This is a genomic window from uncultured Clostridium sp. (genome assembly GCF_900547735.1).
Lineage (GTDB): Bacteria > Bacillota > Clostridia > Lachnospirales > Lachnospiraceae > Otoolea.
This window is the reverse complement of the sequence record NZ_URHZ01000011.1, coordinates 1-57671: the sequence shown is the minus strand read 5'-3', so window position 1 is coordinate 57671 and position 57671 is coordinate 1. Positions and strand designations below refer to the sequence as shown.

The following is a 57671-nucleotide window of genomic DNA, read 5'->3' as shown; positions in this document are numbered from 1 at the left end:
TTGAAAAAATAATATTACCTGGTTCGGTTACCTTAATAGAAGGTAGAGCATTTTTAAGTTGTAGAAATCTAAAAGAGATTGTATTGCCGGATTCTATTTTTTCAATAGGTGCTATGGCTTTTGGTGACTGCACAAATTTGGAACGGATCAAATTGCCAAAAGGCCTGCGTAGAATAAATGTAAACCTATTTTCGGGATGTGAATCATTGAAAGAGGTGATAATTCCGGATGGAGTTATAAAGATCGAAAGCGAATGTTTTACAAATTGTAGGTCTTTAAGAGAGATTGTAATTCCGGCCAGCGTTAAGTGTATTAATGGATTTCCATTTTATTGTTGTAATTTAGAAAAAATAATTTTTGAAGAACCAAACAATATGGAAGAAATAACAAACAGCATATTCTATAGGTCTGAAAAGGTGCCGGAAATCGTTGCATCAGATACATTTAAAAGAAAATTTGAAAAATATTTATCAATAAATGAAGTTTCATCTAATGGTGGGGGATGCTACATTGCTACTTGTGTCTATGGATCCTATAACTGCCCTCAAGTGTGGGCACTTAGAAGATATAGAGATTATGTACTGAGTCAAAGCTGGTATGGCAGAATATTTATTAAATGCTATTATAAGGTTAGTCCGATATTAGTTAGACTTTATGGCGATAAGGTATGGTTCAGAAATTTTTGGAAGCTGCGACTGGATAAAACGATTGATAATTTGATTAAAAGAGGAATTAAAGATACATTCTACAATGATGTAAACTAATATATATCCAAAGCTGAAGGACGGTCAGACGGAAATTAAAACTACGTTATTGGGCTTTGGGGTTACACTCCTGAAATTCTTGCTGGAGGGGAGAGACAATATTCTGTACTGGCATTAGCAAATTAGGCAGTATTTCCCAATCCTGTATTGAATATCCTGGAAAAGAAATTCCCAAGGACTTAGAAAACTCTGATCAGTGACATATTCTAATGTATGAATTGACATTTGAGAATTCTATAATTCCTGGGAATTTCTTGATATAAGCAACATCTTTATCATGCGACAATTCCAACGTGAGTATTCAAATTTTGTTGATTTTTCAAAAGCAAAAACCCCGGAACCATTATAAAATAAGGATTCCAGGGCTATTAATTAGTAGCGGAAGGGAGATTTGAACTCTCGACACCACGGGTATGAACCGTGTGCTCTAGCCAACTGAGCTATTCCGCCATATTTTGTTTTCAATGGGGCCTATAGGGCTCGAACCTATGACCCTCTGCTTGTAAGGCAGATGCTCTCCCAGCTGAGCTAAGACCCCATTTGCATGTCCCTCAATCGCGACTGCTTAGATAGTATAATATTTATTGTTCCAATTGTCAATACTTTTTTGACAATATTTTATAGAAATTTTCTTCTCTTTTTACTATGAAGTATGCTATAATTAAAAACAGTGAATAAAACAGATGTTTTTGCGGTCTTCTGCCTGCCGGCGGCCGCTTTAAAATGTTACGGTTCATAGCCCTGCAGTGGTTCGGCAGTTCTGCGAATGGTAACTAAAATATACAGAACAACGGAGGCTGTGATGTATTATTTTATTATAAATCCCCACTCCAGGAGTGGATACGGTTATAAAGTCTGGAAGAGAATTGAAAAACTGCTGAAGCTGGAATGCGTGGAATACAAGGCATTTCTGACGGAGAGGCCGGGACAGGCGGCCGAGTTTGCCGATCAGCTTACGAAGGGGTGCAAGGAACCTAAGATCATTGTGGTTGTTGGAGGAGACGGTACGGTTAATGAAGTGCTGGACGGTCTTTCTTTTTGCAATACGATTACGCTTGGGTATATTCCGACCGGTTCCGGCAATGATCTTGCCAGGAGCCTGAAACTTCCGCACTCCCCGAGAAAATGTTTAAAGAAGGTTCTCCATCCCAAATATCATAAACTTATGGACTACGGCGTTGTCACCTACGGAGATGATGTAGTGAAACACCGCAGATTTGCCGTGAGCGCCGGCATCGGCCTGGATGCGGCTGTCTGTCATAATCTTCTTTATTCAAGAGTAAAACCACTGTTCAACCGGATTCATCTTCAGAAGATGAACTACATTCTTGTCGGAATCAAGCAGTACCTGATGGCAAGGCCTGCGAAGGGCTATATCGTGCTGGACGGAAATAAGAGGGTAGAATTTAATTATATCTATTTTATATCTGCGCATATCCATCCTTTTGAGGGGAGCGGATTCAAGTTTGCGCCCAAAGCGGACTGCAGTGACGGCAGACTGGAGATTTGTGCGGTCAGCCATTCTTCGAAGATGCAGGTGCTGTCGATCCTCTGGCGTTCTCTGTTAAAACGTTCCCATAATAAGGGACTCAGAACTTACCAGTGCAGGGAAGTCCAGATTCACACGGACAGGCCGATGGCGGTTCATGTGGATGGGGAGAGCTGTCTGTACCAGAGCGATCTGCATGTGCGCTGTATTGAGCGGAAGGTCAGGATCATTGTATAAGGAAGTAAACTGAATGACTAAATTGAATGACAGAAAGGATAGACAATATGAGAATCGGACAGGGATATGATGTCCATAGACTGACGGAGGGCCGGGATTTGATCCTCGGCGGCGTAAAAATACCATATGAGAAAGGCCTGCTGGGCCATTCTGACGCCGATGTACTGGTGCATGCGGTGATGGACGCTCTTTTAGGAGCGGCTGCGCTTGGAGATATCGGAGAACATTTTCCCGATACGGACCCTGCCTACAAGGGAATATCCAGTATTGAGCTGTTAAAGCACGTAGGAAAGCTGCTGGAGGAGAACTGTTATATTATAGAGAATATCGATGCGACAATCATTGCCCAGAAGCCGAAGCTTCTGGCCTACCGTCCGCAGATGATGGAGAATATCGCCGGGGCTCTCGGCATTGAGAAGAGCCGTGTCAATGTCAAAGCGACGACGGAGGAGGGCCTTGGGTTCACCGGAAGCGGAGAGGGAATTTCATCCCAGGCAATTACCCTGTTGACGACGGTAGACAATTACTGCTATGATAGGGAAATGATGCAGGGCTCCGGCTGCGGAGGCTGCTCCGGCTGTTCGGCTGCCAGGTAAATCAAAGAAGGTAAGTTAATAAAAAGGAAATTCAATCATAACGATAAGAAATAACAGGAGAAGCAAAGTATGAAAATTTTCAACACTCTGTCCAGAAAAAAGGAAGAATTTGTCCCCCTGGAAGAAGGCAAGGTTAAGATGTATGTATGCGGGCCAACCGTATACAATTTTATTCATATCGGCAACGCAAGGCCGATGATTGTATTTGACACGGTAAGACGTTATTTTGAGTACAAGGGATATGAAGTGAACTATGTATCCAACTTTACCGACGTGGATGACAAGATTATTAAAAAGGCAATCGAAGAGGGCGTGGACGCCGACACCATCTCCAAGAGATATATCGAAGAGTGCAAGAAAGATATGGCGATGATGAACGTGAAACCGGCCACCACCCATCCGCTGGCAACGGAGGAAATCTGCGGCATGCTCGACATGATTCAGGATCTGATCGACAAGGGCCATGCCTACACGGGCAAAGACGGCACGGTATACTTCCGCACCAAGTCGTTTGACGGCTATGGAAAGCTGTCCCATAAGAATCTGGAAGATCTCCAGTCGGGTTTCCGCGAGATCAAGGTGACGGGAGAGGAAGATAAGGAAGATCCGACCGACTTCGTGCTCTGGAAACCGAAGAAAGACGGGGAGCCGTACTGGGAGTCACCGTGGTGCAACGGCCGTCCGGGCTGGCACATCGAGTGCTCCGTTATGTCCAAGAAATATCTGGGCGATTCCATCGACATCCATGCGGGCGGAGAGGATCTGATTTTCCCGCACCATGAGAATGAGATTGCACAGAGCGAGGCGTCCAACGGCACAAATTTTGCAAAATACTGGATGCATAATGCATTTTTAAACATTGACAACAGGAAGATGTCGAAGTCCCTCGGCAATTTCTTTACTGTCAGGGAAATCAGTGAGAAGTATGACCTTCAGGTTCTGCGTTTCTTTATGCTGAGCGCCCACTACAGAAGCCCGCTCAACTTCAGCGCCGAGCTGATGGAAGCTTCCAAGAACGGCCTTGAGAGAATCCTCACGGCGGTAGAGAAGCTGAATGACGGACTGAAGACGGCAGAAGGCGTGATGACGGACGCTGAGAAAGAGAATATAATCGCTGCGAAGGAATACGTTCAGAAGTTTGAAGACGCCATGGACGACGATTTCAACACGGCCGACGCGATTTCCGCCATTTTCGAGCTGGTGAAATTCAGCAATACGACGGCTGCCGGAGCGTCTGAGGAATATTTAACCTGGATGAAGGAAACTATCGAGAAGCTCTGTGACGTACTCGGAATCATTACGGAGAAGAAAGAAGAAATCCTGGACAGCGAGATCGAGGATATGATTGCGCAGAGACAGCAGGCCAGAAAAGACAAGAACTTTGCCCTGGCAGACGAGATCCGCGGAAAACTTCTGGACATGGGAATTGTCCTGGAAGACACAAGAGAGGGCGTCAAATGGAAACGTGCCTGAACTGTTTTAAAGAAGCACTGAAATTGAAAGAAGTAGAGGCCAGGGAATATTCTCCCCTGGCCTTGGCATATCTGGGGGATGCCGTTTATGAGCTGGCAATCCGCACCTTTGTCATGAATCACGGCAACACCCAGGTCAACAAGATGCATAAGAGGACGGCAGGCCTTGTCAAGGCGGAGGCCCAGGCCAATTTCTATAAGGTTTTGGAGGAAGAGCTGACCGAGGAGGAAAAGGCCGTATACAGAAGAGGCAGAAACGCCAAATCGGTGACAATGGCAAAGCATGCCACAATGAAAGACTACAGGATGGCAACCGGATTTGAGGCCCTGATGGGATATCTCTACCTGACGGAACAGATGGGGAGGATGGCTGAACTGCTGGGCCACGGCCTTTCAAAGTTGGGCGAGATTGAGGCGGACGGCGGACCGGAAGCGCTGAATGGGCAGGAGGAAAGTAAAACGGATGAAACAGAATGACACCAGCGCCTGCAAAGCCGGAGATACCGGAAACGATGCAGGTGAAGACAGTGTAAGATTTGAAGAACTGACGATAGAGGGGCGCAATGCGGTGCTGGAGGCGTTCCGTTCGGGAAAGACGATAGACAAGCTCTTTGTGCTGGACGGCTGCCAGGACGGCCCGGTGAAGACCATCACCAGGGAAGCCAGAAAACAGGATACGATTATCAATTATGTTGCGAAAGAGAGACTGGATCAGCTCTCCGATACCGGGAAACACCAGGGCGTGATCGCCTATGCCGCCGCATACAAATACGCGGAAATAGAGGATATGTTTAAACTGGCTGAGGAGAAGGGCGAGCCGCCGTTTCTCTTTATTCTGGACGGAATCGAGGATCCGCATAATCTGGGCGCGATCATCAGGACGGCCAACCAGGCGGGTGCACACGGGGTAATCATACCGAAAAGACGGGCCGTCGGACTCACTTCCACGGTGGCGAAGACGTCGGCCGGTGCGATCAATTATACGCCGGTTGCCAAGGTGACCAATATTTCAGCCACCATTGAGGAGCTGAAGGAAAAGGGACTCTGGTTCGTCTGTGCCGATATGGGCGGAGAGGTGATGTACCGCCTGAACCTGAAAGGGCCGATTGGACTGGTAATCGGAGGCGAGGGAGACGGCGTCAGCCGCCTTGTGAAGGAAAAATGCGATATGGTGGCCTCCATCCCGATGAAGGGCGATATCGATTCACTGAATGCCTCGGTGGCGGCCGGTGTTCTTGCCTATGAGATAGTAAGACAGAGGATGAATTAGGGCCTTACCGCCTACAGAACTGCGTTTTTGCAGGGCTGTGAACAGTAACCATTCAGGACATACGGAAGAGATTATGTGCAGCAGATATTTTACGGAAGATGAAACGTCCGGAATCCGGACAGATGTGCGTCCCTGCGACGAAGCGGCGGTGCTGGTTTCGGAGAGGGGCAAAACGATAGTGAGAAGGAAGATGTACTGGGGCTTTCATCCAGCAGTCAGCGAGGGCAGGGGCAGCGGGCAGACGGTTTATAACGCGCGCGTGGAAACTGCGCCGGAAAAGGCGATGTTCCGGGAGTGCATGGCCAGGCGCCGCGTGGCGGTACCGGCCGGCGGCTTCTATGAATGGAACCGTGCGGGTGAAAAAGCAGTTTTCGAACCCGCGGCGGGAAGAAAACTGTATTTTGCAGGCTGTTACCGGTTTGAGGGCGCCGAACCCCATTTCGTGATTTTGACGACGGAACCCAACGAATCCGTGAGGAAAATTCATGACAGGATGCCGTTTATTCTGAAACAGGAACAGCTTGAAAGCTGGCTGTCGGACGGCGGAGATTACCGGGAACTGCTGAAACAGACGCCCGGGGAGCTGAAAAGCACCATGGACTATGAGCAGCAGACGTTTGAATTTATCTGAGATGACATTTCTCTACAGTCTGCGCGTCAATAAATAAAAAAAGAGTGAAATAAAAAAGAGTGAAAACCGTTATTTTTCGGTTTCGACTCTTTTTTATTTCACTCTTTTTTATTGAGCGGCAATGAAAAGTTTGCGAAGCGTGCTTTTCGTTGTTTTGAGAACCGGACAAACGGACATGAAAATAGCGATAGGGTGACATATCATTATTTTCAAATGCTAAAAATAAAAGTGAAGTATTTACTATTTTTAGAAACTTCAAATTGAAGTGGGAAAAGGGAAAAACAACCTAAAATAGACTAAAAATTGTGCAGATCTAACAATGAAAGATGGGATAAATCTGCTATACTAGATAAAAAAAACATACTATATTTACTTCAGTTTTTGCAATTACTATAATGATTATAAGAAAAACTTCATTTGCAAAATCTGATTATGGAGGAAAAACATGAATGAATTGTTAGTGAAAATCAGATTTTTAATCCCCTCCCTGCCGAGGGCGGAGAAAGCTTTTGCACAGGCGCTGGTAGAAAATCCGGACGCCATTACACATCTTACGCTGGCTCAGATAGCCGCGGAGTCCAACAGCAGCGAGGCATCGGTCATCCGTTTCTGCAAAAGGATGGGATATCACGGATACATGGACCTGAAGGATGCTTTTATCCTTGCCATGGCGGACGGAAGTGAAGTTCACGAGGAGGAAATCGAGGAGTCGGATGATATTTCCGTAATATTAAAGAAGGTTTTCCAGAGCAATGTACAGACGCTGCAGAACACCATGGTTCTGGCAAATGAAGGGTATACGGACGCCTTAAATGCAATGATAGGGGCAAAATCCATTCACTTCTTTGGTGTGGGGGACGCCTATGCGGCCTGCCAGTTTGCATTTATGAAATTCTGCCGGCTTGGAATTCCCTGTTCCGCCCACAGCGACGTCATGCTGCAATATACGATTGCGGACAACCTGGGACCAGGGGACGTGGCATTGGCCGTTTCCTATGAGGGTCGTTCAAGAAATGTGGTACAGGCCATGAAAATTGCCAAAAAGAGAGGGGCGACCACCATCAGCATCACAAAGATGAACAAGTCTCCGCTTTTAAAATATACCGATATCAGCCTGTTCATCTCGGTCAGTGATTTGACAATCGGGAGAGATAAAGCGACCCGGAGGGTGGCGGATCAGTTCATCCTGGACGTCCTTTACCTGGGTTACATCACCAAGACGAAAAAAGACTATTCGAAGTGCCTGAAACGCACGCAGGCCGCCATCGATTGCAATAAAATTATGTAGGAGAATGAAAGTGAATGAAATGTATCAATTAGCCCCATCGGTCTATGCGGCCGACTATCTTCATCTGCAACAGCAGATGGCCGTCATGAAACGGGCCGGAATCAGGCAGTTACATATTGACATTATGGATGGGATTTTTGTCCCGAACCTGTCCTTTGGCCCCGATTTTGTGGCCGCGCTCCGGGAGGCCACGGATTTCTTTCTGGATGTCCATCTGATGATTGAGGAACCGCTGCGGTTTGTGCGGGCGTTCAGTGAGGCGGGGGCCGATGGAATCACGGTTCACTGGGAGGCGTGCGGGAATATGGGAAGAACTTTGGAGGCCGTCCGCAGCCTGGGCAGACAGGCCGGGATCGCGCTGAACCCGGGGACGCCGGTTGAATCGCTGGCGGGCAGGGCGGTGGATCTGAAAATATGGGAACTGGTTGATCGGCTGCAGCTGATGACGGTGGCTCCCGGATTAAAAGGCCAGACCTTTCTGAATGAATCGGCCGGAAGAATTGCACAGGCCCGGCATTTGCTTAGAAAAATCGGGCGGGAGATTCCGATTGAGGTGGACGGCGACATCACTCCGGCTAACCTGGGCAGGGTGCTGGAAGCGGGAGCCGGGATTATCGTGGCCGGAAAAGGATTGTTTTCCGGCAGTCTGGAAAGGAATATCGGCGCTTACAGGGCGATTATGGAGAGGGAAATGAAACAGAGAACGGCGGAGAAGGCAGTGTAAGATTCCTGCCGGTGCGCATGGAATAAAAGTCGATGAACCGGGGAGGCGGTAAAGAATGGAGTACGTGATAGGAATTGATATAGGAACAAGCGCTACAAAGACACTTCTGATGGATTCGGAAGGAGAGATTACGGCCCAGGCATCCAGGGAATATCCCCTGTACCAGCCCGGAAACGGATGGGCGGAACAGGATCCGGAGGACTGGAGACGTGCGGTTCTTGAAACGCTGAAAGAAGTGACGGAGAAATCGGGAGTGGGAAAGGAAGAAATTAAAGGAATCGGATTTTCAGGTCAGATGCATGGCCTCGTCATGCTGGACGGGGAGGGAAAACCGCTGCGGCGCTCTATCATATGGTGTGATCAGAGGTCGTCCGCCCAGGTGGAGGAGATGCTCGGGCTCATGCCTCTTGAAAAATGGATGGAGATTACGGCCAATCCCCCGATTGCGGCCTGGACGGCGGCCAAAATTCTCTGGGTGAAGGAAAATGAGCCGGAGCTGTATGCGAAATGCCGTCACATTCTGCTGCCGAAGGACTATATCCGCTACATTCTCACGGGTGAGTTTGCGACGGACGTATCGGACGCATCCGGTATGCAGCTTCTGGATGTTAAAAACAGGCGCTGGTCACAGGAGGTTCTTAAAACGCTGGATATTGATCCGGCGCTCCTTGGAAAAGTATACGAATCCCAGGAAGTGACGGGAACCCTGCTGCCGGAGATTGCAAAAAAATGCGGTCTGGCGCCTGACGTAAAGGTTGTGGCCGGAGCCGCTGATAATGCCGCCGCCGCAGTCGGAACCGGGGTGGTTCTGGATAACGGGGCATTTACAACGATCGGAACGTCGGCCATTGTATATACGCATCTGGATCATTTTACAAGGATACCGGACGGCGGTCTCCACGTCTGCTGCTGTGCCGTGCCGGGAGGGTATTTTACAATGGGAGGCCCCCAGGCGGCCGGACTTTCGCTGGAATGGTTCAAAGATGCCTTCTGCCGGGACATGGAAGAAGAGGCCGAACGGACGGGGACGGATATCTATACTTTAATCAACGAGGCGGCCGCCGGAATCGAGCCGGGGAGCGGGAGGCTGATTTACCTGCCTTATCTGATGGGAGAACGGACGCCCCATATGAATCCGAAGTGCAGGGGCGCATTTGTAGGGTTGAATACGATACACGGAAAGGCGCATATGCTCCGCGCGATTATGGAGGGAATCACCTACTCCCTGGCAGACTGCAATAATATTCTGAAGGAACTGGGAAACACGGTGACATCCATGAGAGTTTGCGGCGGAGGCTGCAAAAGCCACGTATGGAGGCAGATTATGGCCGATCTGTATGAATGTGAAATACGCATCCTGAAACAGGAGGAAGGCCCCGCTTACGGCGCGGCGATACTGGCCGGGGTGGGAGCCGGAGTCTTTGATAACGTGGTGGATACCTGCAGGAAATTAATCAGCACCAGTCTGGCGGAGACACCGATTCCCCGGGAAGTGAAGCGGTACAGAAATTATCACAGGCTGTACGACCGGCTGTATGAGGATATGAAAACGGATTTCGGCCTTCTGTACGATTTGGATAATCTCGAAGAGTAAGGGAACCTGGGTGCGGCGGGAGAACCGGGGAACGGCGGAAGGACCGGGAACAACATGAGAATCGGGGAACGGCAGAAGGACCGGAGAACAACAGGAAATAGTTTGCCGCGGAAGCGGTGTTAACTATAAATAAGGCAAAATGTGCCGAAAAAAAGTGGAGGAAAATACTATGAAGAAAAAAATCGTGGCAGCACTCACAATCGCGGTAGCAGCGACAGCTTTGTTCGGCTGCTCAAACGCAGCATCCGAGACGAAGGCGCCGGAAACGGCAGCTCCGGCAGCCGAGGCGGCAGCGCCTGCGGAGACAACGGAAGAGAAAGCGGAGGAGGCGAAAGACAGCGCGGCAGAGGGCGGAAAGACTTTCGGCGTCACCTACTGGATCGAGTCGGATTTCTTTAAGACGGTGGCGGATTCCATCACACAGGCGGCGGAGGCCGACGGAAACAAGACCGTTGTCGTGGATGCGCAGCAGGACAGTACAAAACAGATCCAGATTATCGAAGACTTTATTGCCCAGGATGTATCGGCAGTGTTCTTAAATCCGGTTGACAGAGACGCCGTGGCACCGGCTCTCCAGAAATTAAAAGAAGCCGGAATTCCGGTCATCAACTTTGACTCTTCCGTTGCAAACCTGGAGCTGGTAGACGCCTATGTGGCGACCGACAACGTTCAGGCCGGAAAACTCTGCGGAGAATCCATGATTAAGGATTTCCCAGACGGCGGCAAAATTGCAATTCTCAATTACCCGGCTAACAGCGCCTGCCTGGATCGTGAGGAAGGATTCATGAAGACAATCGAGGGAAAAGGTTTTGAAGTAGTTGCAACTTTTGACGCGGAAGGCACGGTAGAAAAGGGCCAGAACATCACAAGCGATATTTTACAGGCTCATCCCGACATCGTTGCTATTTTCTCCATCAATGACCAGGCCGGCATGGGAGCTTATGCAGCATGCACGACATCCGGCGCAGACGTTGCAATTTACGGTGTGGACGGCGCTCCGGAAGCAAAACAGGTAATTGCAAAAGAGGGAAGTATCTACAAGATGACGGCAGCCCAGTCTCCGATCAAAATCGGAACAAACTGCTATGAAGTTGCAAAGACAATTTTAGGCGGCCAGAAACCGGAACAGTTCCAGATTGACGTTCCTGCATTTACGATTGACAGCAGTAATATCAAGGATTACTTAAATGCCGGCTGGCAGTAAACAGCAGAAAGAGGCGTTTCGCTGCGGCCCGGCTTTCTGAGGCGAAGCGTGATATGGTCCGCGGCCCAGCTTCTTTTTAACCGGGATGCGGACGGCAACGGCGTTTTAAGTGGGCGGCATGCGACTTGCCGCCCACTTTTTGAAGACAGGCCTTTTGAGGGAGAACCATAGGAAATGGGAACATATGAAGGAGCAAAATATGGAACAGTTGCTTAAAATGGATGGAATCACGAAATCCTTTTCTGATGTAAAAGTACTGGAGGACGTCAGGCTGGAGCTGCGCTCGGGGGAGGTTCACGCACTGCTCGGTGAAAACGGCGCGGGTAAGTCCACGCTGATTAAAATCCTGGGAGGCGCTTACAGCAGGGACGGCGGCGAGATATATGTGGACGGTAAAAAGGTGGAAATCACCAATGTGGACAGTGCGAAAAAACACGGAATCCGGGTGATTCATCAGGAATTGATGCTGATACCGTATATGACAATCGCCGAAAACATATTTCTCGGTCAGGAACCGAAGACGAAGCTTGGAACGGTTGACACCGCGAAAATGAATGCGGATGCGGCCGCGTTTTTAAGCGCCCTGGAGCTTAAGCTGGAACCGTCCCAGATAGTGGGGAAACTGAACATAGCGCAGCAGCAGATGGTCGAGATCATCAGGGCAATCTCATTTGGGGCAAAGATTATTGTCATGGACGAACCGACCTCCTCCCTCACGGACACGGAGGTGGATGTGCTCTTTGAGGCGGTGAAAAAGCTGAAGGAAAAGGGCGTGGGAATTATTTACATCAGCCACAGGATGTCGGAGTTAGATGTGATTGCGGACCGCATTACGGTGATGAGGGACGGAAAGTACATTGACACGGTGGTGACAAAGGAGACTTCCCACGATAAGCTGGTCAGCCTGATGGTCGGAAGGACGCTTGGGGATTTGTACGAAAAACATAACCATTCGACCGGTGAAATAGTGCTCAGGACCCGGCATCTGGCATCGGGAAAGGAAGTAAGGGACGTTTCCTTTGATTTACACAAAGGGGAGGTGCTGGGATTCTCCGGACTGGTCGGTTCGGGGCGGTCGGAGGCCATGGCCTGTATCTTCGGCCTTAGAAAAAAGGACGGAGGCGTCATTGAGCTGGACGGAAAAGAGGCCAGAATACACAGCGTAAAGGACGCAATGAATTACGGGATAGGCCTTGTGCCGGAGGACCGGAAAAAAGAGGGGATTTACCCGGTGCAGGGAATCCGCTTTAACGCAACGCTGGAGGTGATGGGCGAATTTCTAAAAGGCGGGCGCTACGACCGGAAAAAAGAACTGGAACTCACTAAGAGATATGTCGACGACATCATGCAGACAAAATATGCGGGAGTGGAGCAGGCGATCGGACGCCTGAGCGGCGGAAACCAGCAGAAGGTGATCATCAGCCGGTGGCTGCTGGTGACGAAGAAGATTCTGATTCTGGACGAACCCACCAGAGGAATTGATGTAAAAACAAAATCGGACATTTATCATCTGATCGACAAATTGACGGCAGACGGTCTGTCCATTATTTTTATCTCCTCCGAGATGCCGGAATTAATCAACATGTGCGACCGGATTGTGGTTATGAACCAGGGGCGCACCACCGGAATACTGAATCGTGAGGAATTCACCCAGGAAAGAATTATGGAATTATCGACAAAGGAAATCTAAGGGGAAAGAAGTGAAATTATGAAAAATAAATTTGGACAGTCGGTTGTCAACACGGTTAAAATGAATTTCGGAATTTTGATGGGCCTGTTTATCCTGTGTCTGGGCCTTACCTTTATGACAGATAAATTTGCTACGGTTACAAACTTTTTTAATGTGGTCCGCCAGATTACAATCAATCTGTATCTGGCCTGCGGCATGACATTTGTCATCCTGCTCGGCGGGATCGATCTGTCCGTCGGTTCGGTGATTGCGGTCACGGGCTGTGTCAGCGCGGGAATGATTAGCTGGCTGGGACTTCCCGTTCCGGTGGGAATCGTGATCGGCCTGTTCTTTGGAACGCTGATTGGCGGCCTGAACGGAATCATTGTTTCCCGCACCACGATCCCTGCCTTTATCGTGACTTTGGCTACCATGAACATCGGCAGAGGCATTGCCAGAATCTATACCCATGCCCAGACAATCGCCGTGCTCGATGATTCCTATACCTTCTGGGGAATGGGCAGTATCTTCGGTCTTCCCATCCAGCTCTACCTGATTATCGCCGTTGTGATTGTCTCCTCCTTTATACTGAACCGAACCAGGATGGGACGCCATATCTACGCCACCGGCGGTAACCGGATGGCGGCGGAATATTCCGGAATTAATGTAAAATGGGTAACATTTTTTGTGTTTGCCTTCAGCGGATTTCTGGCTGCGCTGGCCGGAGTCCTGACCGTAGGAAGAACATTTACGGCCACGATGATCATGGGTGACGGCGCCGAGATGGATGCCATCGCAGCCGTTGTTCTCGGCGGTACCAGTATGAGCGGCGGAAAGGGAAGCATTTCCGGCACCGTGATCGGCGTCATTGTCATAGGAATCCTTAAAAACGGCATGAACCTTCTGGGAATCGATTCCTCCTGGCAGTACGTGGTGCAGGGCATCGTAATTCTGATTGCCGTTTATATTGATTACATTAAATCAGGCGGTTCCCTTCAGGCTCTGGTCAGGTCACTGAAGCGAAATTAATGTTCCGCCGCGCCGGAACGGAGCTAAAAGATGATAAAGACAGGGGACAGATGGATATGAAAAGTGAGACAGTTGTAGAAAAGGTTTTGGAGGAGCTTTGCCAGTGCATTGAGAGTGTTCCGCCGGAAACCCTGTGCAGGCTGGCCGGGAAATTTGAACGGGAAAATCGGATTTTCTGTGACGGAGCGGGGCGGAGCCGACTCCAGGCGGAAGGGTTTGCCATGAGGCTGACGCAGATGGGATTTCAGTCGAGCGTGGTGGGGGAGCCCACGACACCGGCTCTGACGGGCGGAGATGTACTCTTTATCCTGAGCGGTTCCGGAGAGACGCCCATGCTGATAGAACACGCTTCGAAAGCCAGGGAAATTGGAGCCGGAATTATCCTGGTGACAACCAGAGGGGATTCCACGCTCGGGAAGCTGAGCGATGAAACCGTTCTTTTAAAAGCGTCCGCCAAGAACAGGAAGTCCGGCGATTCCATACAGCCCATGGGGAGTCTTTTTGAACAGAGCGCAGGTATTCTCTGTGATATTATGGTTCTGCTTTTGATGGAGCGGTATCAGATAAGCAGTGAAGAAATGTACAGGAACCATAGTAATCTGGAGTAGCAGGGGAGAGGAGTACAGGGAAAAGCTAAACAAAGCCGAATAAAGCCGAACAAAGCCAAATAAAGACGAACAGAGCCGAATAAAGACAAACAAAGCCGAACAAAACTGAATGAAGCCGTATCCGTTAAAATGCGGTCACGGAACTGAGGATGGGGATAAGCGGAGGATGGGGGTAAGCGATGGAAAATAAGAAAATTAAGCTGGGAGCGGTTGCCTGGGGACTTCCCGGAGGGGGCCTCTATGCAGCGAGGACTGCCAAAGAAGCAGGGCTTGATGGAATCCAGTTGGAACTGGGCAGCTATGAGGCAGGATATCCTCTGTCACAGAGAGAGGTGATGGAGGGATATCTGGAGGACCGGGAGCGTTATGGGATCGAATATCCGGCGCTTGTTTTAAACGACGTGATGGTCCATGAATTTATCCACGGCAGGAATACGCAAAACGGAGCGATTGCATACGATCAGATTGCTCTGGGGATTGAAACGGCCGGACAGCTGGGGATCGATCGGATTATGATACCCAACTTTCTCGAAAACCTGATTCGGAGTGAAGAACATACGGAGAATACGAAAGAGGCGCTGCGCTATGCCTGCCATGCTGCGGCTGCGAAAGGAATCCTGATTCTGACGGAAAATGCACTGGACTCAGAAGCCCAGATACGGATGCTGGAGGAGCTGAATGAGCCAAATCTGAAGGTTCACTTTGATACACAGAACTTCAAATTTAACTTTGATATGGATCAGTGTGAACAGCTCCGGGGACTGTATTCGTGGATGGACAGCGTACTTCATACGAAGGACGGGATAGAGAATCCGGGGGACCGGCTGCTGGGGCAGGGAAATACCGAATTCTTCGGTCAGATGCGGTATCTGAGGCAGCAGGGCTTTGAGGGATGGATTGTCACGGAGAATTATTATAACCTGATGCCTCTCCGCGCCGAAGCGCCGGAGAACCGGCAGATGGAACTGCTCAGGAGAGATATGGAAACAATACGCAGGTGCTTTGAGCAGTATTAGCAGGTTGGACAGGATATTGAGCTGCATATGCTGATTTTCCAAATGAAGCAGGGTACTTAGAAATAGGTATCCTGCTATTTTTTGTGCTGTATTTGTAGAAATGATGATTTTCCGCGTTCACCAAATGTTAGTCAATCAGAAAAAAGTTCAGCGCGGATCATAGTCCAAGAATTTAAAAACATCAAAAAAACCCTTGAAAATTCAAGGGTTTTAATCGAGCTGCTGACGGGAATCGGACCCGTGACCTCCGCACTACCAATGCGACGCTCTACCGACTGAGCCACAGCAGCATCTGACGTTTAAGCCTTGACTAGTGTACCACGGGATGACGGTTTTGTCAACTATCTAATCCGCTTGTGACAGAAAAATCTTGAAGAAAATATGGCCGAAAGAGGATACATCCCCTGTATCTGATTCCGGTCTTGAAGAACATTTTTGGCGATACCGGAGGGGAATGCTTTCCGGGACAGCCGGTGAGTTGGGATGCCTACACAAATGTAATATTGGTAGTATAGGCTTTACCGCCAATCGGCTGATGCATCTCGATAATGGCAAAGTGAGAGGAAAGATTTTCCTTTAAAGGTTCTGCAATCGCTGCAAAACGGTAATTTGTGCCGTTGACAACCTGTTTGGCCACGGCCAGAGGCTGATAAAAATAATCCTCATGTTTTCCGATTGCATTATAGAAGATAAAAGAATCATAAGGGGTAAGATAGGACTGGAAAGTCCAGCTTCCGGGCATAACGGTACCTCGATGATATAATTTAATACATTATATGCGTGAGCGCCGGAGAAGGAAACGGAAAAGACGGCAGCGGAAGAATAAAGCATATGACGGCTTGACTTTCCATAGGTTCCTATGATAATATACATAGGAGCCTATGGAAAATAACAGTTTATGATAGAGGAGGGATGCACCGTGAAAGACGGAAAAATTGCAATTCTGGTGAAAAAGGCAAATCTGAAGTTTGACAAAATATCAAACCGGATGCTGGCAGGCTATGGCCTGACCCATACCCAATTTAAAACCCTGATGTTCTTATATAAGAATCCGCCGCAGACAATCCGGCAGATTGATATTGAAACTTATTTTTCAATGTCCAACCCGACGGTGACCGGAATCCTGCAGAACCTGGAAAAGAACGGAATGGTGGAAAGAGTAGTGAATCCCGCGGACAGCAGAAGCAAGGTGGCGGCCCTGACCGGAAAGGCCGAAGCCATGCGGGAGGAACTGCTTGCCCTTGCCGACCGGCTGGAGAATGAATTGACCAGGGAACTGTCAAAAGAAGAGCAGGAACAACTTGCCCGGCTTCTGGAGAAAATGATGGATGGGAAGGAGTCATAATATGAGATTAATTGCGTTAGAGGAACATTACAGCAGTAAGAAGGTAGAAAAAGAGTGTGAAAAGTATGCGGTCAAGAGGGAGAACGGAAAAGCCGCAGATGAAACCCTGAAAAAGTTTTATGCCTCGTTCCAGCAGACTACGGGCAGGGCGCTGGAGGACATCGAAGAGATGAGACTGCCCTTTATGGATGCCCACGGTATCTCAATGCAGGTTTTGTCTTACAATACTTCGATTCCGCAGACGCTGCCGGCCGATGCGGCTGTCGGTATTTACCAGATGGCGAATGATATTATGGCGGAGCAGATTGCCGGACATCCTGACCGGTTCTGCGGCTTTGCGGCCCTGCCCATGGCGGATCCAAAGCGTGCGGCCGGGGAACTGGAACGCTGTGTCCGCGGGCTTGGATTTCGCGGAGCGATGCTGAACGGTAATTTCAACGGCCATTTTTACGATGAAAAGCAGTTTTTCCCTATTTTTGAAAAAGCGGCGGAACTGGATGTGCCTGTCTATTTCCATCCGTCTTTTGTTCCTCCATTCATTTCCGATTATTACTATAAAAGTGAGAACTGGTCCCCAGTCGTGACGGGTGAGTTTGCGTCGGCGGGATTTGGATGGCACATGGACATCGGAATTCACGTGGTGCGGATGATTCTTTCCGGCATCTTTGACAAACTGCCGGGACTAAAGCTTATTTCCGGCCATTGGGGCGAGTTTGTTCCCTGTTTTCTGGAACGGATGGATGCAATACTGACCCAGGATAAAACGGGGCTCAATAAAAAAATATCAGAATATTATAAAGAACATATTTTTCTTACTCCAAGCGGTATTTTATCGGAAATGCAGTTGGAATACTGCGTAAAATTAATGGGAGCATCCCACATACTCTATGCAGTGGACTATCCGTATGTAAAACCGGAAAATGCAGGTGATTTTCTGATGAATTCAAACCTGGATACGGAGGAAAAAGAGATGATATCCCATCGGAATGCGGAGCGGCTTATGAAACTGGGCTGAAGCGGGAATGATAAGCAGGAGGAATAGCAAACAGTGGGAAAACGGTTAAACCGTACTGTGTTAACCTTCACTAAAACAGAGGCAGAACGCACGAAATCCGAACTCTGATGAGTTCGGATTTCGTACATTGGCTGACCGATTAAAAAGTACGCGGAGCGTTCTTTCTATTGTTTAATGGAGACAACGGGATTCGAACCCGCGGTCTCTGCGTTGCGAACGCAGCGCTCTCCCAGCTGAGCTATGTCCCCATGTGCTCAATTATATCACAGACAAAAAAGAATTCAATATATACTTCAAAAAAATCAGAAAAAAACAAGTTTTCTTTTCATCCGGAAAAAGGAATGGCGTCTTCCAATGCTGCGGATTTCGGCTTGTGTCAGAGGCAGGCACGGCAAAAACCGGTTCCCAGGAGCTAAAAGTCACTGGAAACCGGCTTTTTTTGTAATGGTGGGTCTTGCTGTCTGTTTTGCCTAATTGCCTCCAGGGCCGTCCTTACGGGGACGCTCTGATTCAGGAAGCGGCTCAGTGGAAACCGGAAGTTCATCCGGAACCTCATACGTTGCGTTGGAAGATTTGGGCATATCTATTTCGGGGATATTGCCGTCGTCATATAAATTTCTCAATGCATTCACCATCCTTTCCATCTGAAAATATTTTTTCTGATGTTCTTAATAGTATCTGCGAATGCGGAAAAACTATTCGGACAGGGGGAAATGGCGCTGATTTCCAAACGGCTTTAGCGGCACAATTCCTCTGCGCGGCATGTGCATCCTCGCGGAGCGTTTTTGATTCATAGGACGTAATTTCCTATGAATTAAAAAAGGTCTGGTAATTTTACCAGACCTTTTGAAGTGGAGCATACGGGATTCGAACCCGTGACCTTTTGAATGCCATTCAAACGCGCTCCCAGCTGCGCTAATGCCCCGTGATGAAATTGTCTCTATCAATCAGACAGCAATATTGTACCATAAAATGATCCAAAAGGGAAGAGTGTTTTTATATTTTATATAGTTTATATTTTCTGATAAATTAAGAAGATTTTTGATGTCAAAAAACGGCTCCGTAAGGGGAAGGGACAATCCTACGCCTGTCTGCATATGATACATAAAAAAGGCAAAGGTCATGAAAGATATTAAATTGTGTCATCCACAATTACAGATAAAAGCGGCGCGTCTTTTAGAGGCGTGCGAAAAGCAGGGACTGAAGATTAAAATAGGGGAGACGCTGCGGACCAGGGATGAGCAGGATGCTCTGTATGCCCAGGGACGGACAAAGCCGGGAAGTATTGTAACAAACGCTCCGGGAAGCAGTTACAGCTCCTACCACCAGTGGGGAACGGCCTTCGATATCTACCGGAATGACGGGAAGGGAGCTTATGATGAGTCCGGAGACTTTTTCACCAGAGTCGGACAGATTGGGAAGTCCGTCGGACTTGAGTGGGGAGGCGACTGGAAGAGTATTGTAGATAAACCGCATTTCCAGCTTCCGGACTGGGGCAGCAGTACGGCTGGAATTAAGAAAAAGTACGGAACACCCGATGTATTTATGAAAACATGGATTCCGGTACAGCCCGGCGGAGCCGGAGCAGACTGGGAACACGACGGTCAGGGACGGTTTAAATACCGCAAAGAGAACGGCAGTTATGCCGCCGGAGAATGGCAGCAGATTAACCGGCGCTGGTATTTGTTCGGTGCAGACGGATATATGCTGACCGGATGGCAGAAGTGGAACGGCCGGGTAGTGGGAAAAGACGAACAGGGCGACTGGTATTACTTTGACGAGACGCATGGCGGTCCCTTAGAGGGAGCCTGCTGGCATGAGCGTCCGGGAAACAAAGGGGCGCTGGAAATCTGGCAGACGGAATAGAAAGAAAGTTACGGACAGAGGAATCTTACAGACAGAGGAATCCGGCAGGAGGGAATCCTGCCGGAGGAGTATGAAAAAGTATTACTGCAGGTCCTGCCTGCTGATTCTTATGATACATAAAAAATGTGTTGAAAGTTTGGCGTCTTTGTGAAAAAAGTGTGAAGCCGGATGAAAAGCCGGAGGGCAGAACTGGCCCCCTCATTCAGAACCGAAGTCCCCATTTATCCCCGGATCCTTCGCCCGCCCCCATCTTCATATTTTGATTGACAAAGCCAATAGATTTCTTATATAATAATAATGCTGTTTTAAAGGTGGGAAATGCATTACCTGCATTTTTACACCGTTGAGCGGGTGTGGCGGAATTGGCAGACGCGCTAGATTTAGGTTCTAGTGGAAACCCCGTGCAGGTTCAAGTCCTGTCACCCGCATGAATAAAACTTCCGGTACCAAGGAAAATACAGAATGGAGAATCCCACTGGCGGGATTCTCCATTCTGTATTTTGTGCGTGATATCCGCCGGAACATGCTGTTTTGGCAAATTCTAAACAACTGTAATATAATCCTTTTTACGTCCGGCGGCTTCGGGCAGGCCGCAGTCCGGATATCCATACTCTTTTTATAAGGCCGTCCCCTTTTCCGGTATAAAAAACCGGGACAGATCGACCCCTTCCAATTCCAGCAATTTTATTTTCGTTGAAATTCCTCCGGCGTATCCGGTCAGGCTGCCGGTTGAGCCCACAACACGGTGGCAGGGGATGATGATGGAGATTGGGTTATGCCCGACCGCACCGCCTACCGCCTGGCCGGACATGGTTTTCCTACCCATTTTGGCGGCCATCTTTTTAGCTATGTCTCCGTAGGTGACAACTTCCCCATAGGGGATTTCACATAGAATACTCCATACGCCCCGACGGAATTCTGTGCCGATGGGAGCTAAGGGCAGTTCGGAGACGGCGGGCTTCTCACCTGCAAAATACCGGTCCAGCCAGTTCTTTGCCGCGGTGAATACGGGCATGCCGTCGTTTGCCTCCATCGGCCCGGGGACGGATTTTCCATGGTATTTTTGTCCCGCTATCCATAGTCCGGCAAGATGGCTGCCGTCGGCGTCGCAGGCAAGGGTGAGGATTCCTGCGGGGGATGTGTAGTTTGTCGAATAGTACATTTTAAACCTCCTTATAGTGTATTCCACAGATTGACCGTGGCATAGCTGCGCCATGGCCTCCAGGCTTCCGCCATTTCAAGTAATTCCTTCGGGGTGTGGCCGGGAAGGGCTTTTTTGACGCCTGCGTCCGTTTCGAGGAACGCGTCGGGCCATTCCATTGCACGCATGGCAATGTACTGTGCCGTCCAGTTTCCGATCCCGCGCAGCGCCGTCAATCTTTTCATCTCTTCCTCCGGCCGGGGGCAGAGGTCAAGATCAATCTCTTTATTTACCAATGCCCGCGCCAGCTCCAGAATGGTGCCGGACCGTGCGGAGGTGACGCCCAGCACGCCGAGGCGGTTTGAAATATCTCCGCCCATTGCCAGGATATCCTCCGGCGTTGGAAAAAGATGGGTCAGACCCTCGATTCCGGTCCGGCAGGGCGTTCCATAGGCGTGAACAATTCTGCCAGCCAGCGTGCCTGCCGCTTTCACCGTAATCTGCTGTCCGAGCACGGCTCTTACGGCCATCTCAAAGGCATTGAAACAGCCGGGAACACGCGTACCGGGAACGCAAAGATTTGGACGTATATTGTTCATAACGCGGAGTGTTTCATAGACCGCATCCGGATCGCAATACAGATCAAATAAATGGCGTACCCGAGCCAGAACCTGTGAGAGCACGGGCAGCAGGGATTCGCTCACGGTGATGCTCAGTGCGTTTTTCTCCGGCCGGTGGCCGACTCTCAGCCAGCCGGAGAACGGTTTCCCCTCCGCGTTCTCCAATCGAACGGTGCGCAGATACTCACCTTCCCTTACGCTTTCAATACCGGAGATTGCGCGGCGGCCGAGAAAATCAAGCATCTCTTCCCAGGGATAGGGAGGACGGTAGCCCAGCGCGAGCGTAAGGTTTCCACTGTGATTTGCCCCCTCCGTACTCCGTTTCCGAAGAGCGGTGGGAGTTAGATGATACTGCTTTTTAAACAGGTCGTTGAAACGCCGCAGACTGCCGAAACCGGCCGCCATGGCCACATCAAGGACCGGCAAATCCGTGTCTGTGAGCAGGTTCTTAGCGAGAAGAAGTCTGCAAGTCTGCAGATATTGAACCGGGGAGACGTGATACTCTGCCGTGAATACGCGCCGTAAATGTCTGCCGGTGCAGCCGAGCTTTCCGGATATTTCTTCCAGGTTCAGTCCGCTTCCACAGTCTCTTTCAAACATCCGGGCGGCCCGGTAAACAAGATTGGCGGATGCGTCCGTGACGGAAGCGCCGGGAGCAAGTTCCGGCCTGCATAAAAGGCAGGGGCGGTAACCGGCTTTTTCGGCTTCCGCGGCGGTCCGGAAAAAGGTGCAGTTTCCGGGTTTCGGCTGCTTTGCCCTGCATACGGGGCGGCAGTAGATCCCAGTAGTCGAGATGCCGACGAAAAACCGGCCGTCAAACCGGGCGTCCTTTGCCTTGAATGCAGCGTACAGGCTGCTGTCGTTGTCTGTCATGATTTTCCATCCTCCCGTAATCAGCGCCCGAATTTCTGCGGCGGCCGCAGAACCAGGCATGCGCAGGTATAATGTCCGCTCTGTGCTCATTATACCATGTCATCCGTTCTTTGCTCGCCATTTTCGGACATCCTTTTTTGCTGCTCATTCATCTGTGAGGATAAGACGGATCGACGGTGAGAGCCGCAGTTCATCCGGTTCAAAGCCAACACGGAGGAGATACTGTTCCAATAGTTGAAATTGATAAGTGCTCGTTTCTTTCATGCATCGGCCGCATTGGATAAAATCCTTCTGTTCAAGATATACAAGCATCGTTTCTGTAAAAACCCTGAGCTCTGAATCCAGTTTTTCCGTCTTTTCCTGATATCCTTTTAAGGAATACCCCCAGAGAAACAGACCGAATATCTTCGAATAGATTTCCCTGATTCCGTTTAAGGGACTGTTCCGTGAGATACAGAGAAGCAGATGCCAGGGCGTGAGTCCGCAGAGTCCGTCTTCCAGGTTTTTCCCGAGACGTTCTTTTAAACGCCCGCGTCCTTCATCGGTAAGAGCCAGGAGAGTTGCTACCGCCGCTTTTTCGCAGGAATAGATAATCAATTCATAGGACTGGACAAAGAACGCCAAATTACGCCGGACGGCGGGCACGGAAAAGTCGGGCATATTGCACTGCTGTCCAATCGAAAAGACCCGGGTGCCGATCCCATTGACGGATTCGGCTGCTCCGGTCTGGTTCAGGACCAGGATGGTTCTGCGGATCGTGCTGAGTGAAACGCCATATTTTTTTGCCATTTTTTCATAAGAAGGAAGGTACTCGGTCTCCCTGTATTCTCCAAGGTAGATTTCAAAGAGGAGACGTATGGCCAGACTGTAACAGACCTGAGGCCGTCCGCGGTAAATACGCCAGACAAAGGGAGTCTGTTTTTCAGAAGGAAGTGTGTATTGCTCCATATACCGGAGCGCCTGTTCCATTGAATCACTCTGGTGTTTCAGAATGGCGTCGTGCAGCCCCGTCCAGTCCCGCATCTTTTTATAGCTGATAATCTCTTCGATTCCCTCCCGCAGTAACTTCTTATTGTAAAAGTCATCTCCGCCTTTTTCGCCGATAAACATGAGTCCCATAAACATCGATATTTCCCAGAAGAGGTTCATCGCCAGGGGATTGTCCAGTTTTTGCAGCACATAGCAATAGAAATAGAGCAGATCGTCTGCCTGTGCACGCTCTATGTAACGCGAAAGATGCAGGAAACCGGCGTCATCCATCCGCCGGAAGGACTCGACGAAGAGGGGGACTAAGATCAGCTCCGCAGTTCGGCAGAGATCGGGAAATGCAGACCGGCGCTCCGAAAAGAAGCGGAGGGCAAAATCAATCAGCTCCTGTCTGGTCTGCCTGAATATAATCCTGGTGGATCTGCCATTTCTCATGGAGATATAACCCTCGGAGCGCAACTGCCTCAGAGCGGTTTTCACGGTCTGGGGGCTGACGCAGAACTGCCTGCACAGTGTGTCGATCGATGGAAGGGCATCCCCGTATTTATAATATTCAAAATGGATACGCATGAAAAAAAATTCGTAAATCAGGCTCGATATCTGTTGTTCTTTTTCCATTTTATCAGGCTCCTGTATTTTATCGGTATGCCTTTTATTCTATCATTTCCCGCAAGGAATTGCCATAAGCTGGTTGTGAAGTTTTAACGGATATGGTATATTGTAAACAGTCGAACATGAACAAGGTGGAACCGCCGATACAGCGGCCGCTGCGTTTAACGGACGCCGAAATTTTAAAAGTTAAGGCATCATTCTAAATAACAATTCTCAGGGCCAGGAGGAACTAGATAATGAGTGAACGGGAAACAGAGATTTCATCGGGAAGCAGTGAACTGCAGACGGCGTCGGCCGAGTATGAGTATCACACGCTGATGCGCCTGATGGGAGTCAGTGTGAGCAAACATCTTCTGGATGAACATTTCACACTGATTTGGGCAAACGAGTTTTACTATAAGTTTATCGGCTGGAATAAGGCCGATTATGAGGCGGAGTTTCATAACAGGCCGGATCTCTTTTACGCAAAATACGACCCGGAAGAGTGGAGACGCCTTACGGAGACGGTCGGGGATGCGCTTGCCAATCACCGCGACGGTTACCAGCTTCTTTCACGGATGCAAAGGAAAGACGGGAACCGGTTGTGGATACAGTTCTCCACGCAGTTTTCGGAGGAGTATGTAAACGGTTATCAGGTGGCTTATACGGTCATGACCAACATTGACGAGTTGATCCGGGTCCAGAAAGAACAGTCGGTCACTTACGAGAGTCTGCCCGGTTTTGTAGCAAAGTACCGGATTGACAGAGAACTTAATATGACGCTGCTGGAGGGCAACAGCCGGTTTATGGAATATTTTCTGGAGGTTGAAAACGGGAAGGCGGAAAGCCTGCACAGCCGCAATATAGAAGACAATATGACCGCCATCCGGGAAAACCGCGAAAAACTTCTGGCAGGCGAAGCTGTCCATTTTGTCATGTGCGTAAAGAGCAGAAAAGGCCAGACGCTGTGGCTTCAGGTCAACGCCACCTGTGTGGACTGGCAGGACGGCTGTCCCGTTTATCTGGCTCTTTTTATCGACATCACCGATGTGACCGAACTGCGCCGGATGCAGGCGAAGCTGACGGAACAGGCGGAAGCGCTGAGAGACGCGCTGACCGTGGCGGAACAGGCCAACCATGCCAAATCGGATTTCTTATCCCGCATGAGCCATGAGATCCGGACCCCCATGAACGCGATTATCGGCATGACAACGATTGCCGGAGCATACATAGACGACAAACAGAGGGTGGCCGACTGCCTGAAAAAAATCGGCTATTCCTCAAAGCACCTGATGGCCCTGATCAACGACGTACTGGATATGTCTAAGATTGATGAGGGAAAGATGAAGATAGCACATGAAAATTTTGATTTGGAGAGCGCGGTGGAGTCTATGACCTCCATTATCTACCCGCAGGCCACTGCCAAAGGACTGGATTTTACGGTGCCTTTCGTGGAACTGAGCGATACGGTTCTGAAGGGGGATGCCATGAGGCTGAACCAGGTGCTGTTGAACCTCCTGTCCAACGCAATTAAATTTACGCCGGAGGGCGGTTCCGTCCGGCTGGAGATACAGCAGGTAAGGCGCCTCGATAACCAGGTCCGCCTGCGCTTTATTGTCAGCGACACCGGAATCGGAATGAGTAAGGAATTTCAGGGACGTCTTTTTAACCCGTTTGAGCAGGAAAGTGTGGCTACCGCACGGAAATTCGGAGGCACCGGACTTGGCATGCCGATTACAAAGAATCTGGTCACCCTGATGGGAGGAACGATATCCGTAAAAAGTGAGTCTGAAAAGGGGAGTACCTTTACGGTAGAGATTGATTTTGATTTGCCGGAGGCCAGGGGCAGCGTATCTGCCCAGAGACATCCGGCGATGGAAACCCTGAAGGTTCTGGTGGCGGACTATGACCGGGACAGTTGTGTCCACACCTCAAAACTTCTGAAGAATCTGGGAATTTGGTGCGACTGGGTGCTCACAGGCGAAGACTGCGTACAGAAAATCAGGAGTGCAAGCGGTTCGGGAGAAAATTATGACGTCTGCTTTATTGACTGGAAGATGCCGGATCTGAATGGAATAGAAGTAACACGGCGCATCCGGGAGATTGTGGGAACGGATACGACGATTATTATCATTACCGCCTATGACTGGAGCGCAATAGAAAAGAGCGCCCGTGAGGCGGGAGCCAACGCGTTTCTGTCAAAGCCGCTTTTTTCTTCCGTACTTTATAATACCTTACTTTCGGCGGCAGGAAACAGCGGAGCGCTCACGATGCCTGCATATGGCGTTCAGACGGACAGACCGGATCTGTCCGGCCATTATGTGCTGCTTGCGGAGGACAACGAGCTGAACCGGGAGATTGCCATGGAACTGCTTAAGATGGTGGGATTGACGGTGGAGTGTGCGGCTAATGGAAAAGAGGCCCTGGAGAAATTCCTGGCTGACGGCGGCCGGTTTGACCTGATCCTGATGGATATGCAGATGCCGGTGATGGATGGATATGAGGCGGCGGAAAGAATCCGGAAATCCCGGCATCCGCGGGCAGGGAGCATCCCCATTATCGCAATGACGGCCGACGCTTTTCATGAGGATGTTGTAAAGGCATCGGAGGCCGGAATGGACGGCCATCTGGCAAAGCCGATTGATTCGGATTTACTCTATCAGGTTCTGAGCGGGATTATCAAGGCAAAAGAATAACACGCCCTTTTAATAGAAATTCCGCGTTACCAACATACAGCAAAACAGGCTGCCCGGCAGGGCATACCTTTAACTCCGCAGCCTCGGCTGCGGAGTTAAAGGTATCGGGAAGCTATCTCTCAATGGCGGGGGCGGCCACATTTCCACCTCTGGCGATCTCAAACCGGTTGATAAAGCGGTTCTCCAGAAGGCGGATCAGCCCGTCGTTATTCTCTTCCGTATCCACACTCTCAAGCAGAACGGCCGTCGGCGTATAGTCGATTATTTTGACGCCGTAAACCTGGGAAATTCTGAAAATCTCCGTCATGTCGCCGTCTGAGCAGTTTTTAACCTTGATAAACATGAGTTCCCTGACATGAATGGCGATGTCGGTAAAATCCACGACCTTGATCACCTCAACACTGCGGTTGAGCTGCTTTTTTACCTGTTCAAACACCTTGTCGTCACTGGTGAGGCTCACGGTCATCCTTGATACGGTTTCATCCTCCGTCCTGCCGACGGTCAGGCTGTTCAGGTTATAGGATTTACCGGAAAACAGACCGGAAATGCATGCAAGGACGCCGATATCATTTTCTACGAACAGACAAATCCAACGTTTCTTCATTCTTATTTTTCCCCGCTTTCCAAAATCATTTCCTCATCTGCCTGAACTGTACCGCCATTTCCCCAAATCATATTCCCCAGCGCATTTCCCGGGGGAACGATGGGGAGGACGTTCATTTCACGTCCGATTATAAACTCTATGACGGCCGGGCCGTCCGTGACCCGTTTGGCGGCCAGCAGCGCGCTCTCTATCTCACTTTCATCGGTGACACGGATTCCAGCGGCGCCGTAGCTTTCCGCCAGTTTCATAAAATCCGGCGTATATCCGGGGCATTCTTCCCCGGGGGAGCTGCAGGAAGCGGGGCAGCTCTTCCTGCGGCGCATGCAGGTGGAAGAGTAGCGCCGGTCGAAGAACATTTCCTGCCACTGTCTGACATTACCCAGATAGCCGTTGTTCAGGATACAGATGATAATGGGAAGCTCGTATACGGCCGCGGTCGCCATTTCCTGGATATTCATCTGCATCCCCCCGTCCCCTGTAATAACGACGACGTCTTTGTCCGGATTGCCGAGCTTTGCGCCGATGGCGGCCGGAAAACCGTAGCCCATGGTTCCGAGTCCGCCTGAGGTCAGCATCTGCCTGCTTTCATTGAGATCCAGAAACTGTGTTGCCCAAAGCTGGTTCTGTCCCACATCGGTGGTGATGACGGCGCGCTGAAAAAGCCTGTTGACGGCCTCAATGATTTTCTGGGGAGTCAGGCCGGTCTGCCCCATGGAAAGGGGGCGGTTTTTCTTCCAGCCGCCGATCCGGGCGATCCAGGCCTCCGTGTCCAGGGGAGAGGCTTTTTCCAGCAATGCGCGGAGCGCTTCCTTTGCGTCTGCGACAATGGGAATGTCGACGGCAATATTTCTGGAAATGGAGGCGGGATCGATATCAATATGTACGATGGAAGCGTTTTTTGCAAATTCTTCGATTTTACCGGTAATGCGGTCGTTGAACCTGGTTCCGATGGAGAAGAGGAGATCACAGTGACTGACCGCCGAATTGGCGGCAAAGCTTCCGTGGATTCCAAGATTTCCGACGTACAGAGGATGGGAGGTGGGAACGGCTCCCCTGCCCATGATGGTGGTGATGACGGGAACCTTTGTAAGCTCGGCCAGTTCCGTCATCTCACGGGATGCGTGTGCGATCTGTACGCCTCCGCCGACGAGGAAGACGGGCCGTTTCGACTGCCCCAGCAGTTCTGCCGCCTTCTTTATCTGCCCCGCATGGACGGAGGTATTCGGCTTGTAGCCGCGGATTTCCACACTGCCTGGATAATCGGGGCTGCCCTGTTCCTGCTGGATGTCTTTCGGGAAATCGACGACGACAACCCCTGGTTTTCCGCTTCCGGCGATGAGGAAGGCCTTCTTAATAATTGCGCCCAAATCCTCCCTGCGCCTCACTGTGACTGCATATTTACAGATGTTTCTCGTAATTCCGACGATGTCCACCTCCTGAAACGCATCGTTGCCAATCAGGCCCACCGGAACCTGGCCGGTAAAGCAGACAAGGGGAACGCTGTCAAAGTTGGCGGTTGCAATGCCGGTGACGAGGTTTGTGGCCCCCGGGCCGCTCGTCACAAGGCAGACCCCTGTCTTGCCGGTGGAGCGGGCATATCCGTCGGCGGCATGAATCAGCCCCTGTTCATGGCGCGGAAGGATTACGTTAATATCTTCTTCCCCATACAGGGCGTTAAACAGGTCGATGGCCTGGCCTCCCGGATAGGCGAAGAGAACGTCGACATGCTCCGCCTTCAGGGATTTTACAAATAATTGGGCGCCTGTTATCATCATAGAATACCTCCTTTAATATTTGAATGCGTGTACTTGCTTGCATGAACCGCGTTTTTTTGGCACCGCCGTGCGGCAGTGCCTTGCCAATGCCTTACTGTTATATGGCTGATACCGTTGGAATGCCGTTAATCAATGTTTCAACGCTCTTTTTTACAAAATCGCTCCGGGAATCGGGAGACAGCTGATCCCCGAAAGAGGCTTTCAGAAACGTGTAGCCGAAAGTGGTGGAAAAGACCGTCATCGCCAGGCAGTCAAAATCCAGATGAGGCAGCTTCCCAAGCTCTTCCATCCTGACGAAATAGGCGGTGAGGGAGGAGAGAAAGGCCTGCGGTATTTTCATAATCAGGGGAGCCGCCTCCTCATAAAGCTGGGGCGCGCGCAGACCGATGGACAGGTTGACAAAATCGGGAGTGATTTTGTCCATATAGACGTTCATAAACATCTCCAGATCCGGCTGCAGTTCCCACACCACGTCCTTAAATACTTCAGGGGTCAGATTGCCCCGCCACTGTTCCTGCTCCATGCCGCTCAGCGCAATATCTTTTTTACTCTTAAACTTCCTGAAGAGGGTGCATTCGTTGACCCCGGCCGCCCTGGCGATATCCTTTGTCGTCGTAGCAACGTAGCCCTTGTCCCGGATCAGGCTCATCGTGGCATCAATAATTTTCTGGCTGGTTATATCCATATTCACTCCTAATGCAAGTACATGCTTTCATTTGATTTTACCGGGTTTCTCCGCGGCTGTCAATCCCCACCCAGCGGAAAACAGGCCGGATGAACGGCATGCTGTTCATTCGGCCTGTTTCCGGTACACATCAGTCATACCGCATCGCGGTATGGTTAAAATTTCTGGAAATCTTCTACGTTCATGACAAAGATTGTGGAACCGCCTACCTTCATATTCATCGGAACCGTCATATTGACGGTTGGACAGCAGTTTCCGGCCATAGTTGGTGGTGTGTAAACCAGTTGTTCTCTTGTACCCGACATCTTCTTGATAATGGTAATCGCTTCCTCCACACGGCTGTCGTCAACGCCGAGCATCAGCGTCGTACTTTTCTTCTTCAGAAAACCGCCCATTGTGGAAAGTTTTGTAACAAAGAAAGAATTCTGGTTCAATTCGTAAACTAAATCATCCGCATCTTCGCTTCCGATAATTGCCATAATCATCTTCATAATCAGCACCTCCTAACTCACTATTGTTACTATTTTACCATTAAATCATGAAAATGGGAATAAAAAATTGATAAAAATTTATCTCTATTTAAATTTATTGAGATTTCACTGAATATACGGCGGGAAAAAGACGGTAAAACCGGGCTTTCTACCGGAAAAGGATAAATATCCGCATTGGAGAAGGATTGCCGGAGAGAAGAAAAAATATGCGGCCGGGGAGAGAAATGTTCAGAAAACGTATGCAATGCAAAGACAATACTCCGTGCTGAAAAGACAATGAATATCCTCAGGTTATACCTCCGATAACTATTTCGTATGTCTGGGACGGCGGCTGAAAATGGACTTTTAAACGGAAATCTGATATTATAGCAGACGTGCGTCTGTTTGCAGGATGTTTTTCCCGGGAGTACAAAAAGAACGGGAATGAATGCGGCGGAGAAACAAAACAAACTATGTTCAGGGGGTATGATTATCATGAGTCAGAGAAGAGGCCAGTGGGCCAGTAACCTGGGTTTTATACTGGCGGCGGCGGGTTCTGCCGTGGGTCTGGGAAATATCTGGAAGTTTCCGGGAAAGACGGGAGCATACGGGGGAGGCGCTTTTCTGCTTTCCTATATTGTGATTGTGGCTCTGATTGGTTTTCCGGTCATGCTGGCTGAACTTTCGATCGGGCGGGCCACCCAGAAGAATGTGGTGGGAGCGTTCCATCAGCTTAACAGGAAGTGGACCTTTGCAGGCGGAATCGGCGTATTGACACTTTTTGTCATTATGTCTTATTATAGTGTGGTGGGCGGATGGGTGCTCAAGTATGTCTTTGCCTATCTGGTGGAACCGGGCTTTGGAAGCGGAGCCGTGTCCTACCAGGAATATTTTGTGAATTTTATCGGTAAACCGGTGCAGCCCCTTGCATGGGGACTTGTATTTCTGGTGCTTTGCATTTATGTGGTGGTTAAGGGAGTTTCCGAGGGAATCGAGAAAGTCAGCAAGATTCTGATGCCGGCTCTGTTCCTTCTTCTGATTGCCTGCGCGGTGAGGTCCGTGACGCTCCCCGGCGCAAAAGAGGGACTTTCCTATATGCTCACCATCAAACCGGGCAGTTTTAACCGGGATACGCTGGTAGGGGCGCTTGGACAGGCCTTCTTCTCCCTTTCCGTGGGAATGGGTATCATGGTCACTTACGGTTCCTATGTGCCGAAGAAGGATAATCTCGTCAAGAGTGCGGCGTGGATTTGTGTGCTGGACACGCTGGTGGCCATTCTGGCCGCTTTCGCGATTGTCCCTGTCGTATTTGTCACCCTGGGAGCGGAGGGGCTCGGCATGGGCGGCGGTTTTGCCTTTATGGCCCTGCCGGAAGTATTTGACGGTCTTCCGGGAGGACGGATATTCGGCCTGTTCTTCTTCGTGCTCCTCTTTCTGGCGGCGCTCACCAGCGCTATCAGTATCCTGGAGAGCTGCGTGGCATTTATCACGGAAGAGTGGAAGGTGTCCAGGTTGAAAGCGACGGTTATATTGTCCGTGCCGATGACCGTATTAAGCGCCGGATATTCCCTTTCCCAGATGGAGTCGAGAAACATCAACCTGCCCTGGTTTGATTTTTCAAAGGGACTTCAGATGCTGCCGATGAATGCGGTGATGGAAAAGTTCACCGATAACCTGATGATTCCGGTGGGAGCGCTGTGCTTCTGTATTTTTGCCGGCTGGATCTGGGGGAAGGGCAAGGCATCCGAAGAGATTAGTTCAAGCGGAACCTATCCGTTCCGGCTCAGGAAAGCATGGGAATTTATCGTGCGCTTTGTGGCTCCGGCCGTTATCCTGCTGATTCTCTACTTTACCGTGGGAAAAGGCCAGGGACTTTCATAACCGCTTCGTTGGAATGCAGGTTTGATGTCAGGGACGTCCGGCCGCGGGCGGCTTCGGGACGATGGTCTGCGGGTCAGGCTCTTTAAACAGGAGGATTGTTAATGATTAAAAATATTGTATTCGATATGGGACGTGTTCTTTTAGACTATGAGGCGGCCAGAGTATGCTGGCAGTTTACAGACTCCAAAGAGGATGTGGAACTGATGGAAAAAGAATTGTTTTTTGCGGAGGAGTGGACTCTGCTGGACAGGGGAACCATTGAGGAGGATGAGGCGCTGAAGCGCGTGCAGGAGAGACTTCCCGATGAGCGGACAAGGGAACTGGCGCGGCTGAGCCTGGCTCACTGGCACGAGTTCAATATTGAGCCGAAACCTGGTATGGAGGAGCTTGTAAAAGAGCTTAAGGAAGCGGGGCTGTCCATTTATCTTTGCTCCAATGCCTCTCTGAGGCTGAGGGTTTTTGAAAACAGGATCCCGGGGATTAAATATTTTGACGGCGTTCTTGTCTCGGCGGAAGAGAAACTGCTGAAACCGGAACCGGAGATATTTGAACGCCTGTTTGAGAAATTTTCCATCCTGCCGGAGGAGTCCCTGTTTATTGACGATATCCAGGCCAACATAGACGGTGCGGCGGCCTGCGGAATGAAGGGATACTGTTTCGCGGACGGTGACGTCGGTAAACTCAGGGAATATCTGTTTACACGTGCAGTGGATCAGAACCAGGGATCGGAATTAGGGATTGGAACCAGGGATCGGAATTAAGTATCGGAACTAAGTATTTCACGCTGAATTGTAATAATTTTACCGCCCAGCAGGCCGGCATCGTTCCGGTCATGGGTGGATAAGAGGACAGGACGTCCGTCTGCTTTCTCCAGAAGGTAGCGGATGGCCCTGTCCTTTGTTTTTTCATCCAGACCGGTGAACGGTTCGTCGAAAATAAACATATCGCAGGGAGCCAGCAGGGCGCGCAGCAATGCGCAGCGCCTCTTCATGCCGCCGCTCAGGGTGGAGACGGGGCGGTTTAACGCCTCCTCGGGCAGCAGCCTTGCCATCTCTTTGAAAAGCCGGTCCCTGTCGGTGCGTCCGGGCAGGACGAGGGCGGTATTTTCCAGAGGGGAAAATTCGGGAATCAGCCTGTCCTCCTGAAAGACTGCGGAAAAACGGATTTTTTCAGGGGAGGAGGTGATTGTGCCGGAGTCGGGCTTTTCGAGTCCCAGGATCAGGCGGAACAGCGTCGTTTTGCCCATTCCCGAAGGAGCCATCAGGCAGCAGATGTCCGGGGATGCGATTTTCAGGCTGACGCCGGAGAGAACGGGCAGGGAGCCGTATGATTTTGTGATGTTGTCGAGTATCAGTTCCATTTAAAACCTCCTGATGTATGGATGTTTCGGTGATTACGGGACAGTCCGTAAAGAGCCGCACCGTATTGCACGGTACCGTACCGGGACGCATTATCCCTGTTTCTTTCTGTCCAGAGAGCCGATTAAGAGCAGGAACAGCCGCTCAAAGAAAAAGGTGACGGCGATAATCACAAGAGTCCAGGCAAAAAGCCCGGCCGTGTCGAGGTAAATCTTTGACATGTAGAGTTTTTCACCGATGGAATAGCTGGGAACGCCGATGACCTCGGCGGCAACGCCGGATTTGAAACTCATTCCAAGGGCCGTCCTTACGCTGGTCAGCAGATAGGGCAGCAGGGCGGGCAGATACACGGCCTTTACTTTCCGGAAGAAGGAGAGGCGGAAGACACGCGCCATCTCAAGCAGCTTGTCATCGGAGCTTTTGAGGCCCGACAGCGTTGCGGTGTACAGCATCGGAAGGACGATCGTGAATGCGATAAAGACGGACAGGTTTTCCGCGCCGGTCCAGATCAGGGCCAGGATGACAAAGGAGGCCACGGGGATGGACTTTAAGAGGAGCATCACCGGGGCCAGAAGTTCATCCAGGAATGGAAAGCGGAAAGCCAGGCAGCCCGTCAGAATCCCGCAGAAAAATGCGGCGGTAAATCCCGTGCAGATGCGCAGGGAGGACAGGCCGATGGTCTTCCAGAAATCAAATGTGCCGATCTGGGACGACAGGGAGGCCAGCACATCGGCCGGCCCCACAAACAGGATGGAATTATTGACTGCGGCTGACAAAACCTGCCACAGGACGAGCCAGAAAAGTAAGACTGCGGTTTTTCCGGCGATATTTTTACTGTTCGATTTTTCTGATGTCTTTCCGTTACTCTGGGTATTCATATTCTGCTGTCTCCGGATAGAAATTTCATTTTTTACTGTTTGGCTGTGTAATAGAAACCGTCGGCCGGGAGTTTGCCGCCTACGGATTTCGGATCCTGCTCATACAGGACATTCAGGTAACCGGCCAGGGCGGACTTCATCTCTTCGCCTTCAATAAAGGTGATGTTGCAGTAGGGCAGCGCTTTTTTGGCAATCGGGGCCTTTTCGATAATGCCTGCCTGAACAATCTGCTCGGCCGTGGCATCCGGGTTTGAAACGGCGGCCTCGGCGGAAACCTTGTGGTCGGAGAGGAATACCTTTACGGCCTCCTCATTCTGTTTCAGGAAATCATTGGTGACAATCGTAACGCCCGTCACAAGACGGCTGCCGTCTTCGCCCTGCACCTTATCCCACTCCGAAGTCAGATCAAGCACAATCTTAAGAGCCTCATTCTGGGCGCAGGCCACGGTTACAAACGGCTGCGGGAGCAGGCCGATGGCATCCGGTTTCTCTTTTAACACGGCGGCAACTTCGGCGGCCTCGGATTTATATTCTAATGTTACGTCGGTTTCGGCAAGACCGTTTGCCTTTAACAGGTATTTGAGCACGTAGTCGGGCGTCGTCCCCTTTCCGGTCAGATAGACGGTTTTGCCCTTCAGGTCGGCGACGGACTTGATGGAATCATCGGAAGAAACAATATAGAGCACTCCCAGTGTATTGATATCGATCACGGAGATGCCGCCTTCCGTTTTATTATACAGGACACTTGCCACATTGGCGGGAACCAGGGCGATATCCAGCTTGCCAGAGGCAATGGAAGCGACCAGTTCGTCGGCGGCGGTGACCATCTTGAAATCATATTGATTGGCGGAGGCGCCGGAATTCATCAGGGAGACAAGTCCCATGGAGGTAGGGCCTTTTAATGAGCCCACCCGGATGGCTCCTTCTGCCGTGCCGCCGGTAGTTTCCTGCGTATCTTCTGCCGGAGCCGTTTCTTCGTGAGCCGGTAAAGCTTCACTGCTTTCACCGGTTTCAGCCTGCGCCGCCTGGCTTTCGGCGGCCGTGGTTCCGGCGGTCCGGTTGTTGGAAGAGCAGCCTGCAAGGGAAGCTGCGGTCATGGCAAGAGCCATAAAAACGGGTAATAATTTTTTCATAATTGATTCAGTCCTCTCTTTTTTGTGGTATGGATAACTTGGGTTATCACAGCTCAAACCGAGGCAACTGACAGGGAACAGCCGGAAAAAGAAATCCGGGACAAACAGCGGGATTACAATTCACAGGCTTCCCCCTCAGCCGGTTCAGCCGTTTTGAAAAAACGGGCAAAGCTTTGGAGTGAGCGTGAAACAGTGTGCCGTTACGGCTGCATAAACTGTATGCGGCCGCGCCGTTACACCAGTTACTATACAGGATAGAGGGAGAAAAAACAAGGGTGTCCCTGGAAACTATAACGGAAAAACATATGCGTAAAACGAATACGTTATATTGGAATGTAATATTAGTATTTCCGCACCGGTTCCCCTATAATAGGGCTATGATGATCATCAGAAAGAACTGGAATGGGAGCCTCCTGCTTCCTCCATCCGGGCAATGACATAGTCTTTGAAATTGCGGACAAACGGCGGCAGGACCTCATTTTTGGGCCAGCATAAATAGAGAGGGCGGCCGAGCGACGACGATTCGAGAACCAGCGGGGTTACATTTAAAACCTGCAGCTCGGGAACGTGTGGGATGATTCCCACTCCCAGGCCGGAGGAAACGGCGGCGGCAATCATCTTCTCATTTTCCGCCTCCTGCAGAATATGGGGAGTGAGATGAAAACGTTCAAATATTCCATCGAGACAGTAACGGGTACCGCAGTTGCGGGTGTAGGAAATCAGCGGTTCTTCAAGCAGACGGGACAGCGTAACATGTCCGGCGCGTGAAAGAGGATGATTGTTCGGTACAATCGCGATCAGCTCCTCGTCGAACAGATGGTAAAATTCAATCTTATCGCTGGGAATCCTGGCGCCAAAGCCCAGGTCGATTACTTTCTGGTGAAATGCATTTTCCATCATGGCAGCGTGCTGATCGATAAACTCAAACTGGACGAGATGGTTTTCCGGGTTCTGATGGAAACCGTTTATCATATCCGGAATGAAATGGCTTTGAAGTGTGTAACCGACAGCCATACGGATTTTACCGCTGTTGGAATTTCGCATGCTGTGTATTTCCGAAGTTGCGAGATCGAGCTCACTCAGAATTTTATTGACATGGATCAGGAAACGTTCGCCGTATTCCGTAATCCTGATGCCGCGGCCAATCTTGTAAAAGAGAGGGGCATTAAGTTCGGCTTCCAGATCAGCGATGGAGTGGCTGAGGCTCGGCTGTGCAATCAGCAGCTTACGGGATGCTTTTGTGTAGCTCTCCAGCTCCGCAATTGTCTGGAAATAACGCAGTTGTTGAAGATTCATTTTCCTTCCTCCGTTTTGGATGAAATCGGCGCCCGAATTTCTGCGGTGGACGCAGAACCCGGCATGCGCCGGTACAATGTCCACTTTGTGTACATTATACCATAAAGCCGCGGGGAAGGTGAAGTCTTAACCTTAAGAAGATAGAGAAAAGAGGGATATAACAATGAAAACAAAATATCAGCTCGTACATCTGACCGATATTACCTGTCCTCCGCCGGAGATGATCCGGATTGCGGCCCGAACCGGCTATGATTCCGTCGCGCTCCGGACGATACCAATGGGCGTGGAGGGAGAAAAGACATTTGATATTACAAAGGACAGGAAACTTTTTTCGGAAATAAAGCAGGCCGTCCGGGAGACCGGGATTGAGATAGACGGGATTGAGAATACCAGGATTTTTGACGGCGTCGATATCAGGGAATATGAGCCGTGCCTGGAGGCGGCCGCCGAACTTGGCGTACGCCATGTCTTATCCAATATCTGGACCGACGACAAGGCATATTACACGGAAAAATTCTGTGAGCTCTGCGAGCTGGCGGGCAATTACGGAATTACAGTCAATCTGGAATTTGTTACCTGGTCCAGCGTGAAGAACCTGCGGGAGACAAAGGAGCTGCTTCTGGCTTCGGGCAAGAAAAACGCCGGCATTATTGTGGATACCCTTCATTTTTACCGCTCACGGGTTAATATAAACGAGCTGCCGGAGCTGCCGCCGGAATGGTTTGTCTGTGCGCATCTGTGCGACGCCGGTAAGGAAATTCCGGAGGATCGGGAGAGTCTGGTACATACGGGGCGTGCCGAACGGCTGTATCCGGGAGAAGGGGCGGTACCGATTCGTGACATTATTATGAATATTCCCAACCGGAATGTCATCCGGGGACTTGAGATACCAAATTTAAAACGGGTTGCACAGATGGGATACGAGGCGTATGCGGGGCAGGCGCTTAAATGGGCAAAGAGATGTATGAGGGAGGATGAAAATGAACAGATTTGATAAGAAAGTGGTTTTAATTACAGGGGGAGCAGGCGACATCGCGGCTGCGGCGGCAAAACGGCTGCTTTTAGAGGGCGCCAGGGTTGTGCTTACGGATTTATCGGAAGAGGGCCTGATGGAGACAAAAAAGAAACTGATGGAATCCGGTTTTGAGGACGGCAGGATAAAGGTGGTCCGGGGCAATGTGTGCGACTATGAGGACTGTGTGAAAGCCGCCGGTTTTACGGTAAAGGAATTCGGAAAACTCGACGTGCTGGTGGCGACGGCCGGCATTGTCCGCCATTATCCAATCGATGAAATGAGCGAGAAGGACTGGCAGGACGTAATCAATATTAATCTGACGGGAGTTTTTCATTCGGCAAAATCGGTAGTTCCGGTGATGAAAAGACAAAAGTATGGTAGAATTGTCCTGATATCTTCCCTTGGCGGCAGAACGGGACGTCCCGGAGTAGGAGTCAACTATGCGGCGTCCAAGGCGGCGGTAGTGGGAATGACACAGCTTCTCGGCTATGAGCTGGGGCCGTGGAACATTACGGTTAACAGCGTGGCGCCGGGGCCGATCAAAGGACGGATGTTCTTAACGCTTTCGCAGGATAAGATTGAAAAACTTTCGGAGGGCGTACGGATCCCGCGGCTGGGGGAACTGGAGGATATAGCGGCGGCGATTGCCTATCTTGGAAGCGATGACGCGGCCTGGACAACCGGAGAAATCCTGGATGTCAACGGCGGGCTGCAATATTAATATTTGTAAGGCACAGGAGGAGACTGTACATGAAAAAAACGGGTGTTATTATGGGGACATTACTGGCGGCGGGGATGGCGCTGTCGCTTTCGGCCTGCGGCGGAAAACTGTTCCAGGAGGAGACGGTTGCTGGAGCGCCGGGATTTGAACATCTGGACCAGGTGGTTCTGATCGGCGCGGATGCCAATGCCAAAGGGGCGGCCGGACAGATATTTTTTCAAAAAGTAGCCGAGAACGTGGACCGGATTACCGGAGGGAAACTGACCCTGGATCTGTTCCACAACGGGGAACTCGGCAATGACGAGGAGATTTTCCGTCAGATGCGGTTTAACGACATTCACCTGACCGTGTCCCAGACAGCGCCCGCCGTCTCCTTTGTTCCGGCGCTTGCGGCCCTGGATCTGCCGATGGCTTTTGCGAAATATGACGGAGACACGATTGACGCCGTATTTAACGGGAAGGACAGCGAATTCCACCGGAAACTGTCCGAAAGTTATGAGAAATCGGGCCTGCACCTGCTGGGCATCATGCAGAATGCAACGTACCGGCTGACCACAGCCAACCGGGATCTCTCCACACTTAAGGATTTTAAGGGGCTGCAAATCCGTACCATGGGCAATTCCAACCACATGGCATTCTGGACCGCCATCGGCGCGGAACCAACGCCTCTCGCATGGTCCGAGGTCTACTTTGCGCTGCAGTCGGGTACCGTGGATGCGCAGGAAAACGCGGCGGATACCATAGTGGGGGCGAACCTGTATGAAATCCAGAAGGTTCTGGCCTGCACAAACCATATCCTCTATGCAAACCAGATATGTATCACCCAGAAGGCCTATGAGGAGCTGGCGCCGGAATACCGGCAGGCGCTGGAACAGGCGGTGGATGAAGCGAATGCCGACATGCGCCGGATGCTTCTGGAAATTGACGAGACAAACAGGAAGACGCTCGAAGAGCACGGAATGAGGATTATCACATATGACGAAGCTTTTTTCGATGAGGTGCTGGCGCTCGACAGTGTGAAGCAGCTTTATAAGGAGATAGATGCATCCGTGGACGGCCTCGGAAGTATTTTACAGGATAGCCTGGAGACGGAATCAAAACGGGAATAATAGCGGACGGACAACGGGAAAGAGCTGCAAAATGACATGAAACACTATTGTGTTTGTGCCATTTTGCGGCTCTTTTTTGTTGAGTGGCAATGAAAAGTCCGCGAAGCGTACTTTTCGTTGTTTGGAGTACTTTGAAATATATTAAACGGCTTTTTGCGGATTCTTTATGATAAATTTAGATGTCTGTGCAAAGAAAAAGTTAAAGTTTACAGAAATCTATGCGAATTTTAGTGGTATTGCATGAAAATTCACCATTGGTATTTCCGAACTACATACACTATAATATCGGCATAATGGTCGGGTACAAACAGAACAGATTATAGAAAGTGTGAAAATCTCTGAAACGTAAAAAAATCCGACGGGAGGAAAATATAGATGAGAAGAATTCGCAGTTTTATGGGAGCCGCGCTTGCAGCGGCAATGGCAGTGTCGATTACGGCCTGCGGCGGTGTGGAAACCGGTACGGAACAGGAGATTAAGGGGACGCCGGGATTTGAGGATTTGGAACCGGTGGAACTGATTGGCGCCGATTCTATTTCAAAGGGAGCGGCCGGGCAGCTTTTTTTTGAAAAAGTAGCGGAAAATGTGGACCGTATTACAGGCGGAAAGCTCACCATCGATCTTTTCCACAATGGAGAACTCGGCAATGACGAGGAGCTGGTGCGCCAGATGCAGTATAATGATGTTCAGGTAATGGTTTCCCAGACGGCCCCGGTCGTGCCGTTCGTTCCGAGCCTGGCGGCGTTAGATCTCCCTATGGTTTTTGCAAAGTACGACGGTGATACCATTGACGCCGTGTTTAACAGCGGAGATTCCGAGTTTCACCAGAAGCTGTCATCGGGCTATGAAGAGGCAAAATTACATCTGCTGGGAATTCTGCAGAATGCGACCTACCGCCTGACGACCGCGGACCGGGATCTCAGCAAGCTTGCCGATTTTAAGGGGATGCAAATCAGGACGATGGGCAATTCCAACCATATGGCGTTCTGGACGGCGATCGGTGCGGAGCCGACGCCCCTCGCATGGTCGGAGGTCTACTTTGCACTCCAGTCCGGCATTATTGACGCCGAGGAAAATGCGGCTGATACGATAGTAGGAGCGAATCTGTACGAGATCCAGAAAGTATTGGCATGCACAAACCATATTTTATATGCAAATCAAATATGCATCAACAAGGAGGCTTATGACGGGCTTGCGCCGGAATATCAGGAAGCGCTGAATCAGGCGGTGGATGAAGCGCTTGCGGAGATGCGTCCCGTGATGCTGGAGATCGACGAAACGAATAAGAAGTTACTGACGGATAATGGAATGACAATTATCAATTATGATACCGGGTTTTTCGATGAAATTATGGAGCTTGACAGTGTGAAGAAACTCTATAAAGAGATTGACGGTTATGCAGGCGGACTGGGAACCGTTTTACAGAATTGCCTGGAAATGGAATCGGAGACGGAATAATAGCGGACGGACAACGGGAAAGAGCTGTAAAATGACATGAAACACCATTGTGTTTATGCCATTTTGCAGCTCCTTTTATGCCTCGGGCCTGTGCATGAAACAGTTACTGTTTTTTCTCCCCATGCAGGCGGCGTATCAGCTGGATATCCTGATTCTGCTTTTTCACTTCCTGTTTCAGGCGGTGCATGTAGAACAGGGAACCGCCCAGATAGGGGAGGGAAAAGGTGGTGAGCATATCGAGATAACCGTGGGGGTGCACCGGTTCCCAGAGACTGGTGCACCAGGTAAGCGCCATCATGCAGGCCGCGGCCACAAAATATTCCAGGAGAATTACTTTTAACGGCGAAAGGTGATTAAGCCGGTAGGACTGGGACAGAATCACGACACCGACCAGGCTTCCCGCCGCAATGGCGAGAATATTAAACTGGGTAAAATTCACTTCACGGTAGGAGAAGATATCGACCAGGGTTGCAAAAAGCCCCACAACTGTAAATACCTGACAATAGACCGAAAAAAAGTTTTCTTTATTAATCAGCTTCATTGGTTCCTCCCATCAGTTTTTCTTTGATCTCTTCCAGACGGTCACGGAAGTTTTTCTTATAGTGTCGGTTAATTACGAGCGTTTCGTTATTTTCCAGGCGGGCGATGACACGCATCTCAAAATCGTTTTGGATGGCGTCGATTCGGTAGAGGTTGACGACCATTGATTTGTTAATCCGCACAAATCCCAGTCCGGCAAAACGTTCCTCGGCCTCCCTGAGTGAAATCCCAACTTCCCAGACACTGCTTTCCAGATAGGCGAACGTTTTTTTATCAACCGATTCAAAATAAAAGAGGTCGGCAGGAGCAAGCTGTTTTTCCACCCCGCCGGCCGTTCCGGAAAGACGGCGGTCAACGGCGCTTAAGATTCCGGCGGCCCAGGTGATTTCCGCATTCTCCTCCGAACAGTGGATTTCCGCATAATTTTCAGAGAGCCCGGCGTTCTGATGTATTATAACCTTCATAGTCCCGTTGGTTTCCTTTCTCTTCCTGTTAACTGCATCATACAGCGTCTTTCTATCATATCACAGGTTTCCCTTTTTTCTACCGGATTCGGTCAGGTTGCGGAAATCCGGTTCTAAGTTACATACGCAGAATGGGAAAAGTCTTTATACTGTATCTAACGGACCGATCAGTGAAACCGACGGGCGTTTTTATGAAAAGGAGGAATCAGGTTGAATTCGAAAAGAAATATCAAAAAGGGACTGGCCTGCATTGGTCTGGGGCTGCTTTTTATTCTGCTCCTGTGTATGGATGTTGCGGTGTTTTGTCTTGAATATGTCCTCTATCAGGATATCATGCCAACCGGTATGACCGTTTGGCAGCACTGTCTTCATTTTATCTTTATCTGTACCGTGTGGGGGTGCGGCAGCATGGCGCTCTGCGGACTGGCAAAGGAAAAGGAGCTGCTGCCCGATTTAAAAAACAACGTGAAACGTCTTTCCGGCTCCCGCATTTTCATGCTTGTTCTCATTGCGGCGGCCGGGATTCTGTTCATGTCACTCGATATGCCCGGAATGAGCCTGCGGTTAAAACCGCTTTCCGAGCTGCACTATTTTCTGAAGCAGTACGGGAGTGCGGGAGTGGCGGCGTTTCTTTTGCAGCACCTCTATTATCTGTTTGAATCCGTCATCATCCTGTTTCTGGTTGCCTTCGGGCAGCAGGCAGGAGAACTTCTGTTTCCTTTTCGCAGGACCCGCAGCGTTTTATGGGGCGGGATATTTTGCGCCATGACTTGGGGGATGCTCCATGGACTGACCAAGGACTGGGAGACGGCCGTTTTCTGTATTCTGCTCTCGGTGTTTTTTAATCTTTCTTATCTGGCCGCGGACCGCAGGCTGATTCCCGCTTATCTTGCGGTTGCGGCAATTTTTGTTATTTAAAAAGGAGACGCTGTAACCCGGCCGGCGCCGGTTTTACGGCGTCTTTTTTTGACGGCGGTGGGAGAATTGCCTTTTTGTAAAGAAACTGTTAAAAGTTCAAGAAATTAGTGAAAATTGGTGGCAAACGCAGGGAATGCCCTTAAAAAAATACAAGAAAACATAGCGGAAACGATTGATAATAATATCACAATATGAGATAATGATTACAGCCGGAAGGCGGCACAAAACGACAGCTTTTTCAGCGGAAGGAAAGGGGTCCCGCGCAGCCGACGGAAGGGAAACGAAAAGGACGGAAACGGTCCTGGTGATAAATGATAAAAGAAACAAAAATTCAGGGAGGATTAAGCATGAGAGTATCGATCTGTATCGGAAGTGCCTGTCATCTGAAGGGTTCCAGAGAAGTGATTAAGAAACTTCAGCAGCTTGTCAGTGACAACAAGCTGGACGGCCAGGTGGATTTGAACGGAGATTTCTGTTCAGGTAATTGTCTGAAGGGAGTCTGTGTGACGGTGGACGGAGAATTATACTCCGTAAAACCGGAGACGACGGAAGAATTCTTTGAAAAAGAGATTTTAGGACGGCTTAAATAAGAGGGAGAATAAGATGCCGATAATTGATTTCAAAGCCGCAATGTGCAAGCACTGTTATAAATGCGTCCGCGACTGTGAAGTAAAATCCATTATGATCCGTGACGGCCATGCCTACATTATGCCGAACCGCTGTATTCTCTGCGGCCAGTGCCTGATAAGCTGCCCGCAGTCGGCGAAGAAGATGTCCAGTGAGCTGGATAAGGTGAAGCAGTTTCTCAGCGAGGATAAACCGGTGATTCTGTCGCTTTCCTCCGCCTATATCGGCCTGTTTAACTACAGGACAAGGGGACAGGTGAAATCGGCGTTCACAAAGCTGGGATTTTCGGATGTGCGTGATACGGCCGAGGCCGCTGCGATGGCGACCGGAGAATATGTAAAACTGCTGGAAAAGGGCGAGATGAAGAATATCATCACAACAGCCTGCCCCAGCATAGTGAACCTGATAGAAATCCATTATCCCGAGCTGATTGACGATCTGGCCCCGGTGCTGATTCCTTCGGGCATCCATACGAGAATGCTGAAGGAGGAGTATGGGGAGGAGGCCCGCATTGTGTTTGCCGGCCCCTGCATCGCAGAGAAAGAGAAGATGAGAGCGGTCAGGCCCGACGCCGTCCTCACATTTGAGGAGCTGAAGGAATGGCTGGAGGATGAAGGAATTACGATAAATGAATGCGAAGACACCGGTTTCGACGAGCGCCATCTGGGAGCCAATCTGCGCTACCCGATCAGCGGAGGACTGCTCACATCGGTGGAGGCGACCAAGAAGAGCCACGATAAGTACCGCAAGTTTTATGTCAGCGGTGTGAAGGACTGTCTGGATGTCTGCGAAGCCATGACGACAGGGGAAGTGGAGGGCTGTTTTATCGAGATGAACGCCTGCCACGGCGGCTGTATCAACGGACCTGCCACTGCGGCCACGGTTTCGAGTTTTAAGGTGAAGCTGGATCTGGAAGAGATGCTTCCAAAGGAGGCGGCGGATTTGTCCTTCCTGAATGAGAATGCAAGGAAGGTTCCCATTGCCCGCACCTTTAAAAACAGGGCCATGAAGGAGATTATGCCGACCGAGGAGGAGATCCGGGAAATTCTTAAGAAGACGGGCAAAAACAGGCCGGAGCAGGAATTAAACTGTGGAGCCTGCGGTTATCCGACCTGCCGCGACAAGGCGATTGCCGTCTGCCAGAAGAAGGCGGAGCTCAACATGTGCATCCCCTACCTCTATGACAGGGCAAGGTCGCTGTCCCATCTGGTGATGGAGACTTCGCCGAATATTATCATGATTATTGATGAGGATATGAAAATCCTGGAGTGTTCCGCCGCGTCGGAGAAATATTTCAGCCTGAAGCGCAAGGAGATGAAGGGACACCTTCTGGGAGAATTTATCGATACGGAGGATGTGGAGGAGGTATTCAGGACTCACGCAAGCATCCACAGTAAAAAAGTGATTTATCCTGAGTTAAACCTGGCAACCATCCAGAATATTGCCTATATAGCCAAGGGAAATCTGGTGATCGCGACGTTTATCGACGTGACGCGGGAGGAGAAGCAGGAGCAGCAGGAGTATGAGAAACGCAAAGCCACAATTGAACTTGCCCAGAAAGTAATCTATAAACAGATGATGGTAGCCCAGGAAATCGCCGGGCTTCTGGGTGAAACCACTGCAGAGACGAAAACGACGCTTACTAAACTTTGTTCTTTGATTGACGATGGGAACGAAAGTGAGGTCCGATAATGGGAATTACCGTAGATGTCACTTATAAGAGTCTGAATAAGTATTCCGAGATTCTGTGCGGAGACACGGTGGAACTTTTAAAAACAGAAGATTCCGATGTTATGATACTGGCGGACGGGATGGGGAGCGGCGTGAAGGCCAACATCCTTTCCACACTGACGGCCAAAATCCTGGGAACGATGTTTTTGAACGGGGCCGCTCTGGAAGAGTGCGTGGAAACCATAGTCCAGACACTCCCGATCTGTCAGATCAGGCAGGTGGCATATGCCACGTTTTCCATTCTCCAGGTGTTCAATAACGGGGAAGCCTATCTGGTGGAATACGACAACCCGCGCTGTATTTTTATCCGCGATGGGGAAGTTGTAAAGATTCCGAAGAACACGAAAGTGATCAAGGACAAAGAGATTAATGAATTCCGTTTTACCGTGAAAAAGGGCGATGCGCTGATTCTGATGAGTGACGGCACCATCCATGCGGGAGTGGGAAAATCCATGACCTTCGGATGGCCGTGGAAGGATATCGCGCAGTTTGCGGCAGCGCAGAGGGAGAGGCCGATTTCCTCCATCCGTCTGGCGGCGGCAATCTGTGAAGAGTGCAACAAGCTCTATGAGGAAAAGCCGGGAGACGACACCACGGTGGCTGTCATGCAGATTATTGACAGAAGGCCGGTGCACCTGATGACAGGACCGCCGGTGGACCGGGACGACGATGAGAGAATTATCCGGGAGTTTATGAAAGATGAGACGGCGTCGCGCATTGTTTCGGGAGGAACGAGCGCAACCATCCTGTCGAGGGAGCTTGGAAGACCGTTAAAGGTTTCAATGGACTACACAGACCCGGAAATCCCGCCGATTGCCTATATGGAGGGGATTGACCTGGTCACCGAGGGGGTCCTGACCCTGAGCCGTGTCGTTGATATACTGAACCGGTTTGTGGAAAAGAAAGATTTGAGCTATGACTTTTTCAAAGAGCTGGACAAAAATAACGGAGCGTCCATGCTTGCGAAAATTCTGATAGAGGACTGTACGGAGCTTCAACTGTATGTGGGAAAAGCGATCAACAGCGCTTACCAGAATCCGGGACTTCCCTTTGACCTGGGAATCCGGCAGAACCTGGTGAGGCAGCTTATGACGGCAGTCGAAAAAATGGGAAAAAGAGTTACGGTTACTTACTATTAAGGAGGATACGTAAAATGGTAACAAATGACGCGACAATACTGAAGTTAAAGCATGATGTACTTTACGAGGTAGCGAAGCTGGCATGGGAAGATCAGCTGGTGGATGACAAGAGGGATGAACTTCCGGGAAAGATGATTCCGGGACCTCAGGCGCATTACCGCTGCTGTATTTATAAAGAGAGAGAAGTAATCAGACAGAGGGTGCGCCTTGCAGAGGGCAAATGCCCGACGGGAAGAAATACGAATAACGTCGTGCAGGTCATAAGTGCAGCCTGTGAGGAGTGTCCAATCGCTTCCTATACGGTTACGGACAACTGCCGTAAATGTATGGGCAAAGCCTGCCAGAATTCCTGCCCTTTCGGAGCAATCACAATGGGCAACAACAAGGCGTTTATCGACCCGGACAAATGCCGTGAGTGCGGCAAATGCGCGACGGCCTGCCCGTATAACGCCATCGCCCACTTAGAGCGTCCCTGCAAGAAGGTATGCCCGGTGGACGCCATCACTTACGATGAGTACGGCATCTGTGTGATCGATGAGAAGAAATGCATCCAGTGCGGCGCCTGCATCCACAGCTGTCCGTTCGGAGCAATTGGTTCCAAGACATTTATGGTGGATGTGATCCGCCTGATCAATGCGGGAAAGAAAGTAGTCGCCATGCTGGCGCCCGCCACGGAAGGCCAGTTCGGTCCCGACATCACATTTGAAAGCTGGAGAACGGCTCTCAAAAAAGTCGGTTTTGCCGATATGATTGAGGTTGGTCTGGGCGGCGACATGACGGCCTCCGCCGAGGCTGCCGAGTGGGCCGAGGCCTATAAAGAGGGCAAGAAGCTGACCACCTCCTGCTGTCCGGCGTTCGTAAATATGATTAAACAGCACTACCCGGAACTCCTTAACAATATGTCCACCACCGTGTCTCCGATGTGCGGCGTTTCCAGAATGCTGAAAGCGGAGGATCCCGAGATTGTCACCGTATTTATCGGACCGTGTATTGCAAAGAAGAGTGAGACACTGGATCTGAACATCCAGGGCAATGCCGATTATGCGATGACCTACGGCGAAATCCGCGCCATGCTCCGCGCAAAAGACGTGGTTCTCGAACCGGAGGAGAATGTAAACCAGCAGGCCAGCGTATTTGGAAAACGCTTTGGCAACGGCGGAGGCGTTACGGCCGCTGTGCTTGAGTGCCTGAAGGAAATGGATGAAAACACGGATATCAAGGTCGCAAAATGCAATGGCGCGGCAGAGTGCAAGAAAGCGCTCCTTCTCCTGAAAATGGGAAGACTGCCGGAGGACTTCGTCGAGGGTATGGCCTGCGTGGGCGGCTGTGTCGGCGGACCTAGCAGCCATAAAGCGGAGAACGAGGCAAAGAAATCGAGAGATAAACTGATAGCCGAGGCCGACGCAAGACAGGTGAACGAGAATCTGAAGCAGTATAAGATGGAATCGTTCTCAATGCACAGACATTGATATATAGACATTTAAGGAAAAGACGGTTTTTCGGTATATGGGTTTTGATAGAGGAAAACGGTTGAAAATTTTTGGTAAGAGATAGAATTAAGGCAGCCCCAAACAGGTGCGTTACGGCGGATTTGTATGGGGCTGTCTTTATACTTGTTGAGTGGCAATGAAAAGTTCGCGAAGCGAGCTTTTCGTTGTTCGGGGACGTAACTTGATATTGTGAGGGAATAGAAAATGATTTACAATTAAAGATAAGGAAAGCGGAAACTAAGGGATATTTTCAGAAGAATACGGAGGAGATATGAGCAGAGAAGATGGAGGAGGATTACGATGAATAATAAAGAACTGACTGCCCGGATGAAAGAATGGAGACACTATTTACATGCGCATCCGGAAACCGCTCTTGAGGAAAAGATGACCTCGGAATATATTGCGGATATTCTGAGAAACATGGGTCTTGAAGTGCATACCGGTATTGGCGTCACCGGTGTGGTTGCCGTATTGAAAGCCGGCGACGGCAAAGAAGTGATTGGCCTGCGCGCCGATTTTGACGCCATCAATCTGGAAGAGAAGGGGGAGCCGCCTTACAAGTCACAAAATCCCGGTAAAATGCACGGATGCGGCCATGACGGCCATACGGCAACGCTTCTGGGCGCGGCGGAACTTCTGTCCGAAAGCCGGGATTTTAACGGGACGGTCTGCTTTGTCTTCCAGCCGGCGGAGGAGCCGGGAAAGGGTGCGATGGCCATGATAAACGACGGCGTTCTGGAGCATTTTGCCATTGATGAAATGTACGGCATGCACAATATGCCGCAGCTTCCGGCGGGTACAATTAATACCAGGCCGGGTGGAATCGGTGCTTCGGAGGACAATTTCGTCATCACGATAACGGGCCGGGGAAGCCATGCCTCTTTGCCGCATCTTGGAATCGATCCGATTGTCATTGCCGCCGAGATTATCATGGGCCTGCAGACGATTGTTTCACGTCTGAATAACCCGCTCAATCCGGCCGTGATTTCCTGTACCGAACTGTTTACAGACGGGGCGCATAATGCGATCCCGACCACTGTCACAATTAAAGGCGACACAAGAAGCTATTCAAAGGAAATGCAGGCATTTATCGAAGAAAAAATGCGCGCCGTTTCGGAGGGAGTCTGTGGGATTTACGGGGCGGAATGCCGGTTTGTCTATACCCATGAATTTGCACCGAATGTCAATTGGGATAGCTGTGTCGGATGGGTGGAAAAAGCAGCGGAACGGGTAGTCGGAAAAGAAAATGTGGACACCGACTGCGAGCCGCTTATGGGTTCTGAAGATTTCGGCGCTTTTATCGAAAGGATACCCGGCTGCTTTGTATTTCTGGGTTCCGGAAAAAGCAAAGTTCCGTCGGAGAATGTTCCCCTTCACAATTCACTGTTTGATTATAATGATGATATTCTGGAAACAGGAGCCAGGTTCTTTGCGGAATTAATCAGGATACGCCTTCCAAAGTAATCGCTTTTTCCAGGGAAAACGTCCTGAAGAATTCATTTAACATGCACTTATGAAACTCCACGGAGCGTCGATTGTAATAATTCCGGTTCACAGATATGATTAGAACCGAAACAGGAAAAAACAGCAGGGAAAAGAGAGGGAAGACAATGAGTGATTTCCAGCCAATCGATATGCAGACGTGGCCTATGGCACAGGCTTTTTATTATTATACCCAGATGGCGCCGACAAGCTATACCATTAATGTGGACATGGACGTGACGGTTATGAGGAAGGCCTTAAAGGCGGGCGGATATAAGTTTTTTCCGGCCTATCTCTATCTGGTGACCGGAGCGGCTGCAAGGCAGAAGGAACTGAGGGTGGCCGTGAAGGATGGTGTTTTAGGATACTGGAATTCTCTGACCCCGGCCTATCCTCAGTTTCACAGCGACGACAATACAACTTCGCTGCTATGGACGGAATACAGTGACAGTTTTCCGGAGTTTCACAGACGGTATCTGGAAGACACGGAGCAACACGGCGGGAGCCATGGAATTCTGAGTTCCAAAGGGGCGCCGCCGTCCAACGCCTATATCATTTCCTGCATTCCATGGTTTACGTTCAACAGTTTTTCACTGCATAACCACGGGATAAAAGATTATTATCTACCCAGCTTTGAGGCGGGAGGATTTACGGAAAAGAACGGCGGCCGGTCGGTTATGCCCCTGTCCGTTACGGTTCATCACGCCACGACGGACGGTTACCATATGAAGGTGTTCTTTGATGAATTACAGAGGAAGATGAATCATCCGGAAGAGTGGATGTAACGGCAAAAGTGAATGAGGGTAACAGTTCATGCTGTCTGAACTGTTACGAATGAGGAGGCAGCAGGGTGAAGAAAGTAGTTTTATTTATTGCAATGAGTCTTGACGGGTATATTGCCGACGGAAACGGCGGAGTGGACTGGCTGAAAGGACAGGTTTCCGGTGCGGACGACATGGCGTCTTATTATGAGTTTATTAAGGATATTGATACGGTTATTATGGGAGCCAACACCTACAACCAGCTTGTCACAGAGCTCTCTCCCGACGAATGGATGTATCACGGCCTCACAAGTTATATCATAACGCACCATTGGAAAGAGCCGACGGATGAGATTATTTTTACCGGACAAAATCCGGTTGAGCTTGTGAAGCAATTGAGGCAGAATCCGGGAAAAGGGATTTGGATCTGCGGCGGCGCCGACATTGCCCGGCAGCTTATCAGCAATGATTTGATAGACAGATATTATATTTCGGTTATCCCGACTATTTTAGGAAAAGGGATCCGCCTGTTCAGTGAAACGAAAAATGAGATAGAACTAAAATTGGCGGGTACAAAAAGTTATAATGGTATTGTTGATTTAATTTATGAACACAGATAGCTGAGGAGTCCGGTGGTGCCGGACTCCTTTTAATGGTTTGGGAAAGTTCCGCATCGCAATTTGATAGAAGACCTATTACAAATCTTATTATTCTAACGTCTTATATTCCAAATCCAGCAGTCTTATAAATTCCTTTAATATATGATTTCCCGCCAGGCTTTTATAATACACCCCAAAACTGAGCGGAGCCGCTCCGCTTACCGGTATATAACAAAGTCCGCAGTCTTTGCGGCCCGGATAATCGGGAAGCAGGGAAAAACCAAGACCTGATTTTACCATGGCGAGGGTGGCCTCGTATCCGTCTACGAAAAAGAGTTCGGACGGATGGAGGGTGGAGGATGCGCGCACCTGGATTTGCAGGACCGGGGAGGGCAGTCTGTGCGGCTCACAGGTGATCATCGGTCCCTTAAGTTCGTCCAGCGTCAGGGAACTGCGGCCCGCGAAGGGGTGGTCCGAGGTGCATACGCAGGCAATCGGCCGTTTGCTCAGTTCATGGAAAAAACCAAGTGGCTTTTTGGACTCCTCATGGCGGAAGGCAAACATCACGTGAAGACGTCCCTCATCCAGCAGATTTGCCATGGATTTGAACGGAATCTGCTTAATGGAGGGGTGAAGCGCAGGAAATGTACCGCGCATCTTTGCGAGGACAGGAGGCAGGAGTTCGAGCTCGGACTGGTTATGGCAGCCGATATCCAGAACCTGGAATTCTTTCGCTCCCGTTCCCAGCCTGTTTTTAGCGGTGGCGGCTATTTTTAAGATCCCGGAGGCATCTTCCATAAACATAAACCCGGCATGGGTCAGGCTCACGCTTTTGCTGGTCCTGGTAAACAGTTTTGTTCCCAGTTCATCCTCCAGCGAGGTGATCTGATGGCTGACGGCCGGCTGGGTGATCTTCAAAACTTCCGCGGCCCTGGAAAAGTTGAGATATTCTGCGACTGCCATAAAACATTCAAGCTGTACCGTATTCATATAAAACCTCCCTGTTGTGCGATGAAATTTAATATCTGATATGGACATAAAAGCCTCTATTGATGCCGGAAATTGAACAATGTTAAAAATGACTTTTATATATATCAATAAAAATTATTTATAGATTATAACATATTTGAATTTCACATTCAACGGAAATGGAGTTATAAAATATAAGGAAGGTAACTGTTAGCAAGCGAACAAATGTGGTGAGGTGAGAGAATGGAACAGAGAGAGAGCCTGCTGCTCTGGAATCTGAAAAAATTAAATCTGGAGCTGGAAAGCGTGATAAACGACCTCCTGGAAGATCTGGGGCTGACGGCATCCCAGGGAGCAGTCCTGATCTATGTGCTGCAGCATCAGGAGACGGCAATCTGTTCGGCTGAAATCCACAGGAACTTTGGTATTGCCCGGCCTACCGTTTCCAATCTGCTTAAAAAGCTCAGGCAGAAGGGATATATACAGTTTGAAAACTGTCCGCATGACGACAGACAGAAGATGATTCTGGCAACCCCAAAGGGGGCCGGCGTGAAGGCGGCGCTGGATTTCAGAATAAAGAGCATGGAGCAGGAACTTATGAGAGATGTAACGGATGAGGAGGAGAAAAAGATGTTCGAATGCTTCAACAAACTGGAACGGAACCTGCGGACGTACAAAATAGGCAGAAAGTGAGAAGGAGATGATTTAAAATATGAAAACAATTTTAGGACAGCTTAAACAGTATAAAAAGGATTCCATTCTGACGCCCCTGTTTACGGCTTTAGAGGTCATTATGGAGGTGATGCTGCCATTCATCACGGCGCTTATCATTGATGAGGGCATTCAGGGCGGAGATATGAACAAGGTGTATCGTTACGGCGGCATTATGGTTGCCATGGCGGCCGTCAGCCTGGTATCGGGGGCTATGGCCGGCAAATATGCGGCCAGCGCATCTTCGGGCCTGGCCTGTAATTTAAGGCAGGGTATTTATGATAAAATCCAGACGTATTCATTTTCCAACATTGACAGATTCAGCACGGCCAGTCTGGTAACCCGTATGACCACGGATGTGACCAATATCCAGAATGCTTACCAGATGTGCATCAGAATTGCGGTCCGTTCCCCTCTGATGCTTATATGCAGCATGGCGATGTCTTTCATGATAAGCCCGAAGCTGAGCATGGTTTTCCTCTGTGCCATCCTGTTCCTTGGCTGCGTCCTGGGAGGCATCATGATGGCGGCCCGAAAGGTATTCGATGTCGTGTTCAGAAAATATGACGATTTAAATGCGGGAGTCCAGGAAAACGTATCCGGTATCCGAGTTGTTAAAGCTTATGTCAGGGAGGACTACGAAAACAGGAAATTTTCCAAAGCGGCGGAAAACCTGCGCAGGCTGTTTGTCAAAGCCGAGGGACTGCTGGCGTTTAACAATCCGGCCATGATGCTTGTCGTCTATGGCTGCATTATCGCAATTTCCTGGTTTGGCGCCAGATTCATCGTGGTCGGCACCATGAGCAGCGGGGAGCTGACCTCCCTTTTCAGCTATACAATGTCGATCATGATGTCGTTAATGATGCTTTCCATGGTATTTGTCATGCTCACGATGAGCGCCGCCAGCATCAGGAGGATCGAAGAAGTATTTAAAGAGGAACCCGACATCCGCAATCCGGAAAACCCTGTGAAGGAAGTGAAAGACGGCAGTATCCATTTTGACAGCGTAACCTTTTCCTACAGGAAAGGGAGCGGAAAAAAGGCCTTGTCGGGAATTGACCTTCACATTAATTCCGGGGAAACGATAGGAATCATTGGAAGCACGGGAAGCGGAAAATCCAGTCTGGTCAGTCTGATCAGCCGCCTCTACGACGTGGACGGCGGTTCCGTGTCCGTCGGAGGCCAGGATGTGAGACAGTACGATATGGAAAAGCTGCGTGATGCGGTGTCCGTGGTTCTTCAGAAAAATGTCCTGTTTTCGGGAACGATTCTGGAAAACCTGCGGTGGGGTAACGGAGAGGCGACGGAAGAAGAGTGCCGGGAGGCATGCCGGGCTGCCTGTGCCGACGAATTTATAGAGCTTCTGCCCGGGAAATACGATACGTATATTGAGCGGGGAGGCGTCAATGTCTCGGGCGGACAGAAGCAGAGGCTCTGTATTGCAAGAGCTCTCCTTAAAAAACCCAAAATTTTGATTCTGGACGATTCCACAAGCGCCGTGGATACGGCGACGGATGCCAGGATACGGGACGCCTTTGCGAGGGTGATTCCGGGAACCACAAAGCTCATTATTGCCCAGCGTATTTCAAGCGTCAGCCATGCCGACAGAATCCTGGTGCTGGATGACGGAAAAATAAATGGTTTTGGAACTCATGAGGAGCTGCTTGAAACGAATGAAATCTATCGGGAAATTTATGAATCACAGAATAAGGGCGGGGGAGATTTCGACCAGCCCGGAACAGGAAAGGAAGGTGCTGCCTGATGGAAAAAAGCAACACAAATAAAGCCGGAGAGTCTATGAGGATTCTCAAACGGGTCATTCAATATATGATTACCAATTATAAGGCGGCATTTCTGGCCGTTCTGGCCTGCATCATTGTTTCCGCTGCGGCCAGTTTAAAGGGGATGGTATTTGTACAGTCTCTGGTGGATGATTACATCCAGCCGATGCTGGGGCAGACGGCTCCCGATTTCTCACCGCTTTTTGCAGCGCTTTCCGGCCTGGCCCTTCTTTATCTGGTCAGCCTTTTTACCTCTTACGGATACAACCGGATTATGGTCACCGTCAGCCAGGGCACAATGAAACGTCTCCGCGAGGAACTGTTCCGGAAAATGGAATCCCTGCCGGTCCGGTATTTTGACACTCATGCCCACGGCGATATCATGTCCGTGTACACCAATGACGTTGACACGCTGCGCCAGTTGATGAGCCAGAGCGTGCCGCAGGTGGTCAATTCGGCGGTCACCCTGGTTGCGACGGCGGTTTCCATGCTGCTTTTAAATGTGCCGCTGGCACTTCTCACATTTGCCATGGCCGTTGTGATGCTTCTGGCGACGAAAAAACTTTCCGGGCTGTCGGCGGTCCATTTCGGTGAACAGCAGCGGGATCTGGGCGCAGTGGACGGATTTATCGAGGAGATGATGGACGGACAGAAGGTGGTGAAGGTATTCTGCCACGAGGAAAAGGCAAAAGAAGACTTCCGCAAGATCAATGAAAAGCTGCGCGGCAGTGCGGATAAAGCCAACCGTTACGCCAATCTTCTCATGCCGGTAAACTCAAACATCGGAAATTTAAGCTATGTGTTCTGTGCCGTGGCCGGTGCCCTGCTTGCCTTAAACGGAGTCGGCGGCATCACCATCGGTACAATCATTGCTTTTGTGGGACTGAATAAGAACTTTACACAGCCGATCACCCAAATCAGCCAGCAGATGAACTCGATCGTCATGGCCGCGGCAGGCGCAGACAGGGTCTTTGAACTGCTGGATGAAGAATCGGAGGAAGATAACGGTTATGTGGAATTTGTAAACGTGAAGGAACTGGAAGACGGTTCCCTGGAAGAAACGCAGGAGAGAACCGGAGTTTGGGCCTGGAAACATCCTCATAAAGCGGAAGGCACGGTCACCTATAAAAAACTGGAGGGAGGCGTTGTCTTTGATGATGTCGACTTTGGATATGACGATTCAAAAATGGTGCTTCACAATATCAAGATGTTTGCCGAGCCGGGACAGAAGATTGCCTTTGTAGGCTCCACCGGCGCGGGAAAGACCACGATCACCAACCTGATCAACCGGTTCTATGATATACAGGACGGAAAAATCCGGTATGATGGAATCAATATCAATAAGATCAAGAAACCGGCGCTGAGGCATTCGATGGGAATCGTGCTTCAGGACACTCATCTGTTTACGGGGACCGTCATGGACAATATCCGTTACGGCAAATTGAACGCCACCGATGAGGAGTGCATCAGGGCTGCAAAGCTGGCCAATGCGGACAGTTTTATCTGCCGTCTCCCGGACGGTTACCAGACCATGCTCACCGGAGACGGAGGAAGCTTAAGCCAGGGACAGCGACAGCTCCTTTCCATTGCCAGGGCCGCGGTTGCGGATCCGCCCGTCCTTATCCTGGATGAGGCGACTTCGTCCATTGATACAAGGACGGAGGCGCTGGTACAGGCCGGTATGGATGCCCTGATGAAGGGGCGCACCACATTTGTCATTGCCCACAGGCTGTCCACAATCAGAAACTCCGACTGTATCATGGTTATGGAGCAGGGAAGAATTATCGAGAGAGGTTCCCACGAGGAACTGATTGAAAAGAAAGGGAAATACTTTCAGCTTTACACCGGGAATTTCGAGGAGGCGGGGTAAAGAGAAGGTCTGCGAAATGGGGTAAAGAGAAGTCGGGAACCAGAGGACGTATGGACTCTGGTTCCCGGCATTTGTGTTCCCGGCAATAAAGAAATCCCGGTAGGTACTTTCTGTTTCCTGCTTTTGTTTCTAAACTATTCCATGATACGGTACAGGATGGCTTTGTCCACCGCAAACGGACAGTTGTTCAGCTTTTCGGGGCTTGATAAAACTCCTTCGGCTGCCGTTTCCTTCAAAGCGTCCGACAGGGACTCTTTTCCGCAGACCGTCTCATAAAACAGTTCGAAATCCTTAAGGCCGTCAAAGCCGGCACGGGAGAGAATCAATTCACGTTCTTTTTTACCGGCGGCTTTCAGGTATCCGCAGAGGAAACGGCCGATCGCCTTTCCATGGGCGGTGCCCTGTTCATAAGTGACATAGTAGCTGAGTCCGTGGGGAAGGGAGGTGCCGGTATGGGTGATGGCCATGCCGGCCATCGTGGAGGCATTCAGCATATTCCGGTAGTCCTGCAGTTTGGCCTCGCGTTTTCCGGTCAGCACATCACGGCTCCGGCTCCATACGGAAAGTCCTTCCGTGACGCACATGCGGCTGTAATCGCTTGCATTCGAATTGATATAACTCTCGATAAAATGCCCAAGGGCGTCGACCGCCGTGTCGCAGAGCACCTTTTTAGGGGCGGTGGACAGATACTTTGCGTCCAGTAGGGCAAGGGCGGGAAATATCTTGTGCGGCAGACTGGATTTGGTCCTTTTCTCGTGAATGGTCAGGATGGCAAAGGGAGTTGCCTCCGAACCCGTTCCGCAGGTGGTGGGAACGGCCGCAACGGGAAGAGCGGTGGAATCGGCATTCATTTGATAGAGGTAATCAGCGCCCTTATCCTTGTGGTGCATCATCAACGCAATAGCTTTGGCGGCGTCCATCGGGGAACCGCCTCCAATGCCGACGACAAAGTCCGCGCCAGCCGCCAGCCCGGCATCTCTTGCGGCCATCACCGTTTCAATGGATGGATTCTCTTCGATTTCATCGAAAACGGTGAATGTACGGCCTTCAGATTCCAGCGCCTTCATCACATCGTCCAGGGAACCGTTCAGTCTTGAAGACCGTTTTCCTGTGACCAGGAGCGCTTTTGTCCCCAGAGAGGACAGCTCTTTCTTATGGTTGGAGATACAATTTTCTTCTTCGTAAATTTTAACGGGTATGTAGAAATACATGGCGGCCTCCTTGTATAAATCATTAAATTACGGGTTTGCCCGCATAAAAAAGCGTTTTTGCTTTTTTGCATGGCGGAGCAGTATCTGTGAAGGTACTTGATTGCTACGATTATTTTAACATCTGAGGGAGGGAAATTCAATTATTTTAAGAGTGACAATTCTCGACCACCTATCCCACCACCCCGTCCGCCATTTTACAGAGGCGTCCTTGCGTCGTTACTGTTCACTCCGTGCCCAGCAACACGCTTCGCGATGCACAGAAACGGCAAA

At 50.1% G+C, this 57671-nt stretch carries 53 protein-coding genes and 6 tRNA genes (1 of these 59 running past the window's edge); 37 read left to right on the top strand and 22 right to left on the bottom strand.

The features are described 5' to 3' along the window. On the top strand, positions 1 to 764 hold the 3' portion of the coding sequence (locus QZT18_RS05450) for a leucine-rich repeat domain-containing protein (RefSeq protein WP_294145334.1). The gene continues 301 nt to the left of window position 1, outside the view; 764 of the gene's 1065 nt are visible here — the last part of the coding sequence; its start codon lies off the left edge, out of view; the stop codon is at positions 762 to 764. A gap of 376 nt (positions 765 to 1140) precedes the next feature. Here the strand turns inward: QZT18_RS05450 and QZT18_RS05445 are convergent. Together QZT18_RS05445 and QZT18_RS05440 are read right to left on the bottom strand one after the other, a co-directional pair. Next, positions 1141 to 1214: transfer RNA gene (locus QZT18_RS05445), tRNA-Met, on the bottom strand. Positions 1215 to 1229: 15 nt separating this feature from the next. Further along, a tRNA-Val gene (locus tag QZT18_RS05440) sits at positions 1230 to 1302 on the bottom strand. A 264-nt stretch (positions 1303 to 1566) separates the two neighbouring features. On the opposite strand from QZT18_RS05440, the gene QZT18_RS05435 reads away from it, so the two are divergent. The 14 genes from QZT18_RS05435 (at position 1567) to QZT18_RS05370 (ending at position 15591) form a co-directional block, all read left to right on the top strand. Then, positions 1567 to 2490 (top strand): diacylglycerol kinase family protein, encoded by a 924-nt coding sequence (locus QZT18_RS05435; protein WP_294145332.1) that lies wholly within the window; start codon positions 1567 to 1569, stop codon positions 2488 to 2490. A 47-nt stretch (positions 2491 to 2537) separates the two neighbouring features. After that, positions 2538 to 3086: a 2-C-methyl-D-erythritol 2,4-cyclodiphosphate synthase gene (ispF, locus tag QZT18_RS05430; RefSeq protein WP_294145329.1), complete on the top strand. Its 549-nt coding sequence runs from the start codon at positions 2538 to 2540 to the stop codon at positions 3084 to 3086. A 69-nt stretch (positions 3087 to 3155) separates the two neighbouring features. Beyond that, positions 3156 to 4559: a cysteine--tRNA ligase gene (gene cysS / locus QZT18_RS05425; protein WP_294145327.1), complete on the top strand. Its 1404-nt coding sequence runs from the start codon at positions 3156 to 3158 to the stop codon at positions 4557 to 4559. After that, positions 4544 to 5035 carry a Mini-ribonuclease 3 gene (locus tag QZT18_RS05420; protein WP_125143537.1) on the top strand — a complete coding sequence of 164 codons (492 nt, stop codon included), beginning with the start codon at positions 4544 to 4546 and terminating at the stop codon, positions 5033 to 5035. The genes cysS and QZT18_RS05420 overlap by 16 nt, the downstream gene beginning before the upstream one ends. Further along, positions 5022 to 5828: a 23S rRNA (guanosine(2251)-2'-O)-methyltransferase RlmB gene (rlmB, locus tag QZT18_RS05415; protein WP_227030723.1), complete on the top strand. Its 807-nt coding sequence runs from the start codon at positions 5022 to 5024 to the stop codon at positions 5826 to 5828. Before QZT18_RS05420 ends, rlmB begins: the two co-directional genes overlap by 14 nt. 73 nt (positions 5829 to 5901) lie before the next feature. Continuing rightward, entirely contained in the window at positions 5902 to 6459 is a 558-nt protein-coding gene (locus QZT18_RS05410) for an SOS response-associated peptidase family protein (protein WP_294145320.1), read from the top strand. A gap of 445 nt (positions 6460 to 6904) precedes the next feature. Further along, positions 6905 to 7747, top strand: coding sequence for a MurR/RpiR family transcriptional regulator (locus tag QZT18_RS05405; RefSeq protein ID WP_294145318.1), 843 nt, complete (start codon positions 6905 to 6907; stop codon positions 7745 to 7747). Positions 7748 to 7766: 19 nt separating this feature from the next. Next, the gene (locus QZT18_RS05400) at positions 7767 to 8471 is read left to right on the top strand and encodes a ribulose-phosphate 3-epimerase (RefSeq protein ID WP_294145399.1); all 705 of its coding nucleotides are present in this window, start codon (positions 7767 to 7769) and stop codon (positions 8469 to 8471) included. A gap of 55 nt (positions 8472 to 8526) precedes the next feature. Then, a complete protein-coding gene (gene xylB / locus QZT18_RS05395) occupies positions 8527 to 10065 on the top strand; it encodes a xylulokinase (protein ID WP_294145317.1) in 1539 nt (512 codons plus the stop codon). A 169-nt stretch (positions 10066 to 10234) separates the two neighbouring features. Beyond that, positions 10235 to 11269, top strand: coding sequence for a substrate-binding domain-containing protein (locus tag QZT18_RS05390; protein ID WP_294145316.1), 1035 nt, complete (start codon positions 10235 to 10237; stop codon positions 11267 to 11269). A gap of 184 nt (positions 11270 to 11453) precedes the next feature. Then, positions 11454 to 12959, top strand: a complete 1506-nt coding sequence (locus QZT18_RS05385) for a sugar ABC transporter ATP-binding protein (protein WP_366925802.1) — start codon at positions 11454 to 11456, stop codon at positions 12957 to 12959. Positions 12960 to 12977: 18 nt separating this feature from the next. Beyond that, complete coding sequence (locus QZT18_RS05380) at positions 12978 to 13967, top strand: ABC transporter permease (protein WP_294145314.1); 990 nt, start codon at positions 12978 to 12980, stop codon at positions 13965 to 13967. A gap of 56 nt (positions 13968 to 14023) precedes the next feature. Then, positions 14024 to 14575 carry a 6-phospho-3-hexuloisomerase gene (gene hxlB / locus QZT18_RS05375; protein WP_294145312.1) on the top strand — a complete coding sequence of 184 codons (552 nt, stop codon included), beginning with the start codon at positions 14024 to 14026 and terminating at the stop codon, positions 14573 to 14575. A 179-nt stretch (positions 14576 to 14754) separates the two neighbouring features. Then, complete coding sequence (locus QZT18_RS05370) at positions 14755 to 15591, top strand: sugar phosphate isomerase/epimerase (protein ID WP_294145310.1); 837 nt, start codon at positions 14755 to 14757, stop codon at positions 15589 to 15591. A 217-nt stretch (positions 15592 to 15808) separates the two neighbouring features. On the opposite strand, the gene QZT18_RS05365 is transcribed toward QZT18_RS05370, so the two are convergent. Further along, positions 15809 to 15881 (bottom strand) — tRNA-Thr (locus QZT18_RS05365). Positions 15882 to 16078: 197 nt separating this feature from the next. Further along, on the bottom strand, positions 16079 to 16333 hold the full coding sequence (locus QZT18_RS05360) for a hypothetical protein (protein ID WP_294145308.1): 255 nt from the start codon (positions 16331 to 16333) through the stop codon (positions 16079 to 16081). A gap of 177 nt (positions 16334 to 16510) precedes the next feature. Between QZT18_RS05360 and QZT18_RS05355 the strand changes: the two genes are divergently transcribed. Both QZT18_RS05355 and QZT18_RS05350 read left to right on the top strand, forming a co-directional pair. After that, on the top strand, positions 16511 to 16936 hold the full coding sequence (locus QZT18_RS05355; RefSeq protein ID WP_294145307.1) for a MarR family winged helix-turn-helix transcriptional regulator: 426 nt from the start codon (positions 16511 to 16513) through the stop codon (positions 16934 to 16936). Between the two features lies 1 nt (position 16937). Further along, positions 16938 to 17951 carry an amidohydrolase family protein gene (locus tag QZT18_RS05350; RefSeq protein WP_294145305.1) on the top strand — a complete coding sequence of 338 codons (1014 nt, stop codon included), beginning with the start codon at positions 16938 to 16940 and terminating at the stop codon, positions 17949 to 17951. Between the two features lie 175 nt (positions 17952 to 18126). On the opposite strand, the gene QZT18_RS05345 is transcribed toward QZT18_RS05350, so the two are convergent. The 3 genes from QZT18_RS05345 to QZT18_RS05335 form a co-directional block, all read right to left on the bottom strand. Next, positions 18127 to 18199: transfer RNA gene (locus QZT18_RS05345), tRNA-Ala, on the bottom strand. A gap of 222 nt (positions 18200 to 18421) precedes the next feature. Continuing rightward, complete coding sequence (locus tag QZT18_RS05340; protein WP_164516890.1) at positions 18422 to 18574, bottom strand: hypothetical protein; 153 nt, start codon at positions 18572 to 18574, stop codon at positions 18422 to 18424. A 229-nt stretch (positions 18575 to 18803) separates the two neighbouring features. Next, a tRNA-Ala gene (locus QZT18_RS05335) sits at positions 18804 to 18876 on the bottom strand. A gap of 197 nt (positions 18877 to 19073) precedes the next feature. On the opposite strand from QZT18_RS05335, the gene QZT18_RS05330 reads away from it, so the two are divergent. Next, complete coding sequence (locus QZT18_RS05330; RefSeq protein WP_294145303.1) at positions 19074 to 19817, top strand: M15 family metallopeptidase; 744 nt, start codon at positions 19074 to 19076, stop codon at positions 19815 to 19817. 347 nt (positions 19818 to 20164) lie between these two features. Then, a tRNA-Leu gene (locus tag QZT18_RS05325) sits at positions 20165 to 20245 on the top strand. Between the two features lie 188 nt (positions 20246 to 20433). On the opposite strand, the gene QZT18_RS05320 is transcribed toward QZT18_RS05325, so the two are convergent. The 3 genes from QZT18_RS05320 to QZT18_RS05310 form a co-directional block, all read right to left on the bottom strand. After that, on the bottom strand, positions 20434 to 20979 hold the full coding sequence (locus QZT18_RS05320) for a methylated-DNA--[protein]-cysteine S-methyltransferase (protein WP_294145301.1): 546 nt from the start codon (positions 20977 to 20979) through the stop codon (positions 20434 to 20436). An 11-nt stretch (positions 20980 to 20990) separates the two neighbouring features. Next, positions 20991 to 22451: an AlkA N-terminal domain-containing protein gene (locus QZT18_RS05315; RefSeq protein ID WP_294145299.1), complete on the bottom strand. Its 1461-nt coding sequence runs from the start codon at positions 22449 to 22451 to the stop codon at positions 20991 to 20993. A gap of 144 nt (positions 22452 to 22595) precedes the next feature. Beyond that, positions 22596 to 24056, bottom strand: coding sequence for a GntR family transcriptional regulator (locus QZT18_RS05310; protein WP_294145297.1), 1461 nt, complete (start codon positions 24054 to 24056; stop codon positions 22596 to 22598). A gap of 230 nt (positions 24057 to 24286) precedes the next feature. Here QZT18_RS05310 and QZT18_RS05305 point away from each other — a divergent pair, with 230 nt between their 5' ends. After that, the gene (locus QZT18_RS05305) at positions 24287 to 26725 is read left to right on the top strand and encodes a PAS domain-containing hybrid sensor histidine kinase/response regulator (RefSeq protein ID WP_294145295.1); all 2439 of its coding nucleotides are present in this window, start codon (positions 24287 to 24289) and stop codon (positions 26723 to 26725) included. 112 nt (positions 26726 to 26837) lie between these two features. On the opposite strand, the gene ilvN is transcribed toward QZT18_RS05305, so the two are convergent. The 4 genes from ilvN to QZT18_RS05285 form a co-directional block, all read right to left on the bottom strand. After that, positions 26838 to 27329, bottom strand: coding sequence for an acetolactate synthase small subunit (gene ilvN / locus QZT18_RS05300; RefSeq protein WP_294145293.1), 492 nt, complete (start codon positions 27327 to 27329; stop codon positions 26838 to 26840). 2 nt (positions 27330 to 27331) lie between these two features. Beyond that, positions 27332 to 29104: a biosynthetic-type acetolactate synthase large subunit gene (gene ilvB / locus QZT18_RS05295; protein WP_366925801.1), complete on the bottom strand. Its 1773-nt coding sequence runs from the start codon at positions 29102 to 29104 to the stop codon at positions 27332 to 27334. Between the two features lie 97 nt (positions 29105 to 29201). Next, positions 29202 to 29789, bottom strand: coding sequence for a TetR/AcrR family transcriptional regulator (locus tag QZT18_RS05290; RefSeq protein WP_294145291.1), 588 nt, complete (start codon positions 29787 to 29789; stop codon positions 29202 to 29204). A 155-nt stretch (positions 29790 to 29944) separates the two neighbouring features. Beyond that, entirely contained in the window at positions 29945 to 30280 is a 336-nt protein-coding gene (locus QZT18_RS05285) for a cyclic-di-AMP receptor (protein ID WP_009295999.1), read from the bottom strand. A gap of 474 nt (positions 30281 to 30754) precedes the next feature. Here QZT18_RS05285 and QZT18_RS05280 point away from each other — a divergent pair, with 474 nt between their 5' ends. Together QZT18_RS05280 and QZT18_RS05275 are read left to right on the top strand one after the other, a co-directional pair. Continuing rightward, positions 30755 to 32140 carry a sodium-dependent transporter gene (locus tag QZT18_RS05280; protein WP_294145276.1) on the top strand — a complete coding sequence of 462 codons (1386 nt, stop codon included), beginning with the start codon at positions 30755 to 30757 and terminating at the stop codon, positions 32138 to 32140. 101 nt (positions 32141 to 32241) lie between these two features. Further along, complete coding sequence (locus QZT18_RS05275; RefSeq protein WP_294145274.1) at positions 32242 to 32901, top strand: HAD family phosphatase; 660 nt, start codon at positions 32242 to 32244, stop codon at positions 32899 to 32901. Here the strand turns inward: QZT18_RS05275 and QZT18_RS05270 are convergent. The 4 genes from QZT18_RS05270 to QZT18_RS05255 all read right to left on the bottom strand — a co-directional run bounded on the left by QZT18_RS05270 (position 32898) and on the right by QZT18_RS05255 (position 36805). Continuing rightward, a complete protein-coding gene (locus QZT18_RS05270) occupies positions 32898 to 33500 on the bottom strand; it encodes an ATP-binding cassette domain-containing protein (protein ID WP_294145272.1) in 603 nt (200 codons plus the stop codon). The genes QZT18_RS05275 and QZT18_RS05270 overlap by 4 nt on opposite strands. A gap of 90 nt (positions 33501 to 33590) precedes the next feature. Next, positions 33591 to 34376 (bottom strand): ABC transporter permease, encoded by a 786-nt coding sequence (locus QZT18_RS05265; protein WP_294145270.1) that lies wholly within the window; start codon positions 34374 to 34376, stop codon positions 33591 to 33593. Positions 34377 to 34408: 32 nt separating this feature from the next. Then, a complete protein-coding gene (locus QZT18_RS05260) occupies positions 34409 to 35509 on the bottom strand; it encodes an ABC transporter substrate-binding protein (protein WP_294145268.1) in 1101 nt (366 codons plus the stop codon). Positions 35510 to 35896: 387 nt separating this feature from the next. Next, positions 35897 to 36805 (bottom strand): LysR family transcriptional regulator, encoded by a 909-nt coding sequence (locus tag QZT18_RS05255; protein ID WP_294145266.1) that lies wholly within the window; start codon positions 36803 to 36805, stop codon positions 35897 to 35899. Between the two features lie 163 nt (positions 36806 to 36968). Here QZT18_RS05255 and QZT18_RS05250 point away from each other — a divergent pair, with 163 nt between their 5' ends. The 4 genes from QZT18_RS05250 (at position 36969) to QZT18_RS05235 (ending at position 41108) form a co-directional block, all read left to right on the top strand. Then, a complete protein-coding gene (locus QZT18_RS05250; protein WP_294145264.1) occupies positions 36969 to 37799 on the top strand; it encodes a sugar phosphate isomerase/epimerase in 831 nt (276 codons plus the stop codon). After that, on the top strand, positions 37786 to 38541 hold the full coding sequence (locus QZT18_RS05245; RefSeq protein ID WP_294145262.1) for an SDR family NAD(P)-dependent oxidoreductase: 756 nt from the start codon (positions 37786 to 37788) through the stop codon (positions 38539 to 38541). The genes QZT18_RS05250 and QZT18_RS05245 overlap by 14 nt, the downstream gene beginning before the upstream one ends. Positions 38542 to 38570: 29 nt before the next feature. Beyond that, complete coding sequence (locus QZT18_RS05240) at positions 38571 to 39650, top strand: TRAP transporter substrate-binding protein (protein ID WP_294145260.1); 1080 nt, start codon at positions 38571 to 38573, stop codon at positions 39648 to 39650. A gap of 375 nt (positions 39651 to 40025) precedes the next feature. Continuing rightward, a complete protein-coding gene (locus tag QZT18_RS05235) occupies positions 40026 to 41108 on the top strand; it encodes a TRAP transporter substrate-binding protein (protein ID WP_294145257.1) in 1083 nt (360 codons plus the stop codon). 103 nt (positions 41109 to 41211) lie between these two features. On the opposite strand, the gene QZT18_RS05230 is transcribed toward QZT18_RS05235, so the two are convergent. Then, the gene (locus QZT18_RS05230) at positions 41212 to 41649 is read right to left on the bottom strand and encodes a DUF6608 family protein (protein WP_294145256.1); all 438 of its coding nucleotides are present in this window, start codon (positions 41647 to 41649) and stop codon (positions 41212 to 41214) included. Next, on the bottom strand, positions 41636 to 42112 hold the full coding sequence (locus QZT18_RS05225; RefSeq protein WP_294145254.1) for a LytTR family DNA-binding domain-containing protein: 477 nt from the start codon (positions 42110 to 42112) through the stop codon (positions 41636 to 41638). The genes QZT18_RS05230 and QZT18_RS05225 overlap by 14 nt, the downstream gene beginning before the upstream one ends. Positions 42113 to 42322: 210 nt before the next feature. Between QZT18_RS05225 and QZT18_RS05220 the strand changes: the two genes are divergently transcribed. From QZT18_RS05220 to QZT18_RS05185, 8 genes are all read left to right on the top strand, one after another. Next, a complete protein-coding gene (locus QZT18_RS05220) occupies positions 42323 to 43030 on the top strand; it encodes a hypothetical protein (RefSeq protein ID WP_294145252.1) in 708 nt (235 codons plus the stop codon). A gap of 347 nt (positions 43031 to 43377) precedes the next feature. Next, positions 43378 to 43620: a (2Fe-2S) ferredoxin domain-containing protein gene (locus QZT18_RS05215; protein WP_125143567.1), complete on the top strand. Its 243-nt coding sequence runs from the start codon at positions 43378 to 43380 to the stop codon at positions 43618 to 43620. Positions 43621 to 43633: 13 nt separating this feature from the next. After that, positions 43634 to 45349, top strand: a complete 1716-nt coding sequence (locus tag QZT18_RS05210; RefSeq protein WP_294145250.1) for a [Fe-Fe] hydrogenase large subunit C-terminal domain-containing protein — start codon at positions 43634 to 43636, stop codon at positions 45347 to 45349. Beyond that, positions 45349 to 46527 carry a SpoIIE family protein phosphatase gene (locus tag QZT18_RS05205; RefSeq protein WP_227030702.1) on the top strand — a complete coding sequence of 393 codons (1179 nt, stop codon included), beginning with the start codon at positions 45349 to 45351 and terminating at the stop codon, positions 46525 to 46527. Before QZT18_RS05210 ends, QZT18_RS05205 begins: the two co-directional genes overlap by 1 nt. Positions 46528 to 46541: 14 nt before the next feature. After that, positions 46542 to 47996, top strand: a complete 1455-nt coding sequence (locus QZT18_RS05200; RefSeq protein WP_294145245.1) for a 4Fe-4S dicluster domain-containing protein — start codon at positions 46542 to 46544, stop codon at positions 47994 to 47996. A 321-nt stretch (positions 47997 to 48317) separates the two neighbouring features. After that, complete coding sequence (locus QZT18_RS05195; protein WP_294145243.1) at positions 48318 to 49481, top strand: M20 aminoacylase family protein; 1164 nt, start codon at positions 48318 to 48320, stop codon at positions 49479 to 49481. A 146-nt stretch (positions 49482 to 49627) separates the two neighbouring features. Beyond that, complete coding sequence (locus tag QZT18_RS05190; protein WP_294145241.1) at positions 49628 to 50284, top strand: CatA-like O-acetyltransferase; 657 nt, start codon at positions 49628 to 49630, stop codon at positions 50282 to 50284. Between the two features lie 65 nt (positions 50285 to 50349). After that, positions 50350 to 50880, top strand: a complete 531-nt coding sequence (locus QZT18_RS05185) for a dihydrofolate reductase family protein (RefSeq protein WP_294145239.1) — start codon at positions 50350 to 50352, stop codon at positions 50878 to 50880. 87 nt (positions 50881 to 50967) lie between these two features. Here QZT18_RS05185 and QZT18_RS05180 read toward each other — a convergent pair whose 3' ends face one another. Continuing rightward, entirely contained in the window at positions 50968 to 51849 is an 882-nt protein-coding gene (locus QZT18_RS05180) for a LysR family transcriptional regulator (protein WP_294145237.1), read from the bottom strand. Positions 51850 to 52071: 222 nt separating this feature from the next. Between QZT18_RS05180 and QZT18_RS05175 the strand changes: the two genes are divergently transcribed. Genes QZT18_RS05175 through QZT18_RS05165 form a run of 3 tightly spaced genes read left to right on the top strand, consistent with a single transcriptional unit; the run spans position 52072 to position 56190 of the window. After that, on the top strand, positions 52072 to 52521 hold the full coding sequence (locus QZT18_RS05175) for a MarR family winged helix-turn-helix transcriptional regulator (RefSeq protein WP_294145235.1): 450 nt from the start codon (positions 52072 to 52074) through the stop codon (positions 52519 to 52521). 19 nt (positions 52522 to 52540) lie between these two features. Continuing rightward, entirely contained in the window at positions 52541 to 54301 is a 1761-nt protein-coding gene (locus QZT18_RS05170) for an ABC transporter ATP-binding protein (RefSeq protein WP_294145234.1), read from the top strand. Then, positions 54301 to 56190: an ABC transporter ATP-binding protein gene (locus tag QZT18_RS05165; protein WP_294145232.1), complete on the top strand. Its 1890-nt coding sequence runs from the start codon at positions 54301 to 54303 to the stop codon at positions 56188 to 56190. Before QZT18_RS05170 ends, QZT18_RS05165 begins: the two co-directional genes overlap by 1 nt. Positions 56191 to 56324: 134 nt before the next feature. Here the strand turns inward: QZT18_RS05165 and QZT18_RS05160 are convergent, their stop codons facing one another. Next, the gene (locus QZT18_RS05160; protein WP_294145230.1) at positions 56325 to 57401 is read right to left on the bottom strand and encodes an iron-containing alcohol dehydrogenase family protein; all 1077 of its coding nucleotides are present in this window, start codon (positions 57399 to 57401) and stop codon (positions 56325 to 56327) included. Positions 57402 to 57671 lie beyond the last annotated feature (270 nt).

Excerpts from the sequence above, each read along its gene's own strand:
- QZT18_RS05280 (WP_294145276.1), top strand. The coding sequence starts at position 30,755 with ATGAGTCAGAGAAGAGGCCAGTGGGCCAGTAACCTGGGTTTTATACTG.
- QZT18_RS05350 (WP_294145305.1), top strand. The coding sequence starts at position 16,938 with ATGAGATTAATTGCGTTAGAGGAACATTACAGCAGTAAGAAGGTAGAA.
- QZT18_RS05380 (WP_294145314.1), top strand. The coding sequence starts at position 12,978 with ATGAAAAATAAATTTGGACAGTCGGTTGTCAACACGGTTAAAATGAAT.
- QZT18_RS05240 (WP_294145260.1), top strand. The coding sequence starts at position 38,571 with ATGAAAAAAACGGGTGTTATTATGGGGACATTACTGGCGGCGGGGATG.
- QZT18_RS05405 (WP_294145318.1), top strand. The coding sequence starts at position 6,905 with ATGAATGAATTGTTAGTGAAAATCAGATTTTTAATCCCCTCCCTGCCG.
- QZT18_RS05435 (WP_294145332.1), top strand. The coding sequence starts at position 1,567 with ATGTATTATTTTATTATAAATCCCCACTCCAGGAGTGGATACGGTTAT.
- QZT18_RS05255 (WP_294145266.1), bottom strand. The coding sequence starts at position 36,805 with ATGAATCTTCAACAACTGCGTTATTTCCAGACAATTGCGGAGCTGGAG.
- ilvB (WP_366925801.1), bottom strand. The coding sequence starts at position 29,104 with ATGATGATAACAGGCGCCCAATTATTTGTAAAATCCCTGAAGGCGGAG.
- xylB (WP_294145317.1), top strand. The coding sequence starts at position 8,527 with ATGGAGTACGTGATAGGAATTGATATAGGAACAAGCGCTACAAAGACA.
- QZT18_RS05290 (WP_294145291.1), bottom strand. The coding sequence starts at position 29,789 with ATGGATATAACCAGCCAGAAAATTATTGATGCCACGATGAGCCTGATC.
- QZT18_RS05160 (WP_294145230.1), bottom strand. The coding sequence starts at position 57,401 with ATGTATTTCTACATACCCGTTAAAATTTACGAAGAAGAAAATTGTATC.
- cysS (WP_294145327.1), top strand. The coding sequence starts at position 3,156 with ATGAAAATTTTCAACACTCTGTCCAGAAAAAAGGAAGAATTTGTCCCC.
- QZT18_RS05205 (WP_227030702.1), top strand. The coding sequence starts at position 45,349 with ATGGGAATTACCGTAGATGTCACTTATAAGAGTCTGAATAAGTATTCC.
- QZT18_RS05320 (WP_294145301.1), bottom strand. The coding sequence starts at position 20,979 with ATGTACTATTCGACAAACTACACATCCCCCGCAGGAATCCTCACCCTT.
- QZT18_RS05310 (WP_294145297.1), bottom strand. The coding sequence starts at position 24,056 with ATGGAAAAAGAACAACAGATATCGAGCCTGATTTACGAATTTTTTTTC.
- QZT18_RS05400 (WP_294145399.1), top strand. The coding sequence starts at position 7,767 with ATGTATCAATTAGCCCCATCGGTCTATGCGGCCGACTATCTTCATCTG.
- QZT18_RS05330 (WP_294145303.1), top strand. The coding sequence starts at position 19,074 with ATGAAAGATATTAAATTGTGTCATCCACAATTACAGATAAAAGCGGCG.
- ilvN (WP_294145293.1), bottom strand. The coding sequence starts at position 27,329 with ATGAAGAAACGTTGGATTTGTCTGTTCGTAGAAAATGATATCGGCGTC.
- QZT18_RS05385 (WP_366925802.1), top strand. The coding sequence starts at position 11,454 with ATGAAGGAGCAAAATATGGAACAGTTGCTTAAAATGGATGGAATCACG.
- QZT18_RS05315 (WP_294145299.1), bottom strand. The coding sequence starts at position 22,451 with ATGACAGACAACGACAGCAGCCTGTACGCTGCATTCAAGGCAAAGGAC.
- QZT18_RS05250 (WP_294145264.1), top strand. The coding sequence starts at position 36,969 with ATGAAAACAAAATATCAGCTCGTACATCTGACCGATATTACCTGTCCT.
- ispF (WP_294145329.1), top strand. The coding sequence starts at position 2,538 with ATGAGAATCGGACAGGGATATGATGTCCATAGACTGACGGAGGGCCGG.
- QZT18_RS05420 (WP_125143537.1), top strand. The coding sequence starts at position 4,544 with ATGGAAACGTGCCTGAACTGTTTTAAAGAAGCACTGAAATTGAAAGAA.
- QZT18_RS05170 (WP_294145234.1), top strand. The coding sequence starts at position 52,541 with ATGAAAACAATTTTAGGACAGCTTAAACAGTATAAAAAGGATTCCATT.
- QZT18_RS05260 (WP_294145268.1), bottom strand. The coding sequence starts at position 35,509 with ATGAAAAAATTATTACCCGTTTTTATGGCTCTTGCCATGACCGCAGCT.
- rlmB (WP_227030723.1), top strand. The coding sequence starts at position 5,022 with ATGAAACAGAATGACACCAGCGCCTGCAAAGCCGGAGATACCGGAAAC.
- QZT18_RS05245 (WP_294145262.1), top strand. The coding sequence starts at position 37,786 with ATGAACAGATTTGATAAGAAAGTGGTTTTAATTACAGGGGGAGCAGGC.
- QZT18_RS05370 (WP_294145310.1), top strand. The coding sequence starts at position 14,755 with ATGGAAAATAAGAAAATTAAGCTGGGAGCGGTTGCCTGGGGACTTCCC.
- QZT18_RS05200 (WP_294145245.1), top strand. The coding sequence starts at position 46,542 with ATGGTAACAAATGACGCGACAATACTGAAGTTAAAGCATGATGTACTT.
- QZT18_RS05275 (WP_294145274.1), top strand. The coding sequence starts at position 32,242 with ATGATTAAAAATATTGTATTCGATATGGGACGTGTTCTTTTAGACTAT.
- QZT18_RS05270 (WP_294145272.1), bottom strand. The coding sequence starts at position 33,500 with ATGGAACTGATACTCGACAACATCACAAAATCATACGGCTCCCTGCCC.
- QZT18_RS05175 (WP_294145235.1), top strand. The coding sequence starts at position 52,072 with ATGGAACAGAGAGAGAGCCTGCTGCTCTGGAATCTGAAAAAATTAAAT.
- QZT18_RS05265 (WP_294145270.1), bottom strand. The coding sequence starts at position 34,376 with ATGAATACCCAGAGTAACGGAAAGACATCAGAAAAATCGAACAGTAAA.
- QZT18_RS05210 (WP_294145250.1), top strand. The coding sequence starts at position 43,634 with ATGCCGATAATTGATTTCAAAGCCGCAATGTGCAAGCACTGTTATAAA.
- QZT18_RS05180 (WP_294145237.1), bottom strand. The coding sequence starts at position 51,849 with ATGAATACGGTACAGCTTGAATGTTTTATGGCAGTCGCAGAATATCTC.
- QZT18_RS05285 (WP_009295999.1), bottom strand. The coding sequence starts at position 30,280 with ATGAAGATGATTATGGCAATTATCGGAAGCGAAGATGCGGATGATTTA.
- QZT18_RS05225 (WP_294145254.1), bottom strand. The coding sequence starts at position 42,112 with ATGAAGGTTATAATACATCAGAACGCCGGGCTCTCTGAAAATTATGCG.
- QZT18_RS05410 (WP_294145320.1), top strand. The coding sequence starts at position 5,902 with ATGTGCAGCAGATATTTTACGGAAGATGAAACGTCCGGAATCCGGACA.
- QZT18_RS05165 (WP_294145232.1), top strand. The coding sequence starts at position 54,301 with ATGGAAAAAAGCAACACAAATAAAGCCGGAGAGTCTATGAGGATTCTC.
- QZT18_RS05195 (WP_294145243.1), top strand. The coding sequence starts at position 48,318 with ATGAATAATAAAGAACTGACTGCCCGGATGAAAGAATGGAGACACTAT.
- QZT18_RS05230 (WP_294145256.1), bottom strand. The coding sequence starts at position 41,649 with ATGAAGCTGATTAATAAAGAAAACTTTTTTTCGGTCTATTGTCAGGTA.
- QZT18_RS05360 (WP_294145308.1), bottom strand. The coding sequence starts at position 16,333 with ATGCCCGGAAGCTGGACTTTCCAGTCCTATCTTACCCCTTATGATTCT.
- QZT18_RS05190 (WP_294145241.1), top strand. The coding sequence starts at position 49,628 with ATGAGTGATTTCCAGCCAATCGATATGCAGACGTGGCCTATGGCACAG.
- QZT18_RS05235 (WP_294145257.1), top strand. The coding sequence starts at position 40,026 with ATGAGAAGAATTCGCAGTTTTATGGGAGCCGCGCTTGCAGCGGCAATG.
- QZT18_RS05305 (WP_294145295.1), top strand. The coding sequence starts at position 24,287 with ATGAGTGAACGGGAAACAGAGATTTCATCGGGAAGCAGTGAACTGCAG.
- hxlB (WP_294145312.1), top strand. The coding sequence starts at position 14,024 with ATGAAAAGTGAGACAGTTGTAGAAAAGGTTTTGGAGGAGCTTTGCCAG.
- QZT18_RS05390 (WP_294145316.1), top strand. The coding sequence starts at position 10,235 with ATGAAGAAAAAAATCGTGGCAGCACTCACAATCGCGGTAGCAGCGACA.
- QZT18_RS05215 (WP_125143567.1), top strand. The coding sequence starts at position 43,378 with ATGAGAGTATCGATCTGTATCGGAAGTGCCTGTCATCTGAAGGGTTCC.